At 66.8% G+C, this 47116-nt stretch carries 44 protein-coding genes and 2 pseudogenes; 25 read left to right on the top strand and 21 right to left on the bottom strand.

All coding sequences use genetic code 11. The features are described from left to right. From ACFPU0_RS03870 to ACFPU0_RS03860, 3 genes are all read left to right on the top strand, one after another. Positions 1-390, top strand: a 390-nt coding sequence (locus tag ACFPU0_RS03870; RefSeq protein WP_377691468.1) for an MMPL family transporter, incomplete at its 5' end; no start/stop codon positions are given. 129 nt (positions 391-519) lie between these two features. After that, on the top strand, positions 520-867 hold the full coding sequence (locus ACFPU0_RS03865) for a DUF3302 domain-containing protein (protein ID WP_377691467.1): 348 nt from the start codon (positions 520-522) through the stop codon (positions 865-867). 3 nt (positions 868-870) lie between these two features. Beyond that, the gene (locus ACFPU0_RS03860) at positions 871-1830 is read left to right on the top strand and encodes an HlyD family secretion protein (RefSeq protein ID WP_377691466.1); all 960 of its coding nucleotides are present in this window, start codon (positions 871-873) and stop codon (positions 1828-1830) included. 7 nt (positions 1831-1837) lie between these two features. On the opposite strand, the gene puuE is transcribed toward ACFPU0_RS03860, so the two are convergent. The 4 genes from puuE to ACFPU0_RS03840 form a co-directional block, all read right to left on the bottom strand. Then, positions 1838-2761, bottom strand: a complete 924-nt coding sequence (gene puuE, locus ACFPU0_RS03855; RefSeq protein ID WP_377691465.1) for an allantoinase PuuE — start codon at positions 2759-2761, stop codon at positions 1838-1840. Then, positions 2761-3630, bottom strand: coding sequence for a GNAT family N-acetyltransferase (locus ACFPU0_RS03850; RefSeq protein WP_377691464.1), 870 nt, complete (start codon positions 3628-3630; stop codon positions 2761-2763). The genes puuE and ACFPU0_RS03850 overlap by 1 nt, the downstream gene beginning before the upstream one ends. A gap of 79 nt (positions 3631-3709) precedes the next feature. After that, positions 3710-4111, bottom strand: coding sequence for a hypothetical protein (locus ACFPU0_RS03845; RefSeq protein ID WP_377691463.1), 402 nt, complete (start codon positions 4109-4111; stop codon positions 3710-3712). Between the two features lie 36 nt (positions 4112-4147). After that, positions 4148-4945 (bottom strand): alpha/beta fold hydrolase, encoded by a 798-nt coding sequence (locus ACFPU0_RS03840; protein WP_377691462.1) that lies wholly within the window; start codon positions 4943-4945, stop codon positions 4148-4150. 178 nt (positions 4946-5123) lie between these two features. Here ACFPU0_RS03840 and ACFPU0_RS03835 point away from each other — a divergent pair, with 178 nt between their 5' ends. Further along, a complete protein-coding gene (locus ACFPU0_RS03835) occupies positions 5124-5681 on the top strand; it encodes a cysteine hydrolase family protein (RefSeq protein ID WP_377691461.1) in 558 nt (185 codons plus the stop codon). A 444-nt stretch (positions 5682-6125) separates the two neighbouring features. On the opposite strand, the gene ACFPU0_RS03830 is transcribed toward ACFPU0_RS03835, so the two are convergent. Beyond that, positions 6126-8093, bottom strand: a complete 1968-nt coding sequence (locus ACFPU0_RS03830; protein WP_377691460.1) for a sigma-54-dependent Fis family transcriptional regulator — start codon at positions 8091-8093, stop codon at positions 6126-6128. 342 nt (positions 8094-8435) lie between these two features. Here ACFPU0_RS03830 and ACFPU0_RS03825 point away from each other — a divergent pair, with 342 nt between their 5' ends. Next, positions 8436-9359 (top strand): transporter, encoded by a 924-nt coding sequence (locus tag ACFPU0_RS03825; protein ID WP_377691459.1) that lies wholly within the window; start codon positions 8436-8438, stop codon positions 9357-9359. A gap of 146 nt (positions 9360-9505) precedes the next feature. Here the strand turns inward: ACFPU0_RS03825 and ACFPU0_RS03820 are convergent. The 4 genes and pseudogenes from ACFPU0_RS03820 to ACFPU0_RS03805 form a co-directional block, all read right to left on the bottom strand. Continuing rightward, positions 9506-10172: pseudogene (locus ACFPU0_RS03820) on the bottom strand (DUF2931 family protein). Then, positions 10172-10825, bottom strand: coding sequence for a DUF2931 family protein (locus tag ACFPU0_RS03815; protein WP_377691458.1), 654 nt, complete (start codon positions 10823-10825; stop codon positions 10172-10174). Before ACFPU0_RS03815 ends, ACFPU0_RS03820 begins: the two are co-directional and overlap by 1 nt. A 17-nt stretch (positions 10826-10842) precedes the next feature. Then, positions 10843-12624: a T6SS phospholipase effector Tle1-like catalytic domain-containing protein gene (locus ACFPU0_RS03810; RefSeq protein ID WP_377691457.1), complete on the bottom strand. Its 1782-nt coding sequence runs from the start codon at positions 12622-12624 to the stop codon at positions 10843-10845. A gap of 326 nt (positions 12625-12950) precedes the next feature. Continuing rightward, positions 12951-13226 (bottom strand): hypothetical protein, encoded by a 276-nt coding sequence (locus ACFPU0_RS03805; RefSeq protein WP_377691456.1) that lies wholly within the window; start codon positions 13224-13226, stop codon positions 12951-12953. Here ACFPU0_RS03805 and ACFPU0_RS03800 point away from each other — a divergent pair. From ACFPU0_RS03800 to ACFPU0_RS03770, 7 genes are read left to right on the top strand one after another with little or no spacing between them, the layout of a single operon-like run. Beyond that, the gene (locus ACFPU0_RS03800) at positions 13225-13743 is read left to right on the top strand and encodes a transcriptional initiation protein Tat (protein WP_377691455.1); all 519 of its coding nucleotides are present in this window, start codon (positions 13225-13227) and stop codon (positions 13741-13743) included. The two genes, ACFPU0_RS03805 and ACFPU0_RS03800, sit on opposite strands and share 2 nt — an antisense overlap. Positions 13744-13797: 54 nt before the next feature. Further along, positions 13798-15378: a GMC family oxidoreductase gene (locus ACFPU0_RS03795; protein ID WP_377691454.1), complete on the top strand. Its 1581-nt coding sequence runs from the start codon at positions 13798-13800 to the stop codon at positions 15376-15378. 12 nt (positions 15379-15390) lie between these two features. Next, a complete protein-coding gene (locus ACFPU0_RS03790; protein WP_377691453.1) occupies positions 15391-16380 on the top strand; it encodes a thiamine pyrophosphate-dependent dehydrogenase E1 component subunit alpha in 990 nt (329 codons plus the stop codon). A 15-nt stretch (positions 16381-16395) separates the two neighbouring features. Then, positions 16396-17421, top strand: coding sequence for an alpha-ketoacid dehydrogenase subunit beta (locus ACFPU0_RS03785; protein WP_377691452.1), 1026 nt, complete (start codon positions 16396-16398; stop codon positions 17419-17421). Between the two features lie 3 nt (positions 17422-17424). Beyond that, the gene (locus ACFPU0_RS03780; protein WP_280289698.1) at positions 17425-17658 is read left to right on the top strand and encodes a lipoyl domain-containing protein; all 234 of its coding nucleotides are present in this window, start codon (positions 17425-17427) and stop codon (positions 17656-17658) included. A 3-nt stretch (positions 17659-17661) separates the two neighbouring features. After that, a complete protein-coding gene (locus ACFPU0_RS03775; RefSeq protein ID WP_377691451.1) occupies positions 17662-18363 on the top strand; it encodes a 2-oxo acid dehydrogenase subunit E2 in 702 nt (233 codons plus the stop codon). Then, on the top strand, positions 18360-19115 hold the full coding sequence (locus ACFPU0_RS03770) for a lipoate--protein ligase family protein (protein WP_377691450.1): 756 nt from the start codon (positions 18360-18362) through the stop codon (positions 19113-19115). The genes ACFPU0_RS03775 and ACFPU0_RS03770 overlap by 4 nt, the downstream gene beginning before the upstream one ends. Here ACFPU0_RS03770 and ACFPU0_RS03765 read toward each other — a convergent pair. Together ACFPU0_RS03765 and ACFPU0_RS03760 are read right to left on the bottom strand one after the other, a co-directional pair. Then, positions 19058-20959, bottom strand: a complete 1902-nt coding sequence (locus ACFPU0_RS03765; RefSeq protein WP_377691449.1) for a potassium transporter Kup — start codon at positions 20957-20959, stop codon at positions 19058-19060. The genes ACFPU0_RS03770 and ACFPU0_RS03765 overlap by 58 nt on opposite strands. A gap of 177 nt (positions 20960-21136) precedes the next feature. After that, positions 21137-22891 (bottom strand): SulP family inorganic anion transporter, encoded by a 1755-nt coding sequence (locus ACFPU0_RS03760; protein WP_377691448.1) that lies wholly within the window; start codon positions 22889-22891, stop codon positions 21137-21139. 334 nt (positions 22892-23225) lie between these two features. Here ACFPU0_RS03760 and ACFPU0_RS03755 point away from each other — a divergent pair, with 334 nt between their 5' ends. Beyond that, positions 23226-23363 carry a hypothetical protein gene (locus ACFPU0_RS03755; protein WP_377691447.1) on the top strand — a complete coding sequence of 46 codons (138 nt, stop codon included), beginning with the start codon at positions 23226-23228 and terminating at the stop codon, positions 23361-23363. A 20-nt stretch (positions 23364-23383) separates the two neighbouring features. On the opposite strand, the pseudogene ACFPU0_RS03750 reads toward ACFPU0_RS03755, so the two are convergent. After that, positions 23384-23524: pseudogene (locus ACFPU0_RS03750) on the bottom strand (LysR family transcriptional regulator); the annotation flags it as partial. 70 nt (positions 23525-23594) lie between these two features. Next, positions 23595-24773 (bottom strand): murein transglycosylase A, encoded by a 1179-nt coding sequence (locus tag ACFPU0_RS03745; protein ID WP_377691446.1) that lies wholly within the window; start codon positions 24771-24773, stop codon positions 23595-23597. A 158-nt stretch (positions 24774-24931) separates the two neighbouring features. On the opposite strand from ACFPU0_RS03745, the gene ACFPU0_RS03740 reads away from it, so the two are divergent. The 4 genes from ACFPU0_RS03740 to ACFPU0_RS03725 all read left to right on the top strand — a co-directional run bounded on the left by ACFPU0_RS03740 (position 24932) and on the right by ACFPU0_RS03725 (position 30121). Next, positions 24932-25123 carry a hypothetical protein gene (locus tag ACFPU0_RS03740; RefSeq protein WP_377691445.1) on the top strand — a complete coding sequence of 64 codons (192 nt, stop codon included), beginning with the start codon at positions 24932-24934 and terminating at the stop codon, positions 25121-25123. Between the two features lie 286 nt (positions 25124-25409). After that, positions 25410-26924, top strand: a complete 1515-nt coding sequence (ilvA, locus tag ACFPU0_RS03735; RefSeq protein WP_377691469.1) for a threonine ammonia-lyase, biosynthetic — start codon at positions 25410-25412, stop codon at positions 26922-26924. Between the two features lie 362 nt (positions 26925-27286). Further along, positions 27287-28897: a 5-guanidino-2-oxopentanoate decarboxylase gene (locus ACFPU0_RS03730; protein WP_377691444.1), complete on the top strand. Its 1611-nt coding sequence runs from the start codon at positions 27287-27289 to the stop codon at positions 28895-28897. 192 nt (positions 28898-29089) lie between these two features. Further along, positions 29090-30121, top strand: a complete 1032-nt coding sequence (locus tag ACFPU0_RS03725; protein WP_377691443.1) for a LacI family DNA-binding transcriptional regulator — start codon at positions 29090-29092, stop codon at positions 30119-30121. A 112-nt stretch (positions 30122-30233) separates the two neighbouring features. On the opposite strand, the gene ACFPU0_RS03720 is transcribed toward ACFPU0_RS03725, so the two are convergent. Further along, a complete protein-coding gene (locus ACFPU0_RS03720; protein WP_377691442.1) occupies positions 30234-31121 on the bottom strand; it encodes a LysR substrate-binding domain-containing protein in 888 nt (295 codons plus the stop codon). Between the two features lie 92 nt (positions 31122-31213). On the opposite strand from ACFPU0_RS03720, the gene ACFPU0_RS03715 reads away from it, so the two are divergent. Continuing rightward, positions 31214-31966 (top strand): class II aldolase/adducin family protein, encoded by a 753-nt coding sequence (locus ACFPU0_RS03715; protein WP_377691441.1) that lies wholly within the window; start codon positions 31214-31216, stop codon positions 31964-31966. Positions 31967-32142: 176 nt separating this feature from the next. Here the strand turns inward: ACFPU0_RS03715 and ACFPU0_RS03710 are convergent, their stop codons facing one another. The 5 genes from ACFPU0_RS03710 to ACFPU0_RS03690 all read right to left on the bottom strand — a co-directional run bounded on the left by ACFPU0_RS03710 (position 32143) and on the right by ACFPU0_RS03690 (position 37274). Continuing rightward, positions 32143-32985 carry an ABC transporter permease gene (locus tag ACFPU0_RS03710; protein ID WP_377691440.1) on the bottom strand — a complete coding sequence of 281 codons (843 nt, stop codon included), beginning with the start codon at positions 32983-32985 and terminating at the stop codon, positions 32143-32145. Between the two features lie 6 nt (positions 32986-32991). Further along, the gene (locus ACFPU0_RS03705) at positions 32992-33828 is read right to left on the bottom strand and encodes an ABC transporter permease (RefSeq protein ID WP_377691439.1); all 837 of its coding nucleotides are present in this window, start codon (positions 33826-33828) and stop codon (positions 32992-32994) included. A gap of 10 nt (positions 33829-33838) precedes the next feature. Then, positions 33839-34954 carry an ABC transporter substrate-binding protein gene (locus ACFPU0_RS03700; protein ID WP_377691438.1) on the bottom strand — a complete coding sequence of 372 codons (1116 nt, stop codon included), beginning with the start codon at positions 34952-34954 and terminating at the stop codon, positions 33839-33841. 82 nt (positions 34955-35036) lie between these two features. Next, positions 35037-36128 carry an ABC transporter ATP-binding protein gene (locus ACFPU0_RS03695; protein WP_377691437.1) on the bottom strand — a complete coding sequence of 364 codons (1092 nt, stop codon included), beginning with the start codon at positions 36126-36128 and terminating at the stop codon, positions 35037-35039. A 240-nt stretch (positions 36129-36368) separates the two neighbouring features. Continuing rightward, entirely contained in the window at positions 36369-37274 is a 906-nt protein-coding gene (locus tag ACFPU0_RS03690) for a LysR substrate-binding domain-containing protein (protein ID WP_377691436.1), read from the bottom strand. Positions 37275-37428: 154 nt separating this feature from the next. On the opposite strand from ACFPU0_RS03690, the gene ACFPU0_RS03685 reads away from it, so the two are divergent. The 3 genes from ACFPU0_RS03685 to ACFPU0_RS03675 all read left to right on the top strand — a co-directional run bounded on the left by ACFPU0_RS03685 (position 37429) and on the right by ACFPU0_RS03675 (position 41845). Next, on the top strand, positions 37429-39012 hold the full coding sequence (locus tag ACFPU0_RS03685) for an amidohydrolase (RefSeq protein ID WP_377691435.1): 1584 nt from the start codon (positions 37429-37431) through the stop codon (positions 39010-39012). A gap of 96 nt (positions 39013-39108) precedes the next feature. Beyond that, on the top strand, positions 39109-40848 hold the full coding sequence (locus tag ACFPU0_RS03680; protein WP_377691434.1) for an amidohydrolase: 1740 nt from the start codon (positions 39109-39111) through the stop codon (positions 40846-40848). 25 nt (positions 40849-40873) lie between these two features. Further along, on the top strand, positions 40874-41845 hold the full coding sequence (locus ACFPU0_RS03675; protein ID WP_377691433.1) for a CobW family GTP-binding protein: 972 nt from the start codon (positions 40874-40876) through the stop codon (positions 41843-41845). Between the two features lie 339 nt (positions 41846-42184). On the opposite strand, the gene ACFPU0_RS03670 is transcribed toward ACFPU0_RS03675, so the two are convergent. Beyond that, positions 42185-42328, bottom strand: coding sequence for a hypothetical protein (locus ACFPU0_RS03670; RefSeq protein WP_377691432.1), 144 nt, complete (start codon positions 42326-42328; stop codon positions 42185-42187). Between the two features lie 131 nt (positions 42329-42459). Between ACFPU0_RS03670 and prpD the strand changes: the two genes are divergently transcribed. Next, complete coding sequence (prpD, locus tag ACFPU0_RS03665) at positions 42460-43944, top strand: 2-methylcitrate dehydratase (protein WP_377691431.1); 1485 nt, start codon at positions 42460-42462, stop codon at positions 43942-43944. Positions 43945-44015: 71 nt separating this feature from the next. Here prpD and ACFPU0_RS03660 read toward each other — a convergent pair whose 3' ends face one another. Then, positions 44016-44324 carry a hypothetical protein gene (locus tag ACFPU0_RS03660; RefSeq protein WP_377691430.1) on the bottom strand — a complete coding sequence of 103 codons (309 nt, stop codon included), beginning with the start codon at positions 44322-44324 and terminating at the stop codon, positions 44016-44018. Positions 44325-44610: 286 nt separating this feature from the next. On the opposite strand from ACFPU0_RS03660, the gene ACFPU0_RS03655 reads away from it, so the two are divergent. The 3 genes from ACFPU0_RS03655 to ACFPU0_RS03645 all read left to right on the top strand — a co-directional run. Then, positions 44611-45657 (top strand): hypothetical protein, encoded by a 1047-nt coding sequence (locus tag ACFPU0_RS03655; protein ID WP_377691429.1) that lies wholly within the window; start codon positions 44611-44613, stop codon positions 45655-45657. Positions 45658-45832: 175 nt separating this feature from the next. Beyond that, entirely contained in the window at positions 45833-46813 is a 981-nt protein-coding gene (locus ACFPU0_RS03650; RefSeq protein ID WP_377691428.1) for a quinone oxidoreductase family protein, read from the top strand. Positions 46814-46823: 10 nt separating this feature from the next. Beyond that, positions 46824-47116, top strand: a 293-nt coding sequence (locus ACFPU0_RS03645; protein ID WP_377691427.1) for a TauD/TfdA dioxygenase family protein, incomplete at its 3' end; no start/stop codon positions are given.

The raw sequence follows: 47116 nt of genomic DNA, 5'->3' as shown, positions 1-47116 counted from the left end.
ATCGGCGTGGACTATGCGCTGTACCTGCTCAGCGTGCAGTTGCAGTTCCAGCGCCAGGGCCTGTCGCTCGCGGAGTCCTACAAGAATGCGGTGGCCTTCACCGGCCGGGTGGTGGGGCTGGTGGGTATCACCCTGGCCGCCGGCGTGGTCTGCTGGGCCTGGTCGCCCATCAAGTTCCAGGCCGACATGGGTATCCTGCTCACCTTCATGTTCGTCTGGAACATGATCGGCGCGCTGGTCCTGATCCCGGCGCTGTCCTACTTCCTGTTGCGCGAGCGCGACGAAGCGGCGCAGCCGGCCATCCCGACCGGCGAGGCACACCCGAGCCGTACCGCCGAAACCGTGGATGACGGTCGCATGGAGTCTGTGCAATCCGAAGCGGCACGCTAGGGAAGTTGGACTAATCTGGAACTCGGGGGATCGCCGTCGGCCGTAATGTAGCCGGCGGCGATGCCGTTTCCGGCATTTGTCGACGCGCTTGCTCCCCCTCATGAGGGCCGTTATTCAGGAAGGGACATCATGCTCGACTACGTCGCCTTGGGCGTACTGATATTCGCCGCCGTGGTGCTGTTCTACGGGATCATCGTGCTCCACGACATTCCCTACGAGATCGCCGTGCACCGCAATCATCCGCACCAGGACGCCATCCATGCCGCCGGCTGGGTGAGCCTGTTCACCCTCCACGCGCTCTGGCCGTTCCTGTGGATCTGGGCCATGTTGTACCGCGAGGATCGGGGGTGGGGGTTCACCACGGGCAAGCCGGGCTCTGAAGCAGAGCTTGCCCAGCAGGTGGCGGAGCTGCGCAAGCGTATCGAGCAGCTCGAGGGGCGGACGTCTGCTCCCGGCGGCGAGCACAAGGAGGTTTGAGCCATGGACCTGTTGCTGATCCTCACCTACGCATCCATCTGTGTCGCCATCTTCAAGATCTTCCGCATCCCGCTGAACAAGTGGACCGTGCCCACGGCCGTGCTCGGCGGGGTGGTCCTGGTGGGCGCGCTGATCTTCCTGATGAACTACAACCATCCCTATTCCGAAGTGGCGCGCACCTATTTCGTCTCCACCCCGGTGATTCCGGTGGTGACCGGCCAGGTGATCGAGGTGCCGGTCAAGGGCAACCAGCCGCTGGAGAAGGGCGATGTGCTGTTCCGCATCGACCCGACGCCCTTCCAGAACCGGGTGAAATCCCTCAAGGCCCAGCTGGTGGCGGCGCGCGCCGACCAGTCCCGCGCCCGCGAGCTGGCCGCCCGCAACGTCGGCAACCGGCGCGATGTGGACCTCACCACCGCGCGGGTGGAGGACCTGGACGCCCAGTTGAATATCGCCCAGTTCGAACTGGACAACACTGTGGTGCGGGCCCCCAGCAAGGGCTTCGTCACCCATGTCTCGCTGCGTCCGGGGATGATGGCCACCCGCTTGCCGCTGCGCCCGTCCATGGTGTTCATCCCGGACGAGGGGTATTACTTCGCGGCCTGGATGCGGCAGAACAGCCAGCTGCGGCTTTCTACCGGCGACGAGGCGGAAGTGGCTTTCGACGGCATCCCCGGCCGGGTGTTCAAGGGCAAGGTGAAGCAGGTGATCGGGGTGATCGGCGAAGGCCAGGTGCAGCCGTCCGGCACCCTGATCAGCTTCACCGGCTCGCCGCCGCCCGGGCGGGTGCCGGTGATCATCGAGATCACCGACCCGGATTACGCCCAGTACGCCGCGCTGATGCCCGGCGGCTCCTATGGCCAGGCGGCGCTCTACAGCCAGCATTTCCACCATGTGGCGATCATGCGCAAGATCCTCCTGCGCATGGCGGCCTGGATGAACTATATCTTCCCCTTCCACTAGATCCGGGCTATGGCGGGCTGCCTCCGGGCTGGCCCGCCCGGTATCCGTGCTCGGCGATCCAGTGCCGGGCGATCTCTTCCCGCCGGCACACCCAGACGCCATCGTGGCCCTGCACATGGTCGAGAAAGCGTGCCAGGGCCATGGCGCGGGCGGGGTGGCCGCTGATCCGGCCATGCAGGCCGACGCTCATCATCCGCGGATGCCGCGCACCTTCCCGCCAGAGGCAATCGAAGGCGTCCTTCAGCAGCTGGAAGAAATCCTCGCCCGAGGCGAAGCCGTGGGGCATCAGATAGCGGGCGTCGTTGTTGACCAGGGTGTAGGGAATGATCAGATGCGGCGGTGCGCCGGGCAGCCAGTAGGGGAGGTCGTCGTTGTAGGCATCCGAACTGTAGAGGAAGCCGCCTTCCTCGCGCAGCAGGCGACGGGTGTTCGGGCTGACGCGGCCGGTGTACCAGCCCAGCGGGCGCCGGCCGCAGATGCGTTCGATCAGGTCGATGGTCAGGCGGATATGGCGCCGCTCTTCGTCTTCGGGCATCTCGTGGTGGTCCAGCCAGCGGTAACCGTGCCCGGCCACCTCATGGCCGGCCGAGCGCAGGGCGTGGCCGATCTGCGGGACCAGTTCCAGGGCGCGGCCTACGGCGAAGGCGGTCAGCGGCAGGCCGCGTTGCTCGAACAGCTCGAGAATGCGCCAGACTCCGGCGCGGGAACCGTATTCGTAGAGACCTTCCACGCTCAGGTCACGCTCGCCGGCACGGGGCGGCCGACCCGGCAGTTCGTGCAGATAGGCCTCCGACCGGGTATCGCCATTGAGCACGCAGGACTCGGCGCCTTCCTCGATATTGAGCACGAACTGCACCGCCACCCGCGCATCACCCGGCCAGCGTGGATGGGGCGGCTTGCCACCGTAGCCGAGCAGGTCGCGCTCGACCATCAGCCGAGCTCGAAGGTGGTGACGCCGAAGATGCGCTGGTCGGCGACAGGGGGCGGGGGACCGAGATACATCCGCGCACAGCCGAAGACCTCGCTCATGCCATGGCGTTGCACCAGCTCCATTGCCGCCGGGTTGTTCTCGGGGGCATCCAGGAACAACGGGCCCCCCGCGGCAAACCCGGCCAGTTGCGCAAAGAGCGCCTCCGCCACCGCCGCATCGTCGGCGAACAGCGGGCCGACCTTGCAGCCCTCCAGGCAACGCCGCACCACGCCGTAGCCGCTCAGCCGGCCCCTTCGCCGGCAGCCCAGGGCGAGGGCGTCGGGCTGGGTTATCCAGCCCTGCAGGAAGGCCGGGCGCATGGCGGGGAAGCAGGTGCGGTCGTAGGCCAGGACTTCCTCGAAGCGAAAGTTGTCCAGCGGGACCACTTCTTCACCTGTTGCCGGCGGGGCTGGCTGCTCGGCAAGCTCGACACGAAAACGCAGATTGCGATGGGAAAAGGCGAATCCGCCCTTGGCGTAGTAATCCTGCATGGCGAACACGCCGTCCATGCCGATGGCGGCACCTGGCCGCAGGCGCGCGATAAGGCGGTCGCGACGGACATGCCAGAGGGTGTTGCCGAGGCCGCGGCGACGAAACTCCGGACGGACGATGAAGAAGCCCATGAAGCCGAACTCGCCGCCGTAGGAGGTAATGGCGCCGCCGCCGATCAGCTCGCCGTCAAGCTCCGCCGCGACGAAGGCTTCGGGGTCGGTCGCCCAGAACAGCCCGGCGTCGTGCAGGCCGGGGTTCCAGCCTTCGCGCGCGGCCCAGCCGACCAGCAGGTCCAGTTCGGCGCGGGTCATGTTGCGAATTACCAGCGGCTCGGGCATCAGGGGCACTCCTAGGCCTGGGGCGGACGCTATGGGTATAGCGCTCCGCGCGAATTCGGGCCAGGCCGCCGGGCGGGGTTCAGGCGTCGCGCAGCAGGTCGTGGGCGTCCAGCAGGCGATAGGCGATCTCCGGGTGCTTCTCCAGCCCCCGGCGAATGGCCGCCGGGATCGACTGGCGGGTCTTGCGGCAGAGGCCGGGCAGCTCGTCGATGCGGATATCGATGCCACGCATGCTGCGCACCTCGTTGTAGCCCGGGGCGATATGCAGGCGCAGGCCGAGCTGCTCGAACATGCGCCGCTGCATGTGCTCCAGGTCCGCCAGGCTCCGGATGTTCTCCAGGCGCTCCAGCAGGCGTTTCTCCTCCTGGCGGGTCAGCAGCAGGATGCGCAGGTCACCGCCGGGAGTGTCCAGCAGCTCGTCGCGCCGGCAGTCGCAGGCGCCGGGCGGGCAGGGTTGGCGGGTGGGCAAAGAGGGCGTCATGGGCCAGGAGCATAGCGAGCCGAAGGGCCGCGCGCATCAGCGCAGCAGTTCGGCCACGGCCTGGAGCACCACCTCCGGCTTTTCACGGTGGGGGACGTGGCCGCATTCACCGATCAGCAGGACTCGCGAAGGGCCGTCGGTCAGCTGGGCGATCCGCTGCGGGTGCAGTTCGGAACCGAACTCGTCCAGGTCGCCATGCATGGCCAGCACCGGGCAGTCCAGCCGCTCGATCTCGGCTTCCAGGCTCCAGTCGGCGAAGGCCGGCGACAGCCAGGTCTCGGTCCAGGCTTCCAGCACCCAGCGGGCCTTGTCGCCGTGGTATTTCGCCAGGCGTTCGAGCTGGCCGTCCTGGCGGAAACCCTGCTTGGCCTCGCGTATGCCCGCCAGGGTGCGCTCTTCGACGAAGGCCTGGGCCGATTCGGTGATCAGCGCCTGGCAGTGTTGGCGATGGCGGGCCGCGCAGTGGGTGGCCATGCCGCCGCCGACGCTGTGGCCGAAGGCGATGAACTCGCCGATGCCTAGGGCGTCCTTCACGGCCGGGAAGTCACGCTCGGCCTCGTCGGCGACGAAGCCGAAGGACAGCAGGTCCGGATGCGGGTCCGAGCGGCCGAAGCCGAGGCGGTCGTAGGCCACCACCGCCTTGCCGGTGATCGCCGCCAGCCTGGCGGGAAATTCGCGCCACAACTCCACGCAACCGAGGGAGTCGTGGAACAGGACGATGGGCACTTCGTCGAAGGACGGGCTCAGGTGATCGGGGCTCCAGATACGTGCGAAGAGCCGGCCGTGAAGGCTGGGAATCCGGAGGTCCTGGGTGTGGTGGCTGGGGCTCGGCACGAAGTGCTCCAGGGCAAGGGATGGGTAGCACAGGCTGCCAGAAAATGCCGACGCTGGCAGCAGGCAGGATGCTCAAGCCGGTTTTCCCCGGGCACGGTGCGCACCGGAGCTGCTGCAGCGGAATCTGGCATCGGCCGGCGCCTCGTCCTAAGCTGCGTGCTTTCCCAGGGAGGACCCCATGAACACCGCTCTCTTGATCATCGATGTCCAGCGCGCCATCAGCGTCGGCGAGCACGCCGCCTTCGAGATTCAGCGGGTGATCGAGGCGATCAACCGCATCGGCAGCGCGGCGCGGGCCGCCGGCCTGCCGGTGTTTGTGATCCAGCACGAGGAGGATGAGGGCGAGTTCCGCTTCGGCAGCGAAAGCTGGCAGCTCGCCGATGAGCTGGCGGTCGCGCCCGGCGACATCCGCGTGCGCAAGACCACCCCCGACTCCTTCCACCGGACCGAACTGCAGCAGGCGTTGCAGGATCGTGGTATCGAGCGCCTGATCATCTGCGGGCTGCAGACCGACTACTGTGTCGACACCAGCGTCCGCCGTGCCCTGGCGCTGGGTTACCAGGTGCTGCTGGTGGAGGATGCCCACTCGACCCTGGACAACGGCGTGCTCAGCGCCGCGCGGATCATCGCCCACCACAACAGGGTCCTCGGCAGCATGTCGAGTTTCGGCGTTCGGGCCCGGGTGATTCCCGCCACGGCGGTGATCGAGGGCATCGCCCAGGGGCACGCGGACTGAAACCGCGCAGCGGGATGATCGAGGCGTCGGAAAAAAGACCGGCACGGGCTCGGCGCAATGAGCACAGTCTCCGTGCCAGCCAACGCTCGTCGGATCGAGCAATTTCAGCATGTACCCGGGCCAATCAAGAATGCGTTCCGTTCATCTTCCGGATCGACCCACCCGGCGGCTCGCGGGCATTGCGGGCTGTCCATGGCCATCTCCTTGTAACGGTGACGAAACAGCCCGGCGCTTCGATTCCCCTGTATCGACTTCTGCCGTCAGCCTGTGACGCCTTACACCTGTAAAGGGCGTTACAGCCGCGAGAGCCGCTTGCGCCAGGAGCGCCGTGGACTTACCCGAGGTCACGTGGCGTGCAGGTGCTGGACAGCCCTTCGAGCTTTGCCGAAAGGCCCGCGAAGGGACTCCCCGGGTCTGTTTCCTGGCGCCCTGGGGGCTCTGCGTTCAGTTGTCCAGGGCGTTCGGCGGGACAATGCCGTAGAGCTTCATCCAGCGATACAGGGTCGGCCGGGACATGCCCAACTCACGGGCCGCGGCGCTGACATTCCAGCGTTGGCGCCGCAGGCTTTCCTCCAGTTGGCGCGCATGGGTGCCCTGCAGCTCCCGGGGCGGGACGGACCTGGCAGGCTGTCGCGGATTGACGCTGGGCAGGCACTCTTCCGGCAGGTCGTTGACCGTGATTTCGTGCGTCTCGGCCGTGGCCAGGGCGTATTGCAGCGCATTGCGCAGCTCGCGGATATTGCCGGGCCAGGCATAGCCGAGGAGGGCGCTCATGGCGTCGCCGCGAATCCGCGCGGGAAGCTGGCGCTGCTCGCTGAGCTCCTTGAAGATGCGCTCGATCAGGTAGGCCTTGTCGGCACGTTCGCGCAGTGGCGGCAGGCGCAGGATTGCGCCGTTGAGGCGGTAGTAGAGGTCCTCGCGGAACTGCCCCGCCTCGATCAGCTGGCGCAGTTCGCGGTGGCTCGCGGCGATCACGCGGATGTCCACCTTGATCGGTTTCTCGCCGCCCAGGGGCATCACTTCCTGCTCGGCCAGCACGCGCAGCAATCGCGTCTGCAGGTGCAGCGGCATGTCGCCGATCTCGTCGAGGAACAGCGTGCCGCCGTCGGCCTGCTGGATCAGGCCGCGCATGCCCTTGCTGCGTGCGCCGGTGAAGGTGCCGGGCTGGTAGCCGAAGAGTTCGCTCTCGATCAGCGACTCCGGCATCGCCGCGCAGTTGATCGCGACGAAGGGCGCCTTGCGCCGGTTGCCGCTGTCGTGCAGGGCCCTGGCCAGGCGCTCCTTGCCGGTGCCGGTCTCACCGTTGAGCAGCACGTTCAGCGGCTCGCTGCACAGGCGCTTGGCTCGGGCGAGCATCTTGCGCATGGCCGGATCGTCGTCCGCCAATTCGTCCAGCGGGCAGCGTTGCTGATCGGCCTTTTGCGCCTGCGGGGCCAGGGGGGCGCGGCTCGGCTCCATCAGCGCGGCGAAGAACAGCGCATTCTGCCGATGGGTGCGGAAGGCGCGCACCTGGTCCGGGCTGGCCAGTGGGATGCTGAAGATGTCGTCCGGGACGCAATCGAACAATTCCTGGATGCCGATCCGCCGGGCCAGCGCCGAAGGCCGCTCCGGCAGCTGCAGGCCGCAGTCGGCGAGCAGCGCCCGGGCCGCCGTGTTCGCCGCCAGCAGGCTGCCGTCGCCGGCCAGCGCCAGCAGGTACTGGCGGTTGATCAGGACGAACTCGCGGGAACGGTCGAAGCAGAGGATGTGACTGTCGCGGTAGCGCCGCAGGAAATAGGCGTCCTCGATCATCCGCGCGTACTGCTTGACCAGTTGCAGGGCGAACTGCTGCGAATCCTTCGACGGCGGCGAGTTCAGCGCCGAGATGTCCAGCACCGCCAGCAACTGGCCCTGGGGATTGAAGATGGGCACCGCGGTGCAGGTGAGCGCGGTGTGGTGGGCGCTGAAGTGGTCATGGTGATGGCAGGTCAGCGGCTGCTGCTCCTTGATGCAGGTGCCCACGGCGCAGGTGCCGGCGTGGTCCTCGCTCCAGTCGGCGCCCAGGTAGAGTCCGGTCCTGCGGTGGGCCGCCTCGTCCAGCGGGTCGCCGAGGAACTGCACGGTGATGCCGCGGTTGTCGGTGAGCAGGATCACGTAGCCCAGTTCGGCGATATGCCGGTAGAGCTGCTCGACGCCGGCACGGGCGACGTTGATCAGCTCGTCGGCCTGGTCCTGGTGCTCGCGCAGCACCTGGCGCGGAACGTAGCGGGGCGGGGCGGGCTTGGCCGGGTCCAGGCCGTAGTCCTGGATACAGCGCTTCCAGGAGCGGGTGATGATAGGTTCGCGATTGGTGCCCGGCTGCACGGCGGCGGCATCGGCGGCATAGGACAGCACGGTGTCGATGTGCAGGCTCGAAGTGGAGATGGTGCTCATGCAGCCTCCTCGGATATCGGGCGGTCGGGCTCGAATCCGCAGTGACGATCTTGTTCTTGTTCGGCGGCAGCACCTGGCGGAGCGGGCTGGCACGTTTGCCTACACCTTACGAGTTTAGGTCGGAGGCGTCACCTGCCCGATGGTTGTAATGGCGGCCCGGTGCCCGGCTTACACCTGTAAGGGGCAGCGGCCGGCGCGGAACCTTGCCGGGGCTCTCGGCCTCCAGATTTTTCCTCTTGAAAATCATGGCCTTGCAGCTGCCAGGCGGGTGCTGGCACGCATCCTGCGCCGGCGTCATCCGGCCCCCTCTCGGGGTAGAACAACAAGAAACGAGGATGCGAGATGCTGCCTGTCCACCCAGATGCCGAGATCAACGGCCCACACACCATCGACAACCGCACCTGGACCGCCGCCTGGGGGATCGCCCTGGTCGCCGGTTGCCTTTCACTGGCCCGGCCGGCCCACGGGCTGGACCTGGATGCCGGCGATTACGTGGCGGCGCCGGCCGGCACCACCCTGGGCCTGCTCTACCTGCAAGGCGCCGAGCGCGACCGGCTCTATCGCGCGGGACACAGCCAACCCGACGCGCCGGGGCTGGATTCGGAAATCGGGATACTGCGCCTGGTCCACTATGCCGACCTCGGCGGCTTCCGCGTGGCGCCCCAGGTGCTGCTGCCCTTCGGCCGCCTGGACGGGCGCCGGGGCCTGGGCGATGCCAGTGGCCTGGCCGACCCGATCCTGGCCATGCCCCTCTGGCTGATCAATGAACCGGAGCGCCGCCGCTACCTGGGCATCACGCCCTATCTGTTCCTGCCCCTGGGCGAGTACGACGCCGATGACGATCTCAACCTGGGCGAGAACCGTTGGAAGTTCAACCTGCAGGCCGCCTACGTCACCGGGCTGACCGAGAACCTGGCCCTGGACCTGGCGGCGGACGTGATGTTCTACGGGCGCAACAACCATTACGGCAGCGGCCGCTGGACCCAGCGGCAGAAGCCCAGCTACCAGTACCAGGGTTTCCTGCGCTACCAGCTGACCCCGCAGGCGGACCTGCGTGCCGGCCTGTCCTGGCTCGACGGTGGCGCCAGCCGCGTCGATGACCTCCAGCTGGACGACCGCCAGGAGACCGGCAAGTGGAACCTGGGGTTTTCCTGGTTCTTCCTGCCGAAGACGCAGCTGGCGGCCACCTATGGGCGGGATTTCGCGGTGGAGAACGGCTTTCGCGAGGAGCACAGGCTGAACATCCGCCTGATGCAGGTGTTCTGAGCGGTCCGGACGGTCCGCTGCTTGGGGCCTGCGGGCCCCTTTCTTTGTCGGCCGGTAATGCCGTGGCTCGGGTAACCGAATGGGGCGGGTGGCGTTCCGTGAGCGAAGCGGTACCCATCACTTCCAACTGGCAAGAAAGCGCGGCATCACCAGCTTCCGTAGGGAATGCCGAAGCGTTCGATATAGCGTTGAGCCTTCTCGCTGGGTTTGTAGGCATAGCGTCCTTCGTTACGTCCCTGGTCCGGCCCCAGCGGCTCCACCTCGGCCTGGGCGCGGCCCACCTTCACCGATTGGTAGCAGCGGTTGTAGACCCAGATCTGGATGATGCCGCCGGGGGCCAGGCCCAGGTACAGCGTGGCATCGTAGTTCGACACCCTTTGTGGCTTCTGCGGGCAGCGCCAGGCGATGGAGTCGCGCATGATCTGCCGCGCGTCCTCCGGGATGTCCACCCAGGCGCGGTAGGTCTGCGGTTCGACGATGGACTGCCAGCGCACGTAGATGCGCTGGGGCAGGTCGGCACCGACCACCGCGACACCGGTGGGGCCTGCGCCGCCGCGCCAGCCGCGCGGCCTCGGTGCCATCCTCCGGCTCATCGCCAGCGGCGATGCCGCCGCCGGTATGCCGGAACAGGCGGCCACGGATATCGACGACCGCACTGTCTTCGACCCAGACCTTCATATAGGCCGGATGGGCGAAACCCAGACTCCACCAGGGGCTGTGCTCATCCCGGGCGCCGGACAACGGGTCCATGGCCTGGCAGCCGTTGATCAGCAGCAGGGCCAGCAGGGCCAGCAGGGCGAGGAGGCGCTGCATCACCAGCTCCCGTAGGGAATGCCGAAGCGTTCGACATAGCGTTTGGAGGCTTCCGACTGGGGATAGTAGTGACCTCCCGATTTGCCCAGGTGCGGCCCCAAGGGCTCTACCTCGGCCTGGGCGCGGGCCACCTTGACCGATTGGTAGCAGCGGTTGCGCACCCAGACCTGGATGATGCCGCCCGGTGCCAAGCCCAAATAGAGGGTGGCCCGGTATCGAGAAGGCAATTGCGGTTTCTGCGGACAGCGCCAGGCGACGGAGTCACGCATGATCTGCCGGGCTTCCTCCGGTATGTCCACCCAGGCGCGGTAGGTCTGGGGCTCGACGATGGACTGCCAGCGCACATAGATGCGCTGGGGCAAGTCGGCGCCGACCACCGCGACACCGGCGGGGCCCGCCCCATGCCAGCCACGGGCGGCCTCGGTGCCATCTTCTGGCTCCGTGCCTATTGCCGTACCTCTGCCGGTATGCCGGAACAACCGGCCGCGGATATCGATCACTGCGCTGTCCTCGATCCAGACCTTCATATAGTTGGGCTGGGCGAAGCCCAGGCTCCACCAGGGATTGTGGGGGTCGTTGGCGCCGGACAGCGGGTCCATGGCCTGGCAGCCGGTGACCAGCAGCAGGCCCAGCAGAAGCAGGAAATGGCGCATCGGATCAGGCTCCTGTACTAGGCATGAGGGTGACGCACGCGCTGGCCATCGGCGGTGGGGGCGTTGACGAAGGTCAAGGCAACCCCCGTGCGCGGTGCCTGGCCCTGCAGGCGTGCAGGCGGGTTCCAGTGGGCCGAGCAGTGGATGTAGTGCAGTTGCAGTAACCGCTCGTCGGCGGGGGTGGTGCTGTAGTCGCCGGCCAGAAAGTGATCGCAGAGGGGCTGCAGATCGGCGGGCAGCATCAGCTGCGGATCATGCTCGTCGATGGCGTCAAACCTTACGCCGTGCTGCCGGGCCAATTGATGCATCAGCCGCAGGTAGACCCGCGACAGTTCTCCCCGCACCGGGCGCTTCAACTGGAGGGCGGCATAGACCCGCTTGCGCGGCGGGGCCAGGCGGTCGGTCGGGGCGGGCGGCAAGGGCCGCGCTTCGGGGGTGACGATGGTCAGCAGCTCCGTTGGCCAGCCCCTGGCCAGCCAGGCGTCCCGGGCCTGCTCGGCGTCGCGGTAGATGCTGGTGTGCTCCACCCGAGTGTGGCGCGGCACCTCCAGGGCCTGCATGGGGCTGACCAGCAGGCATTCCTCGGCCTCGGCCAGGTAGCCGCCGCCGAGGTCGGCATGGGCGCCGGGCAGGATCGGCTCACGGTGCTCGGGCGCGGTGCTGTTGAGGGCGAAGTTGGCGCGGTATTCGTCGCGCGCCACCAGGTGCACCACCGTTGGGAAGTGCTCGGGTGCCAGGTACAGCTGGAGACCCGGGGGGCTGGGGCTGCGTACGTTGCCCAGGTTGGCCAGGCCGGCGGTGGAGGCCACGGTGTCGAACAGGCCGATAAAGGCCACCTGCACACCCTGGCCGTAGCGGCCGCTCAGATTGTCGCTGAAGGTGCCGCTGGTATCGGGGAACAGCATGCCCAGGGGGCCGTTGCGGCCCTTGGCCAGTTGGTTGGCGAAGTGCCGTGCCGCCGCCGCGCCACGACTGAAGCCGAAGATGTCGAGGGTCAGCGATTCGATTTCATAGTCGGGGTTTTCGTCGATGAAGTCGTAGCAGGTGCTCCGGATATCCTCAAAAGCTTGTCGCACCTTTCCCTCTACCCCGGTGGCACCACGCCCAGTGCCAGCACCAAACAGGCTGTCCGCCTCGCCTGCGCGGGTGCCGATGCCCTCGATATAAATACGTCGATGAGCCTGGCTGACGTCGTTGTGGCTCCGGAGTGTGGGTGTGTTCGGATACAGATCGTGCAGCAACTTGATATTGGTCACGTCATTGCCATAGCTGCTCTCCGGATCACGCATATAGGGTTTGCAACTGGCGTCCAGGTCGTCCTCGGTGATGGCGTGCTGGGCGCCGCAGAGCAGGCCCTGGGCGGCGTTGGTGGCATTGTTGTAGGTGCCGTCGAAGAACACGCCGATACGCAGGGCGATGCGCAGTTTGGCTTCCGGGGTTGGCGTGAAGGGTTTCCGTTCGGGCGGAAGCTCGGGCTCGGCGGGCGGGGTGGAAGCCGGGCCGGTGAAAAAGGCGAGGTCCTCGGTCCAGGATCGCAGCTTGCCGCTCAGCGGCTTGAACGGGCGCCAGCTGACCAGCAGCCAGTCGCCACGGCGGATCTTCTCGAGAATCCGATTCCGGTAGTACTCCTCCCGGCTGTCGCGGGGATCGATGCCGCATTCGCTGAGCAGTTGCTCGAGCCCGGGCAGCCGCCAGGGTTCGCCCAGTGCCTGATCGACTTTAATCACGGCGAAGAAGGGATCTTCCACCTCGTCTTCGTTAACGGGGTTGAAGATCGACCGCTTGACCAACTTGTCCATTGTCCTCGCCTCCTGTAGGGCTCCATGGATAAGGAGCGAGGCTTGCACAGGCGCGAAGCCAGGTGGCCCCGGCGGCGACTGAAGCGGTTGTCGGACGCGGCCGGTTCTCTGGACGGACGCTACTGCGGACGCTTGGCTACCGGCGGAATCGCCAGGAATTGCGGAGTCTCGTTCCGCCCGGAGCTGAACGCCTCGCTGCAAGTGCGGATGCACGAGTCCTCATTCCGGATGGGGCGGGCGCCGTTCTGCGAGCGAGGCGACACCCCGCGGCGACGGGAGCTCGATGGGTATCGCTTCGCTCCACCCATCCTACGAAAGCGCGCGAATCACTCAGGTTCCAAGCAGGCCTTTACGGATGTAAAGCCCTTGGACGGATGCTTACAGGTGTAAAGCCTTCGCTTTACAACCTGAGCCAGCGCCATGAATATTAATAAGTAAAAAGTTTTTAAAAACAACAGCTTGAGTTTGATTGGCGGCATTGGCACACAAGCTGCTCCCTGGCTATCGAGGGGCCGAAAAGGCACCCGGACGAATAACAACAACGTCGGCCACACCTGTTCCCACCTTGCAGGTGTGCCGGCAATAGCCTGGAGTTCTGCCATGCATGACTCATCGCCCATGGGCACCGCGCTCAGCCGCAGGCGCTTCCTCAGCCTGTCGGGCCAGTCCGCCCTGATCCTCGGCGCCAGCGCCGCTGCCAGCCAGCTCATTCCCGTCACCGCCATCGCCGATGACCTGTTGCCCCAGCTGCCCGCCGGGCTGCTGCGCATGGGGCGCGACATCTTCCCCCACGACCGCCTCGGTGACGCGCCCTATGCCAAGCCGCTGTTCGAACTGGCCGGCAAGCAGCCGGACCTGGTCCGCGACGGCCTCAAGGCCCTGCAGGCACGAGCCCGCAGTGTGCACGGCCAAGCCTTCGAAGGGATCGCCAGCGAGGACGACCGCGTCGCGCTGCTGCGCGAGATCGAGACCACGCCCTTTTTCCGCGAGACCCGCAGCGCGCTGATGTTCGGCCTCTACGACAACGAGACGCTGTTCCCGCTGTTCGGCTACGAGGGCTCGTCGGTGGAGAAGGGCGGCTACATCGCCCGCGGCTTCAACGACCTCGACTGGCTCTGAGCGGCCTTTCCCTTCGCGGCTCCACCGATTCCAACAACAACGAGGGTTGACCCCATGGCAGCGAAATTCTCCCAGGACGACGGCGACGTCGTCGTCATCATCGGCTCGGGTGCAGGAGGCGGCACCCTGGCCCATGCCCTGGCCCGGCAAGGCATCCGCGTCGTGGTGCTGGAGGCCGGCAAGCGCTTCGAGATGTCCGACATCGAGAACGATGAGTGGGCCATGTTCAACAAGATCTCCTGGCTCGACAAACGCATCGCCACCGGCGGTTGGGACGTGGCCCGCAACCACCCGAACCTGCCGGCCTGGATCGTCAAGGCGGTGGGCGGCAGCTCGGTGCATTGGGCCGGCGTGGCCCTGCGTTTCCGCGACTTCGAGTTCCGCATGCGCACCGAGAACGGCGACATCAAGGGCGCCAATATGCTCGACTGGCCGATCAGCTACGCGGAGCTGGAGCCCTGGTACGTCAAGGCCGAGAAGCACATGGGCGTGACCGGCCCGAGCACCGGCATGCCGTACCACCAGTGGCACAACTCCTTCAAGGTGCTGGCCACCGGCGCCCAGCGTGTCGGCTACAAGGAAATCCAGTCCGGCCCGATGGCGATCAACACCCAGCCTTATGACAATCGGCCCGGCTGCATGCAGATCGGCTTCTGCATGCAGGGCTGCCGCATCGGCGCCAAGTGGTCGACCCTCTATACGGACATCCCTCGCGCCGAGGCCACCGGCAACTGCGAGGTGCGCCCGCAGAGCATGGCCCTGCGTATCGAGCACGATGCCCGTGGCCGGGTCACCGGGGTGGTCTACGCCGATGCCGAGGGCCGCCAGCAGCGGCAGAAGGCGCGGGTGGTGTGCGTGGCCGGCAACTCCATCGAGTCGCCGCGCCTGTTGCTCAACTCCGAGTCCTCGATGTTCAAGGACGGCCTTGCCAACTCCTCCGGCCAGGTAGGGCGCAACTACATGTGCCACACCACCGCCGGCATCTACGCGGTGCTGCCCAAGCCGGTGCATATGTACCGGGGCACCACCTGCGCCGGGATCATCTCCGACGAGTCCTACAACGACACCTCACGGGGCTTCGTCGGCGGCTACCGCCTGGAGATCCTCTCCCTCGGCCTGCCCTTCATGTCCGCCTTCCTCGACCCGACGCCCCAGGGCTGGGGCCGCGCCCTCACCTCGAAACTGGAGCGCTACGACCACATGTCCGGCGTCTGGCTGTGCGGCGAGGACCTGCCCATGGAGAGCAACCGCATCACCCTGCACGGTACCGAGAAGGACCAGTACGGCCTGCCGATTCCCGTGGTGCACAAGGACGACCACGCCTTCGACAACGCCATGCGCGACCACGGCGTGGAACAGACCCGCAAGTGCTACGAGGCGGTGGGCGCCACCGAGGTGATCCGCCTGCCGTCCTACCCGGCCAGCCACAACATGGGCACCAACCGCATGAGCGCCAAGGCGTCCGACGGCGTGGTGAACAAGTGGGGGCAGAGCCACGACATCCCCAACCTGTTCGTCTCCGACGGCAGCCAGTTCACCACCAGCGGCGGGCAGAACCCGACGCTGACCATTGTCGCCCTGGCCCTGCGCCAGGCCGAGCACATCGGCTCGCTGATCAACCAGCGCGCCCTCTGAGGAGCCGATCCCATGACCATACCCAGCAACGACCAGCGCCTCTGGATGTTCGAGCAGATGCTCGTCAGCCGCTACCTGGAAGAGTCCATCGAACGTATCTACATGGAAGGCAAGACTCCGGTCTTCAACATGGCCAACGGGCCCATCCCCGGCGAGATGCACCTGTCCAACGGCCAGGAGCCCTGCGCCGTGGGCGTCTGCGCCCATCTCGAGGCCGGCGACATCGTCACCGCCACCCACCGCCCGCATCACATAGCCGTAGCCAAGGGCGTCGACCTGGACGAGATGGTCGCCGAGATCTTCGGCAAGAAGGCCGGCCTCTCGGGCGGCCGTGGCGGCCACATGCACCTGTTCGATGCGCGGGTGAACTTCTCCTGCTCCGGCATCATCGCCCAGGGCATGGGCCCGGCGGTGGGCGCCGCGCTGTCGCGCCAGCTGCAGGGCAAGCCCGGCGTCGCCGTGGCCTACCTGGGCGAGGGCGCGGCGAACCAGGGCGCCTTCCACGAGACCCTGAACCTGGCGGCGCTGTGGAAGCTGCCGGTGGTCTTCGTCATCGAGGACAACGCCTGGGGCATCTCGGTGGCCAAGGCCGCCTCCACCGCCATCGAGCGCAATTACCTGCGCGCCGCCGCCTATGGCATGCCCGGCGTGTTCGTCCCGGGCAACGACCCCGACGCCATCTTCGCCGCCGCCGGTGAGGCCATCGCCCGTGCCCGCGCCGGGGAAGGCCCGAGCCTGATCGAGATCGAGACCCACCGCCTGGCCGGCCACTTCATGGGCGATGGCGAAACCTACCGCCCGGCCGGCGAAAAGGCCGCGCTGCTGGAGAGGGACCCGATCCCGGCCTACCGCCAGCGGCTTCTGGAGCTGGGAGTGCTGGACGAGATCGGCGCCGCCGCCATCGAGGAACGCGCCCGTGGACGTGTGAACGCCGCAGTGCAGTTCGCCCGCGACAGCGCCTATCCGGCTCCGGAAGAAGCCCTCGACTTCGTCTTCGTCTGAACAGGAATCGCAGTGATGAGCAGCCCAGTGAAAGAACGCAAACTCACCATCGCCCGTGCCATGGCCGAGGCGGTAGCCCAGGAAATGCGCCTCGACCCCCGCGTGTTCGTGATGGGCGAGGATATCGGCCAGCTCGGCGGGGTGTTCGGCAATACCCGTGGCCTGCACGAAGAGTTCGGCAGCGCGCGCATTCGCGACACGCCGATTTCGGAAACCGCCTTCATCGGCGCCGCCGTGGGCGCGGCTTCCGACGGCATGCGGCCGATAGTCGAACTGATGTTCGTCGACTTCTTCGGCGTGTGCATGGACGCCATCTACAACCTGATGGCGAAGAACACCTACTTCTCCGGCGGCAAGGTCAGCGTGCCCATGGTGCTGATGGCCTCCACCGGTGCCGGCTATTCCGACGCCGGCCAGCACTCCCAATGCCTCTACGGCACCTTCGCCCACCTGCCGGGCATGAAGGTGGTGGTGCCGAGCAACGCCTATGACGCCAAGGGCCTGATGACGGCCGCCATCCGTGACGACAACCCGGTGGTCTACCTGTTCCACAAGGCCTTGCAGGGCATGGGCTGGCTGGGCACCGAGAAGGGCGCCACCGTGGCCGTGCCGGAAGATCCCTATACGGTCGAGATCGGCAAGGCGAAGACGGTGCGCGAGGGCCGCGATGTCAGCATCGTCAGCCTCGGCGCCGGTGTGCATCACGCCCTGCGTGCCGCCCAGCAGCTGGAGCAGCAGGGCGTCAGCGCCGAGGTGGTGGACCTGCGCAGCCTGGTGCCGCTGGATCGCGAGCACGTCATCGAGTCGGTGCGCAAGACCGGCCGCCTGATCGTGGTCGACGAGGACTACCACAGCTTCGGCGTCAGCGGCGAAATCATCGCCAGCGTCGTCGAGCACGATATCCGCATGCTCAAGGCACGCCCGCAGCGGGTGGCCTTCCCGGATATCCCGATCCCCTTCACACCGCCCATGGAGCAGTGGGCACTGCCTTCGGCGGCGAAGATAGTCGCCGCCTACCAGAACCTGAAGAACGAGGAGTAAGCCATGTCCACCCCCATCCTGATCGCCGACGACCTCTGGGAAGGCGATGCCGAAGCCGTGATCACCTCCTGGCTGGTGAGCGATGGCGCCGAGGTCGCCCAGGGCGACCTGGTGGCCGAGATCATGTCCGAGAAGGCGCAGTTCGAGATCGAGGCACCGGCTTCCGGCGTGCTGAAGATTCTCGAAGAAGAAGACGCGGTGGTCGCCAAGGGCGCGACCATCGCCCGTGTGGAGTGAACCATGGGCCAGATGCAGACACCGCCCCCGGGCAGCAGCACGTTGCCGCTCAAGGGCATGCGCAAGATGATCGCTGCGAAGATGAGCGAAAGCCTGCAGACCGCCGCGCAGCTCACCCACCACGCCGAGTGCGAGCTGACCGCACTCCAGGCCCGTCGCGCCGCGCTGAAGGCGGCCGGCGGCCAGGCCTCGCTGCAGGACCTGCTGCTGCACCTGATCATCGCCACGCTCAAGGACCACCCAGCGCTCAACGCCACCCTGGAGGATAACCAGATCATCCGCCATGGCGCGGTGCACCTGGGCCTGGCCATCCCGCTGCCGGATGACCTGCTGGTGGCGCCGGCCCTGTTCGATGCCGACCAGCTCGATCCGGACGGGCTGGCTGCCGCGCGTCGCGCCCTGGTGGACAAGGCCCGGGCCGGCAAGCTGTCGGTGAAGGAACTGACCGGCGCCACGGTGACGGTCTCCAACCTGGGGCTCTCGCGGGTGCGTTTCTTCACCCCCATCCTCAACGTGCCGCAGGTGGCCATCATCGGCATCGGCGGCAGCCAGCGGCGACTGCAGCGGGAGGCCGATGGCAGCCTGGCGGAACGGGAGTTCATGGGCCTGTCGCTGACCTTCGACCACCGGGCGGTGAACGGCGCTCCGGCGGCGGACTTCCTCGACGACCTGTGCCGGCGGATCGAGGGAGGCGAGCCGTCATGAGCCCGGTCTGGCGCCTCAGTGTCGAGGCCGGCCTGGAGGCCGAGCGGCAGCTGCTGGATCGCGTACACGCGGGCGAGGAAGAGTGGGGCGTGCTGTTCTGGCGCCCCTCCGACTTCGCCGTGGTGATGCCACGCCGCCTGAGCCGGTTGCCGGGATTCCTCGCCGCCGACATCGGCTGCGCGGCCCTGGGTTGGCCCATCGCCCTGCGCGACACCGGTGGCGAGCCGGTGCCGCAGTCCCCGGCGGTGCTCAACGTGGCCCTGGCCTATGCCGTGCCGGCGCAAGAGGATGAGCAGGGGCGGATCGAAGCCGCCTACCTGCGCCTGTGCGAGCCGATCTGCCAGTGGCTGCGCGGGCTGGGCCTGGTTCCCGGGCTGGGTGAGGTGGCGGGGGCATTCTGCGACGGCCGCTTCAATGTCACCCTGGGCCGGCGCAAGCTGGTGGGCACCGCCCAGCGCTGGCGCCGGCGGGCGGCCGACGGGCGCATGGTGGTGCTGGTGCACGGCGCCATCCTGCTGGAGGATCAGCGGGGCATCATGGTCGAGGCGGTCAATCGCTTCTACCAGGGCTGCGGGCTGGAGCAGCGCTGCCTGGCCAGCAGCCATGTGGCGCTGGAAGAGTGGGTAACGCCGGCCTGGCCGGCGCTGGAAGGCCTGGGCAGCCGGTTCGTCGAGCCCTGGCCTTCAGGCCTCCCTCAGATTTCCACCTGCGTGCCCAGTTCGATCACACGGTTAACCGGCAGCTGGAAGTAGCGCATGCTGCTGTTGGCGTTCTTGTGCAGGAAGGCGAACAGGCCTTCTCGCCAGAGCGCCATGCCCAGTTGCTTGCTGGGGATCACCGTTTCCCGGCTGAGGAAGTAGGTGGTGCGCATGGGGGCGAGGTCCAGGCCCTCGACACGGCATTGCTGGAGCGCCTCCGGCACATTGGGCTCCTCCATGAAACCGAAGTGCAGCAGCACGCGGAAGAAACCGTCGCCGTAGGGGGTCACTTCCAGGCGCTGGTCGTCGGCGATGCGCGGCGTATCCCGGGTCACCACCGTCAGCAGCAGCACCTGCCGGTGCAGCACCTGGTTGTGCAGCATGTTGTGCAGCAGGGCATGGGGCACCGCATCGGGGCTGGCGCTGAGGAAGATCGCCGTGCCGTCAACGCGATGGGGCGGCTGCAGGCTGATGCTGTCGATGAAGATGCGCAGGGGCAGGGCGGTTTCGTCCAGGCGCTCGATGAGGATGCGCTTGCCGCTCTTCCAGGTGGTCATCATCACGAAGAGGATCACCCCGGCGATCACCGGGAAGGCGCCGCCCTGGAAGATCTTCGGCACGTTCGCCGTGAAGAACAGCCCGTCCACCACGAGGAAGCCCAGCAGCAGCGGCACCGCCAGCCAGCGCGGGGCCCGCCACAGCAACAGCATCACCGCCGAGACCAGCAGGGTGTCGATCAGCATGGTGGTGGTCACCGCCACGCCATAGGCCGCGGCCAGGGCGCTGGAGGAGCCGAAGCCGATCACCAGCAGGACCACGCAGGTCATCAATGCCCAGTTCACCACGCCGATGTAGATCTGGCCCTGTGCGGCACTGGAGGTGTGCTGGACCTGCATGCGCGGGATGTAGCCCAGTTGAATGGCCTGCTGGCTCAGGGAGAAGGCGCCGGAGATCACCGCCTGGGAGGCGATGATGGTGGCCAGGGTCGCCAGGCCGATCATCGGCAGCAGCGCCCATTCCGGGGCGAGCAGGTAGAAGGGGTTGCGCGCGGCCGCCGGGTTTTCCAGTAGCAGCGCGCCCTGGCCGAAGTAGTTCAGCACCAGGCCGGGCAGCACCAGGGAGAACCAGGCCCGGGCGATGGGGGTACGCCCGAAGTGGCCCATGTCGGCATACAGGGCTTCGGCGCCGGTCAGGGCCAGTACCACGGCACCGAGTATGGTCACGCCGATGCCCGGATGGGCCAGGAAGAAGTTCACCGCCCACCAGGGGTTGATCGCCTGCAGCACCTCGGGACGCTGGGCGATGCCGTGGATGCCGAGCACGCCCAGCACCACGAACCAGAGCACCATCACCGGGCCGAAGAGGATGCCGATGCGCGCCGTGCCGTGCTTCTGCAGCAGGAACAGGCCGATCAGCAGCACCACCGTGATCGGTACCACCCAGTGGCCGACGCCGGGCAGGGCGACATCCAGGCCCTCGACGGCGGAAAGCACCGAAATCGCCGGGGTGATCATGCTGTCGCCGTAGAACAGTGCGGTGCCGAACAGCCCGAACAGCACCAGCAGCCCGCTGAGCCGCGGGTACGCGGCAGTGGCGCGGCGGGCCAGGGCGGTCAGCGCCATCACGCCGCCTTCGCCGCCGTTGTCCGCGCGCAGCATGAAGGTCACGTACTTGAGCGACACCACCCAGAGCAGCGACCAGAGGACCAGGGAGAGGATGCCGAGCACGCCCTCGGGATTGACCTGCACACCGTAGTGGCCGGCGAACACCTCCTTGAGGGTGTACAGCGGGCTGGTGCCGATATCGCCATAGACCACGCCGACGGCCGCCACGAGCAGGCCGAAGGACGAGGGGCGGGCGTGAGAATGGGCCTGGGGCTCCAGGGTTCCAGAACTCATCGATTCACTCCTGGGAAAACGTTGAGGCGCAGGGGGCATTGCGGCGATCGCGGTATCGGGGGACATGCAGCGTGGGCCGGGCATGGTGCCTGCCACAGACGGGCGTCAAGTATCCCGCCTGCCCAGGCCAGGCGGCGTAAAAAATGCGTAAAAAAGCGACGCGCCTGGCGACGTGCGCTACGGCGTCCAGTTCACGTGGTGCTCGTCGAGGTAGGCGTCGACGGCTGCCCCGACCGTGGGGTGGAAGACTTCGGCGCCTATGTGCTCCAGCACCTCCAGGCGCAGCAGTTTGTCCTTCACCGGGTCCTTCATCTCCGCGAAGCGCAGTTCGATGCCGGCGGACCTCAGCGACTGTTCCAGCTCCACCAGCATGTCGGCGGAGGTCACATCCACACTGGTGACCGGCTCCGCCGCGACCACCACCCGGCGCACCGGTGTCTGCGACTGGGCGACGGCGTCCAGGATGCAGTTCTGGAACAGCTCGGCGTTGGCGAAGAACAGCGGCGCGTCCCAGCGGAACAGCAGCAGGCCCGGTACGCGGCGAGCGTGAGGGTAGCGGGAGACGTCGTGGTAGCCGCGAATGCCGTCCACGCGGCCGAGCACGGCGTAATGCGGGCGCCAGCCGTCCCAGAGGAATTCGATCACCGCCACCACCACCGCCAGGCCGATGCCCGGCACCGCACCGAGCACCGCGACACCGACGAAGCAGGTGAACGACAGCCAGAACTCCCATTGCTGGATGCGATAGATGCGCTTGAGGTCCTTGAACTCGAAAAGCCCGATGGCGGCCGCGATCACCACGGCAGCGAGGGCGCTGTTGGGCAGGTTGCGCAGCAGGTCGGGGGCCAGCAACAGCAGCAGTGACACGCCCAGGGCACCGAACACACCGGTGAGCTGGGTCCGCGAGCCCGCCGCCTCGGCCACCGGCGTGCGCGAGGAGCTGCTGCTGATGGGGAAGCCCTGGAACAGACCCGCCGCCAGGTTGGCGGCGCCGAGGCCGACCATTTCCTGGTTCGGGTCCACCGGGGTGCGGGTCTTCGCCGCATAGGCGCGGGACAGCACACTGGTATCGGCGAAGGACACCAGGGCCACGGCGAACCCGCCCACCAGCACCGTTACCAGGTCGCCCGGCTGCAACCAGGGAAAGGCGAAGCTCGGCAGCCCTTCGGGTACCGCACCCAGGACCTTCACGCCGTGGGTAGTGCCGAGGTCCAGGCCGCCCACCACCAGGGTGGCCGCCACCACGGCGACCAGGATGCCGGGCACCCGCTCGAAGCGCTTGAGCAGGAGAATCAGCGCCAGGGTGCCGGCGCCCACGGCGAAGGCGGCCCAGTTGGCCTGTTCTGCCATCAGCGCCCTTGCCAGCGCCAGGATGTCCCGCAGCGGGCCGGCGCTGTCGACGGACACACCGAACAGTTTGGGCGTCTGGCTGATCAGCACGGTGAAGGCGATGCCGTTCATGTAGCCATAGCGGATCGGCTTGGACAGCAACTCGGTGATGAAGCCCAGGCGCAGCAGCCCGGCGCCGATGCAGACCAGGCCGGAGACCAGCGCCATGGCGCTGGCGACGGTGATGGCGCGCACCGGGTCGCCCGCCGAGAGAGGCAACACCACGGCGAGGATGATGGCGGCCAGGGCCGAATCCGGCCCGAGTACCAGGATGCGGCTGGGGCCGAACAGGGCATAGGCCAGGAGCGGCACTATGGTGGCGTAGAGGCCGTAGATGCCCGGTACGCCGGACGCCTCGGCATAGGCGATGCCCACCGGCACCAGCATGGTGGTCAGCACCAGGCCGGCGACCAGGTCCTTCGGCAGCCAGGCGGGCTGGTACTCGCGCAGCAGCCTCAGCCCGGGCAGCCAGCGCTTCCAGCCAGACCGGAGAGTGGATGTGCGATCCGGATCCACGGGCTGGTTGGACAGGGCGTCTTTCATGGGCTGCTCCCGGTGCGGTTCATGAGGACACCAACGGGCCGGCTGTGAAGCCGGAGGCCAGTGCGGACGACACACCGGGCGACCCGCCAGTGGAAGTTATTTCACAAGGATGATTGGCGGATGCTAGCCCACTTATGCGCGTTTGGAATGGCGCCATTCGATCATGTCGAGTGTCCGCTGTTTTCCATCGGTGCCAGGGCAGGGAGTCCCCCTCGAAATCGACGAGCGCAAGCCGCCATCCGGCCTCGCTGCCGTCCGACGCCAGCCCCTTGTCGGAGGAAAAGGGCCTTGCTAGCTTGACTTTGTAGTCAGACGCCTGGCGAGGAGGTGCGTCATGAGCGTTAACACCCTGGGCATCATCATCATCGCTTGCCTGATCCTCCTGTGCATCGGCATGGCGCTATGGAGCAACCGGCCCGCCATCAAGTCGTGGCTGGATCACCACCACTGGCATTGGCCGCATTTCCGTTGAAGTCCGCCCGCAGGGCTGCGTCAGGCTTCATCCCAGGTCGCCAGCTTGTGCTGGAAGCTTTCCAGGAACACGCTCTCGGCGATGGTCATCTTCTGCTCGCGGTTCCACAGCAGGAAGATGTCGACGTCGACGATGCCTTCGGCCGGTGGCAGCCGCCACAGCCCCGGAACCGCGAAGGTGAGGCCTCTATGGCGGCAATGGCGCCGGAGGAACCGGCGCCAAGGGGCAGCCTCATGACTTGCTGGCCTGGCGCTGCGGCACCGGTGCATTGGGCAAGGGCACGCCCTTGGGCCAGAGCAGCCAGATCTGGCCCTGCTGCTTCATGTTGCCGGCCAGTTCGCCGGCTTCGGCGCCCGTGCCCCAGAACAGGTCGGCGCGCACTTCGCCGGCGATGGCGCCACCGGTGTCCTGGGCTGCCACCGGGCGGATCACCGGGCTGCCGTCGGGGCGGGTGGTGGAGAGCCAGAGCAGGCTGCCGAGCGGGATCACCTTGCGGTCGATGGCAACGCTGTAGCCGGCGGTCAGCGGCACGTTGAGGGAACCGCGCGGGCCTTCGTTGCTGTCCGGGTTGAGGCCGAAGAATACATAGCTGGGGTTGCTCGCCAGGAGTTCGGGGACCCGCTGCGGGTTGGCTTTGGCCCAGTCGCGGATCTTGCCCATGCTGACTTCTTCCTTCTTCAGCTGACCCTGTTCGACCAGCCAGCGGCCCACGGGTCGATAGGGGTGGCCGTTCTGGTCGGCGTAGCCGATGCGCAGCTGGCGGCCGCTGTCCAGCTGGATGCGGCCGGAGCCCTGGATCTGCAGGAACTGCAGGTCCATCGGGTCGCTCAGCCAGGCCAGCACGGGGGCGTCGATGCCGTTGCTGCGGATGGCGGCGGCATCGTCATAGGGCTTGAGCACACGGCCTTCCAGGCGGCCACGCAGGCGCTTGCCCTTGAGTTCGGGGTAGAGGCCATCGAGGGCCACCACGATCATGTCCTCGGGAATACCGTACACCGGCACGGGGGTCCGTTCGCTGTGCTCCAGGCTGCCGGTGTAGACCGGTTCGTAGTAGCCGGTGATCAGGCCCTGGGGGCTGTTGCGCGCGTTGCGCAGGCTGTAGACCTCCAGCTGGGCCTTGAACCAGGCGCGGATCGCCGTGGGGTCTTCCGCCACCTGGCCGGCGCTGGCGCAGGTGGCCGCCCAGACCGGGTCCCTGGCCAGCCGGGCGCAGGCCGAGCGCCAGGCGCGGAAGCCGGCCAGCAGGTCAGGGTCGCTGGTGGCGGGCAGTTCTTCCCAGCTCGCCCTGGTGTAGGTATCGACCTTGGGCGGCTCGGGTTTCTCGGGTTCCTTGTCGCAACCGGCGACCAGGGCGAGCAGGGCGGCGACGCACAGCGCCAGCTGGCCCCGGCGGAAGAGGGGGGCAATCACGTGTTGATGATCCTGGTGGGTGATCCGGAGCCGGCTAGCTTGGTGAATGGTGGCGCCAAGGTCAAATCAAAGTGCCCGATGCATTGATCCAAGCCACTGAAATCAAAAGGAAATAATCATCTAATAGGGTGCTCGCAGCTTTTGGAGGGATCCCTGTGGTGACTCGTACCCTGAAAAACTTTCGCAAGACCCTGGATGCGGTAGCCATGAATAACGAGGCCGCCGCCATCGCCGTGATGCGCGCCGCCGACCGCATTGGCGACCAGGCGCTGAAGCAGCAGCTGTTCAATGTGATCCAGCGGATGAACCAGGATGCCGCCGAGCTGCGCGTGGTTCGCGATCACGTCTGAGGGCGACTTCCCCCATTTGTATGAAATTGCTACTTGACCTGAAGGACCCGGTCCCTCTAGATTGCCCGCCATGACTAAATCCCCTTGGTTGTCCGGCCCCGCGATTATTACCGCCATTCCAGCAGTGGCGGGTTAGCCGACGACCAAACAGAAACCCGCCCTCGAGGCGGGTTTCTTCCTTCTGTCTCCTGGGCGAATAAATCGAAACCAGGAGCCCAGCATGACCACCTTCACCGCCCAACCCGCCGACCCACTCACCGAGCGCCCGCTGGATGAACGCGACGGCCTGCTCAAGCACTACGTGCGCAAGATCCTCGCCGCACCGGTGTACGACGTCGCCATCGAGACCCCCTTGCAGCCGGCGCGCCAGCTCGGCGAGCGACTCGGCAACCAGGTACTGCTCAAGCGCGAGGACCTGCAGCCGGTCTACTCCTTCAAGATCCGCGGTGCCTACAACCGCGTGGTGCAGTTGAGTGCCGAGGAACGCGCCCGTGGGGTGATCGCGGCTTCGGCCGGCAACCATGCCCAGGGCCTGGCGCTGGCGGCGCGCGAGCTGGGCGTGCAGGCCACCATCGTGATGCCGCGAACCACCCCCGAGCTGAAGGTGCAGGGCGTGCGTTCCCGTGGGGGCAGGGTGGTGCTCCATGGCGATGCCTTCCCGGACGCCCTGGCCCATGCATTGAAGCTGGCGGAGGAACAGCAGCTGACCTTCGTACCACCCTACGACGACCCGGACGTGATCGCCGGCCAGGGCACCGTGGCCATGGAAATCCTCCGCCAGCATGCGGGACGGCTGGATGCCATCTTCGTGCCGGTGGGGGGCGGCAGCCTGATCGCCGGCATCGCCGCCTACGTGAAGTACTTGCGTCCCGAGGTGAAGGTGATCGGCGTCGAACCGGAAGGCTCCAACTGCCTGCAGGCCGCCCTCGCCGCGGGCGAGCGGGTGGTGCTCAGCCAGGTGGGCCTGTTCGCCGATGGCGTCGCCGTGGCGCAGATCGGCGCCCACAACTTCGAGGTCTGCCGGCACTTCGTCGATGAGGTGCTGACGGTGAGCGCCGACGAAATCTGCGCGGCGATCAAGGACATCTACGACGACACCCGCTCCATCACCGAACCGGCCGGCGCCCTGGCCGTGGCCGGGATCAAGAAGTATGTCGAGCGCGAAGGCGTGCGCGAGCAGACCCTGGTGGCCATCGATTCCGGCGCCAACATCAATTTCGACCGCCTGCGCCACGTGGCCGAGCGCGCCGAACTGGGGGAGAAGCGCGAAGCCATCATCGCCGTGACGCTGCCCGAGCGGCCGGGGGCCTTCAAGGCCTTCTGCCAGGCGCTGGGTCGACGCCAGATCACCGAGTTCAACTACCGCTACAACTCCGGGGACGAGGCGCACATCTTCGTTGGCGTCCAGACCCACCCGCTGACCGATCCGCGCGCGGCGCTGGTGGAGAGCCTGCAGGCCCAGGGCTTTCCGGTGCTGGACCTGACCGACAACGAAATGGCCAAGCTGCACATCCGCCATATGGTCGGTGGCCGTGCCGCGTACATCGGTGAGGAAAAGCTGTTCCGCTTCGAATTCCCCGAGCGCCCCGGCGCCCTGTTCAACTTCCTCGACAAGCTCGGAGGGCACTGGAACATCACCCTGTTCCACTACCGCAACCATGGCGCCGCCGATGGCTGCGTGCTGGCCGGGCTGGAGGTGCCGGAGGATGAAGGCCACCTGATCCACGAGGCACTGGACGAGATCGGCTATCCCTATCGGGACGAGAGCGACAACCCGGCCTGCCGGCTGTTCCTCGGCTGATCCCCCCTCGGTGAAGGACAGGGTCCGCACAGTGTCCTCGTAGGGTGGACAACGCTCTTTTTGTCCACCAATCGAAGCCGGGCCGGGCACCGTTGGTGGATGTAAAGAGCGACATCCACCCTACGCACTAGCGATGCTTCTCTGTAGGGGCGAATTCATTCGCCAAGGGCAACGCAGTTGCCCCCTTGGAGTCCGAAGGGCGCACCTATGGTCCGCCTGGCGATTGAAATCGCCCCCACGATCCTGTTCGCTCCTCCGCAATAAAGGCATGTCAGACAAATCCGACAAAAGCGATGTTAGCGCTAACAAGGTGGTGTTAGAGTAGCGCCCATTCCTGATCGACATCCTTTGGAGGACTGCCCATGTTGACCTGCGGAGAACTGCTGGTTGAGCTGCTGGAAGGCTTTGGCGTGGATACCGTCTTCGGTATTCCTGGCGTGCACACCGTGGAGCTGTATCGCGGCCTGCCCAATACCGCCATCCGCCACATCACCCCGCGCCACGAGCAGGGCGCCGGCTTCATGGCCGACGGCTACGCCCGCGTTTCCGGCAAGCCGGGCGTGTGCTTCATCATCACCGGCCCGGGCATGACCAACATCACCACCGCCATGGGCCAGGCCTACGCCGACTCCATCCCCATGCTGGTGATCTCCAGCGTCAACAACCGCGAGCAACTGGGCATGGGTGGCGGCCGCCTGCACGAGCTGCCGTCCCAAAGCAACCTGGTATCCGGCGTCGCCGCCTTCAGCCATACCCTGATGCGCCCGGACGAGCTGCCGGAAGTGCTGACCCGCGCCTTCGCCGTGTTCAACGGCGCTCGCCCGCGCCCGGTGCACATCGAGATCCCGATCGACGTGATCACCGCCCCGGCCGATCACGTCCGCCGCAAGCTCGGCGCGCTGCCGAGCCGCCCGGCCCCGGCCGCCGACGCCATCGCCGCTGCCGCCGAACTCCTGAAGAACGCCCAGCGCCCGCTGGTGCTGCTGGGTGGCGGCTGCGCCGATGCCGGCGCCGAAGCCCAGCGCCTGGTGGAGGCCCTGGATGCGCCCACCGCCTACACCATCAATGCCAAGGGCGTGCTGCCCAAGGGCCACCCGCTGGCCCTGGGCTGTAACCAGGCCTGGGTGCCAGTGCGGCAGATGGTGCTGGAGTCCGACGTGATCCTGGCGGTCGGCACCGAACTGGGCGAGACCGACTACGACGTGGTGTTCGATGGCAACTTCCGCATCGAGAGCACCCTGATCCGCGTCGACATCGATGCCGAGCAATTGAACCGCAACTACCCGGCGGACCTGGCGATCCTCGGTGATGCGCGCCTGGCCCTGGCCGCCCTCGCCGATGCCCTTGGCAATAGCGACTCCTTCAGCGCCGACAGCGCGGGCTCCAAACGCGCCGCCGCCGTGCGCGAGCAACTGGACGCCCAGTGGCCGGAAGCCTGGAATGGCCAGCGCAAGGTTCTGGAAACCCTGCAGCGGACCCTGCCGGACCTGATCGTGGCCGGTGACTCGACCCAGCCGGTGTACTCCGGCAACCACCTGTTCGAGGCCACCCGCCCGCGCAGCTGGTTCAACTCCGCCACCGGCTACGGCACCCTCGGCTACGGCCTGCCGGCGGCCGTGGGCGCCAAGCTGGCCGCGCCGGAGCGCCCGGTGATCGCGCTGATCGGCGACGGCGGCATCCAGTTCACCCTGCCGGAACTGGCCTCGGCCGTGGAAGCCGGCGCGCCGATCATCGTGCTGCTGTGGAACAACAGCGGCTATGGCGAGATCAAGCGCTACATGCAGAACCGCGACATCCCCACCATCGGCGTCGACATCTACACCCCGGACTTCCAGGGCCTGGCCCGTGCCTTCGGCTGCAACGCCGGGAAGGCCGAGAGCCTGGAACACCTGGCCGAGCTGCTGCAGACCGCCGCCAAGGCCGACCGCCCGACGCTGATCGAGGTGTGGGAGCACGCGGAGTTCCTCGCCTGACCCAGGCGCGGCGCCCGCTTTTCTGTGGGGGCGATTTCAATCGCTATGCGGACCGCAGGTTCGCCTTTCGAATTTCCGGGGGCAGCTGCGCTGCCCTTCGCGAATGAATTCGCCCCCACAAGAGCGGTGCATGTGTTGCCCGGAGGCTGATGTAGGGATAATGCCCCTCCCCGATAGGCGCCAGAGGCCAGGATGTCCACCAAGAACAAAGCCGCCACCCTGCAGGATGTCGCCCGCCTCGCCGGGGTTTCCGGCATGACGGTGTCGCGGGCCCTGTCCAAGCCGGACATGGTCTCCGAGCGAACCCGGCAGAAGGTCGAGCAGGCGGTGCGCGAGCTGGGTTATGTGCCCAACCTGGCCGCCAGCCAGCTGGTGACCCGGCGCAGCGGCATCATCGGGGCGCTGATCACCACCATCACCAATCCCATCCTCGCCACCACCATCGAGATCCTGCAGCAGGGCCTGGCCAGGGCCGGCTACCACCTGCTGATCGGTGAAACCCGTTTCTCCCAGGAGGAGGAGGGCAAGCTGCTGCGGGCTTTCCTCGGCCGCCAGCTGGATGGCCTGATCCTCGCCTACGGCTACCACGCGCCGGAAACCCTGGAACTGCTGCAAGCCACCGATATCCCGCTGATCGAACTCTGGGACCTGCCCGAGGGCGAGGCGCCGCGCCAGCCCGTAGGCCAGGTGGTGGGCTTCTCCAACTGGGCCGCCGGTGCCGCCGCCGGACGCCACCTGGTGGAATGCGGCTATCGCAGACCGGCGTTCTTCGGCTACGACGACGATCGGGAGAACCTGCGCTTCGCCGGCTTCCGTGAGGCGGTGCTGGCCGGACTGGGGATCGAGCCCCTGCGCCTGAACACCTCACCGGTACCGCATATCGACGACGGCGTGGAGGTTATCCAGCGCTATGCACGGGGCGAGATCGATTGCGATGGCGCCTTCTTCACCAACGACATGCCCGCCATCGGCGCGCTCTTCACCTGCCAGCGGCTGGGCATCCGCGTGCCGGACCAACTCGGCATCTGCGGCTTCGGCGACCTGCCCATCGCGCGGGTGGCGATGCCGTCGCTGACCACCGTGCGCATACCCGCCGAGCGGGTGGCCAACTCCACGGTGGAGCTGCTTTGCCAGCGCATCCGTGGCGAGCAGTCCTGGGAGGCACTGGTGGATGTGGGTAGCGAGCTGGTGGCGCGGGAATCCACTGCGCTCGGGCGGTTGTAGGGGCACCCTCCTTGTAGGGGCGAATTCATTCGCCAAGGGCAGCTTAGCTGCCCCTCCCAGGGGCAAAGGGCAGACCTTCGGCCTGCTTGGCGAATGAATTCGCCCCTACAGGTTATTCGCCCGTGAGCAGCCACTGCGCAAAGGTCCTGACATTGGCATCCCTGCATCCCTCCGGCATCACCAGGTAATAGTCCCCGCACACCAGGGGGTCGGCGCTGGCAACCACCAGCTGACCATCTTCCAGCTCCGGTGCCACGAAATAGCGCGGCAGCACCGTGATCCCCAGCCCGTGCAGGGCGGCGTCGAGGACGAACTGGAAATGCTCCAGGCGCTGGCCGGGCAGGGCGTCGATTTCCCGTGGCGACAGCCCCGCGTCCAGCAGCCAGAGCTGGGTGGAAGACTTGCCCAAGGCAGCCAAGGCGCTGTGGTGGAGCAGGGGGTAGCGCAGGATGTCGCGTCGTTCCATCACCGGGCCGTGGCGCTGCAGCAATTCCGGGGTACAGACGGCGACCATCTCGCCGCCCATCAGCCGGCGTGCCTCGAAGCCCGGCCAATGGCCGTCGCCAAAGAGGATGGCCAGGTCGAAACCTTCCAGTTGGTCGTAGAGCCGGTGCAGGTCGTTCATCACCTGCAGCTCGATGTCCGGGTGCAACTGCCCGAAGGCCTTGAGCTTCGGCAGCAGCCAGCGGGTGGTGAGGGAGGGCTCGGCGCCGATTCGCAGGCGCCCGGAGCGGCTGGCGGCGACCCGCTGGGTGGCGGCTTCCAGCTGGTCCAGCAGGGGGCTGATCTCCTCCACGTAGCGCCGTCCATCCTCGGTCAGCAACAGGCGCTGGCGCACCTTCTCCACCAGAGGGCGGCCGAGCAGCTCCTCGAGGTTCTTGATCTGCCGGCTCACCGCGCCCTGGGTCAGGCTGAGCTCCTCGGCCGCCCGGGTGACGCTCATGTGCCGGGCGAAAGCGGCGAAGCAGGTCAGGGAGATCATGCTGGGGAGTCGGCGCATGGCAGTTCATTACGTTTTGGAATGAGTGTCGGCAAGATAAATCGATATCCCGTGGCCAACAAGCGGCTCTAGTCTCCGCCCGATCACAACACATGCCTGCGGGAGACCCGATGAACGCCACAGAACAACAACTGCGCACCGACCTGGCCGCCGCCTACCGGCTGCTGGACCTGAACGGCTGGAGCGACCAGGTCTTCACCCATATCTCGGTACGCCTGCCCGGGGGCGAGCCGGCCTTCCTGATCAACCAGTACGGCCTGCGTCCGGAGGAAGTCACCGCCTCCAACCTGGTGCCCATCGACGTCGAGGGGAACAAGCTGGAGCCCAGTGCGCCGGAAGTGAACCCCGCCGGTTTCACCATCCATAGCGCCATCCACATGCATCGCCATGACGCCGTCTGTGTGATGCACACCCACACCATGGCCGGCATGGCGGTGGCGGCGCTGGAAGAGGGCCTGCTGCCGTTGAACCAGACCAACATGACCTTCCATGACCGGCTCGCCTACTACGACTACGAAGGCGTGCCCCTGGACCTGGAGGTGCGCGGGCGCATCGTCGCCGCCCTGGGCAGCCGCAAGGCCATGATCCTGCGCAACCATGGCCTGCTCACCGTGGGGCGCAGCGTGGCCGAGGCCTACTTCCTGATGTACTACCTGGACCAGGCCTGCCGCATCCAGCTGGAAGCCATGAAGGCCGGCCGGCCGCTGATCGTGCCGGATCACCAGGCTTGCGAGTTCACCGCGCGCCAGCTGAACAACGAGCGCTATCACCTGGAGAGCGTGGACCTGGTGTGGCAGGCGGAGCTGCGCCGGCTGGAGCGGATCGATCCGTCGTTCCGGGATTGAGGTTGTAGTGGCTTTTCCTTGTAGGGGCGAATTCATTCGCCAAGGGCGGCGAAGCTGCCCCTGTCGAGGCCGGAGGGCGAACCTGCGGTCCGCTTGGCGAATGAATTCGCCCCTACAGGTTTGTGCCCCGGCGTGACCACGAAAAAAAGCCCGGATTCTCATCCGGGCTTTTTCCATCAGGCCGGCGCAGCCGCCGTTCCCGCCGTCTGCCTGGCCTTGCGCGCCGCCAGGTACTGCAACAGCAGCCGCGCGCAGAGCACCAGCAGGGTCAGGCCGATCAGCAGCACCGAGATGGCCGCCACGCTGGGGTCGACGTTGTCCCGCAGGCCGCCCCAGATGCGTCGGGGCAGGGTGTTGACGTCGACGCTGGTGATGAACAGGGTCACCGCCACTTCCTCCCAGGACAGCGCGAAGCTCAGCAGGGCGGTGGAGGCGATGCCCAGCTTGAGGTTCGGCATCACCACCAGGAAGGTGGTCTGCATCAGGCTGGCGCCGAGGTTGCGCGAGGCCAGTTCGATGCGCCGATCGATCTGGCTCAGCGCCACCAGCATGGTCACCACGCCGTAGGGCACCACCATCACCACGTGGGCGATGATCACGCCGGGGATGGTGTCGTAGCCGAAGCCGGGGGCGATGCGGCCGAGGTTGGTCTCCATGAAGTAGAGCACCAGGGCCGAGATCACCGGCGGAATGGCCATCGGCAGCAGCACCAGGCCGATCAGCAGGGTGGCCAGGCGCGAGCGCAGGTACCAGATGCCGAGGCTGAAGCTCACCGCCAGGGCGGTGGCGATCAGGCTGGTGGCAAACGCGATGCCCAGGCTCTGGAGGATGCTCGCCATCCACTCCGGGTTGCCCAGCAGGGCCTCGTAGTGGCGCAGCGACCAATCGCCCTTGGGCATCGACAGGTAGCGCTTGTTGGTGAAGGACACCGGGATGACTGTCAGCAGCGGGAACAGCATGAAGGCCATGGCGACCGTGGCCAGCAGGCGGGTGGAAAGGCCGGTTTTATGTGTGTTCATGATCGATCAGCCCACCAGTCGGTTGACACGGGTTATGCGCAGCAGCAGCCAGATCAGCGCGCTGACCAGGGCCAGCAGGACCACGCTGAGGGCGGCGCCCAGGCCCCAGTTGCTGGTCTGGAACATCTGCAGGAAGACGTACTCGGCGATCATCACCGTCTGCCCGCCGCCCAGCAGCACCGGGGTGATGAAGAAGCCCAGGCAGAACACGAAGACCATGATGAAGGCGCCCAGCAGGCCCGGCACGGTCTGCGGCAGCAGCACCTGCCAGAAGGTGCGCAGCGCGCCGGCGCCGAGGCCGCGGGAGGCCAGCAGCACGCGCTGGTCGAGCTGGCGCATGCTGGAGAGCAGCGGGAACAGGGCGTAGGGAATCATGAAGTGGAGCATGCCGATGACCACGCCGGTTTCGTTGCGGGTCAGCTGCAGCGGCGAGTCGATCAGGCCCAGGCCCATCAGCCCGCCGTTCAGCACGCCGTTGCCACGCAGGGCGATCAGCCAGCCGAAGGCCCGCACCAGCACCGAGATCCAGAACGGGATGAAGATGCAGATCTCCACCATGCGTTGCCAGAACGGCGGGCTGAACACCCAGCAGTAGGCCAGCAGGTAGCCGATGACCAGCGCCAGGGTGCTGACCGTCAGGCACAGGCGCAGGGTGCGCCAGAGCATGTCGTGGATCGCCGGGTCGGTGGCGATGCGCTGGTACTGCTCGATGCCGGGCTCCGGCAGGGTGAAGCTCCAGCCCACCACGCCGAGGAACGGCAGCAGGTAGAAGACCACCAGCAGCAGGGGCAGGGGAATCAGCAGAAGGCTGCGCTCCAGGTTGGCGGAGTGGGTTGTGCTCATGCGCGGCGGCTCACTTGGAAAGGTGGGTCAGGTACTGTTCCAGGGTGCTGGCGTAGTGGTCGGCGTACCACTCCACGTCGAGGAAGATCTGCTTCTTGAAGTTCTCCTCGGAAGCGCAATCGGCTTCACGCTGCTCGGCCGTCATCAGCTTCTGGGTGGCGCTGTTGGACGGGCCGTTGCCCAGCAGCTCGAACAGCTTGAGCTGGCCTTCCGGCTGCAGCGCGTGCTGGATGAAGCGCATGGCCTCCTGGCTGCCGCCGGGGTTGCCGTTGAGTACCGCCCAGCTGCTGGCATTCAGGAACGCATTGTCGTAGCCCCAGCGGATGCGCTCTTCGCTGTCTTCGGCGAGCAGCTTGGCGCGGGTGCTCCAGATGGCGCCCATCGAGACTTCGCCCTCGATCATCAGTTGCTGGCTCTCGGCACCGGAGCTCCAGAAGGACAGGACGTGGGGCTTGATCTCGTCGATCTTGCGCAGGGCGCGCGGCACGTCCAGCGGGTAGAGCTGGTCGGCGGGCACGCCGTCGGCCAGCAGCGCGGCTTCCAGCATGCCGTTCATCCACTTGTAGAGGGTGCGCTTGCCGGGGAATTTCTCGACGTTCCAGAAATCGGCCCAACTGACCGGACCCTGGTCACCGAACTGCTCGCTGTCCCAGGCCATCACATAGCTGAACAGGTAGCCGGCGATGCCATGGTCGTGGGCGAGGGCGGGGGCCACCTGGCCGCGCTGGATGGTGTTGTAGTCCAGGGGCTGGAGGATCTTGTCGCGGCCCAGGGTCATGGCGCTGTAGCTGTCCACGTCGACCACGTCCCAGCTCGGCTTGCCGCTGGCCAGCTGCGAGCGGATGGCGCCTTCGGTGGGGCCGGCGCCGTCGATGCGCACCTGGATGCCGGTGCTCTGGGCGAAACTGTCGGTCCAGGCGCGGCGGAAGGCGTCGAGGGCGTCGCCGCCCCAGTTCACCACCACCAGGGGCTTGCTGTCCGCCGCCCAGCCGATACCGCTGCGCATGGCGAGCGGCGCGGCCGCCAGCAGGCCCATGGCCTGGATGAAGGTGCGGCGGTTGATCTGCCCGCCACGGGCTTTCTCGATGAGGACTTCGATGCAGTCGCGCTGATGTTCCTGGCTCATGGGCAATTCCTCGCGTGGCCCGCCCCACTGGGCGCGGCCGATTGTTGTTGTAGGGAAACGCAGTGGATGGCGTGGCTGCGGCTCAGGCTTCCAGGAGGAAGCTGCGCTGCACCGGCCAGCTCAGCCAGACCGGTGTGCCGCTGGCCAGCTGGGCGCCCGGATGGTTGCCGGGCACCGCCAGGTTGATGGCCGGGGCGTCCTGGCCGAGCTTCAGCGCCAGGTGGGTACTGGCGCCCTGGTAGACCTTCTCGGTGAGGTGCGCGGCGACAACGTTGTGGCCGCTGAGGTCCGGGCGCTCGGTGTGCAGGTCCATGTGCTCGGGACGCACCGCCAGCAGCAGCGGTTGGCTGCCCAGGACTTGCGGGGCGGCGGCGTGCAACTGGTTGTCGCCGCAACGGCCGCTGGCATGGCTGCCATTGCGGGTCACGTCGGCCAGGGGGAAGAGGTTCATCTTGCCGAGGAATTCGGCGACGAAGCGGCTGTTGGGCCTGTCGTAGATGTCTTCCGGGCTGTCGACCTGGGCCAGCCGACCCTGGTTGAAGATGGCGATGCGGGTGGACAGCGCCAGGGCCTCGCCCTGGTCGTGGGTGACGAAGACGAAGCTGGTGCCCACCTGGCGGTGGATGCGCTGCAGCTCCGCCTGGAGTTGTTCGCGGAGGTTCTTGTCCAGGGCGGAAAGGGGTTCGTCGAGCAGCAGCAGGTCGGGCTCGAACACCAGGGCGCGGGCGATGGCGACGCGCTGCTGCTGGCCGCCGGAGAGTTCCGCCGGCTTCTTCTTCATATGGGCGCCGAGGCCCACCACTTCGAGGATGTGCCTGACCCGGCGCTGGCGCTCCTCGGCCTTCACGCCACGGATGCGCAGGGGATAGGCGACGTTGTCCGCCACGCTCATGTGCGGGAACAGGGCATAGCCCTGGAACACCATGCCGAAGTTGCGCTTCTCGGCCGGGCGGCGGCTGATGTCGACGCCGTTTTCCATCAGTTGGCCGGCGGTGGCTTCGAGGAAGCCGGCGAGGATCATCAGCAAGGTGGTCTTGCCCGAGCCGGATGGGCCGAGGAGGGTGAGGAACTCACCCTGGCGGATGTCCAGGTCGATGCCGTCCAGGGCGGTGAAATGTCCGTACTGCTTCCTGATCCCCTGGGCGCTGAGCTGGATGGCCTGACTGCTGGGCACGCTGGTTACTCCCCTTTGTTGTGCTGGGACTCGCAGAGGGGCCCCGGATTGGGTGTTTTGGCCATTATTGTCAAAGCCAGCGCTACAACAATCGATTTATTTCTCCATTAATGTTTAGTTTTTTTGGACATTAATGGGGCTGGATCGGCACCGAACCGTAGGATGGGTGGAGCCTGCGATACCCATCATTCGTGACCGCATGGGTATCGCTCCGCTCCACCCATCCTACGGACTGTCGCTTCAGCGGTTGTCTGACCACAGCTGGGTCGAGGCCTGCAGCTGGGTCTTCACCCAGTTGCCGAAGGCCTGCACGGCCGGGCGCTCGGCCTTCTGCGGGTCGGCCACCAGGTAATAGCCACGGTGGGAATCGATGACGATCTCGAAGGGCCGCACCAGCAGCCCGCGGGCCATGGCGTCGCCGCTGATCAGGTTGTCGCCCATGGCCACGCCCTGGGCGGCGATGCAGGCCGACTGGGCGCAGTGGGCATCGGAGAAGACGATGCCGCTGGCGACATCCACGCGGGATGCGCCCGCGGCGGCAAGCCAGACCCGCCAGTCGCTGTAGTCGGTCATGTGCAGCAGGGGAAAGCCGGCCAGCTCCTGGGGGCTCTTCAGGCCGCCCAGGGCGTTGATCAGGCGTGGGCTGCACACCGGGAAGAAGCGCAGGGCGACGATCTGCTCCACCGTCATGTCCGGCCAGTCGCCGATGCCGTAGGCGATGAACAGGTCGACGTTGGCGTTGCTCACGTCGTCCGGCGAGCGCGGCGAGATCAGCTGCAGCTGGATCTGCGGGTATTCCCGCAGGAATCCGCCGATGTGGTGGCACAGCCAGTAGGTGGCGAAGCCGGGGTTGCAGCTGACGCAGAGGCGCCCGGAGATTTCCTGGTCGTCCAGGCGGCGGCTGGCCTCTTCCAGGTTGGAGAGGATGCGGTGCACCTCGCGGGCATAGCGTTCGCCCCGGTAGGTGAGGCCGATGCCCCGGCCGATGCGCTCGGTGAGCGGGAAGCCCAGGCTCTCTTCCAGGCTGCTGATCTGGTGGCTGATGGCGCTGCGGGTCAGGTTCAGCTCCTGGGCGGCGGCGGACACGCTGCCCAGCCGGGCGACGGCGTCCAGTGCGCGCAGGGCGGTCATCGAGGGAAAGCGCATGGAGGCTCCGGTGTGCAGATTTGAGGTGAAAATATCTAAACATTAGTGGCGAAATAAATCGATTGTTGTATTGCTCGACTCAACAATACTAGGGCCAGCCCGCTCCTGGCCCCTCTGCGTGGACCGGAGTCGTCACCTCACAAGGAATCCGTTCATGCACGAGCCCAAGCAATTCGCCCTGGACTGGGTGGAGCAGCAGCACAAGACCCTGTCGGACTGGCACCAGGTGATTTGGCACTACGCCGAACCGGCCTTCCGCGAGTACAAGTCCTGCGCCTGGTACGTCGAGCTGCTGCGCAAGGAAGGTTTCGAGGTGGAGAAGGGCAGCGGTGGGATGCCGACGGCCTTCTGCGCCACCTTCAGGAACGGTGAGGGCCCGGTGCTGGCCACCTATGGCGAGTACGACGCGGTGCCCGGCAACTGCCAGGCGGCGGCGACCAGCAAGATGCCCCGCGACGGGCTGTCGCGCTTCGCGCCCGGGCATACCGACCCGCATTCCGCGCTGGGCATCAGCGCCCTCGGCGGCCTGCTGGCGGCCAAGGCGGCGATGCTCGAGCACGGCATCCAGGGCACGCTGAAGTTCTTCGGCGAGCCGGCGGAAAAGCTCCGCGCCTCCAAGCCGGTGCACGCCGCCAAGGGCTACTACGACGACCTCGACGCGGCCATCAGCTTCCACCCCACCTACATGCTGCCGCTGAACAACACCACCACCTGGGACACCCACTGCGGCATCGCCTACGCCTACATCTACACCTTCACCTGCGAAGATCCGCAGAACTGGATCGCCTCGGACAAGTACAGCCCGATCCCGCAGAACCACCTGGCGGCACGGGCTCCCGGCGCCAACGATGCGCTGGTGCACTTCTACACCCTGAACGAGAGCCTGCGCCGCTCCACGCTGCCCTTCACCGGCCTGTGGAGCTACAACGAGGCCATCCTCACCGCCGGCCAGGCCACTGCCGACAACCTGCCGCCGCACATTTCGCAGATCCAGTACCTGCTGCGTTGCGACTCCATCGAGCAGGCCGAGACCATCGCCCAGGTGATGGATAACAACGCCGCCGCCGCCGCCCTGGCCACCGGTTGCCAGTGGAAGAAGACCTGGGTGTGCAAGTCCCGTGGCGGCCTGCCCAACCATGTGATGGCCCAGGCCACCTACGACAACCTGGCCGCCGTCGGCGCGCCGCGCTGGGGCGGCGAGGCCATCGAGATCGCCCGGGAAATCCAGGCCAACCTGGGCCTGGAACCCATGGAGAAGCCCTTCCTGCCGGCCACCGAGGAACTGATCGAACCGCAGGAATGCGAGCGCCAGCTGCGTCTGCAGATGCCGGCCTGGCAGAAGCACCTGACCTCCGACGACTACCCGGAATACACCTGGCATTGCCCCACCGTGCGCCTGCTGGTGGCGCGGCCGATGCTCTCGGCGCCGGCCGGCTACACCTATCCGGACTGGGTCGCCAATGCCCTGGGCGGCATCCGCCAGACCATCGACCCGATGATCCAGGTGGCGGCCAAGACCATTGCCGCCACCCTGGTGGACCTGCTCACCCGCCCGGACCTGCTGGCCGCCGCCCGCGCCGAGTTCGTCGAGCGCACCGGCGGCGGCATCGGCGGCAGCCGCTGGCAGGCGCCGTTGCTGCCGAAGGATTTCCAGGCGCCCCATCGCTACCGCTGGCCGGAATACATCCGCACCGTACGTGGCGAAGAGTGGTGGATTCCCGCCCGCGACGACGAATGACCCGCTGCGGGCCGCCGGGCCCGCAACCTCCACTGCAGACGAATCTCCCAGACGGGCGACAAGCCCGCGTGCAATCGATGAAAAGGTGTCACTGCCATGGGTAACCCCACCGACTACCGCTCCAGCAACGTCCCCGGCCCGGTCGGCGCCGCCGACCTGGTGCTGACCAACGGCCGCATCTATACCGTGGACGAGGCCAACCCCTGGGCCGAGGCGGTGGCCATCCGTGGCGGGCGCTTCATCGCCGTCGGCGCCAGCGCCGCGATGGACGGCCTGATCGGCGAGCGCACCCAGGTGGTCGACCTCAAGGGCCGTTTCGCCATGCCCGGTCTCTACGACATGCACACCCACCCGGACCTCAAGCTGGCCCCCGGCTACGCGGGCTACCTGGAAGTGGGCGTGGAGGACCCGACGCCCGAGCAGGTGAAACAGGCCATCCTCGACTACGCCGCGGCCCACCCGGGCGACGGCTGGGTCTACGGCCAGTACTTCGTGCGCTACACCTTCAAGCAGGCCGGCCTGGTGCCGGACCGCGACTGGCTGGATAGCGTGCTGCCGGACCGCCCGGTGGCCATCCTCGACCGCTCCTGGGGCTGCATGATGGTCAACTCCAGGGCCCTGGAACTGGCCGGCATCGACGCCGAGACCCTGGACCCGCGCCATGGCTACATCGAGCGCGACAGCGTCACCGGCGAACCCACCGGCATCCTGGTGGACGGCGCCTACGCCATGATCCACGCCGCCATGCCGCCGACACCGCAGCACGCGCTGAAGCGCGCCTACCGCGAAGGCGTCTGGTTCCAGAGCGGCCATGGCGTGGTCGGCACCAAGTACGTGCACGTCTGCGAGCATCGCCTCAATGCGTTGAAGTCCATCGACCAGGCCGGCGAGCTGTCGGTGCGGGTGGAGGCCGCCATCAGCTGGCAGGACGACATCTTCCCGGTGAAGCGCCGCTGGGAGCTGCTGGCCGGCGAGCGCCACTACTACCGCAGCGCCCGCCTCAACGCCAACGCGGTGAAATTCCATTTCGACGGCACCCATGAATCCCGCTCGTCCTACCTGTCCAGCGCCTGGCCGGGGGACAGTGCCTGGCGCGGTCACCTCAACCTGACTCCGGAACACATCACCGACATGGTGGTGGACATGGACCGCCGTGGCATCCGCGTGATCGCCCACTGCACCGGCGACGGCGCCTCCGACCTGTTCCTCGACGCCGTGGCCGAGGCCCGCCGGCGCAACGGCTACAGCGGCGTGCGCCACCAGTGCGCCCACAGCACCACGTTGCTGGACGCCAACCTGCCGCGCTTCGCCGAACTGAAGGTCACCGCCGAGTTTTCCCCGGTGGGCTGGTTCCCGTCTTCCTTCGCCTACGCCCGCGCGGTGTTCGGCGAGGACCGCATGCAGCGCGCCTACAACTTCAAGGGTGTGCTGGAGCAGGGCGGCGTGGCGGTGATGGGCACCGACTGGCCGGTGTCCAGCATCAACCCCTGGATCGGTTTCGAGGCCATGGTCACCCGCGAGAATCCCTACGGCGAAGAGGAGGGGCGCTTCTACGGCGAGCCCATCAGCCTGGAGCAGGCCATCCGCGTGATGACCCTCAACGGCGCCTGGTGCATGGGCATCGAGGACAAGGCCGGTTCCATCGAAGTGGGCAAGTCCGCCGACCTGATCGTGCTGGATCGCAACCTCTTCGAGGTGGCGCCCAAGGGCAATATCCACGCCACCCAGGTGCAGCTGACCCTGCTGGAAGGCGAGGTGACCTGGGACCGCCATGGCGAATTCGCCGATTCGGTCTATGCCGCGACCTGGCAGGGCGAGCTGCCGGACATTCTTTGAGGGAGCCGGGACAGGACGCTGGATCATGAGCAGACACGAACCCATACCCGTCACCCTGGTGTCCGGATTCCTCGGCGCCGGCAAGACCACCTTGCTGAACCGCATCCTCACCAGCGACCACGGCCTGCGCATGGCGGTGATGGTCAACGACTTCGGCGCCATCAATATCGACAGCCAGCTGATCGTCAGCCAGACCCGGACCACCGTCAGCCTGGCCAACGGCTGCATCTGCTGCACGGTGGAGAGCGACCTGATCGAACAGCTCGGCCGCCTGCTGGATGACCGCCAGAACCGCCCCGAATACATCGTCATCGAGGCCAGCGGAGTGTCCAACCCGGGCAAGATCGCCAACACCCTGCGCTACCCGCAGTTCCGCGAGGCGCTGGCCATCGACAGCATCCTCACGGTGGTGGATGCCGAACAGTTCGAGTCCCTGGAAGGCGAAATGGCGCGGCTGGCCATGGAGCAGCTGGATGTGGCGGACATCATCGTCCTCAACAAGGTGGATCGTGTCAGCCGTGAACAGCTGGAGGCCCTCAAGGTTCGCTGGCTCTATCCCAAGGCCCGGTTGCTGGAGAGCGAGTACGGCGAGGTGCCGCTGGAGCTGGTGCTGGGGGTCGGGCGCTTCAAGGCCGGCTGGAGCTTCCGGCCGGCAGGCGCTACGCCGCACCCGCTGATGACGACCGTTCCGGCGCCGGATCATTCCGCGATCTTCGAGACCTGGAGCTTCTCCAGCGACCGGCCCCTGTCGCTGAAGGCCCTGCGCCAGGCATTGGCCAACCTGCCGGCCGATATCTACCGGGCGAAGGGCGTGTGCCAGATCGCCGAGGCGCCGGGCAAGCGTTGCATCCTGCACCTGGTGGGCAGCCGCAGCGAGATCAATCCGGAAGAGAACTGGGAGGACAGGGCGCCGCATACCCAGTTGATCGTCATCGGCAAGCACGGGGCCATCGATGCGGTGGCGTTGCAGGCGGCGTTCGAGGCTTGTGTGGCCTGAGGCTGGCATCACTTGTAGGGGCGAAGTCATTTGAACTTGGGAAACCACGTCCTGAGGACGTGGTCATGAGTCAGCGGCTCTGCCTGTGACGATTCGAATGTCCGGGCTGGCAGGATGAAGCCGATCCGGTAGGGTGCGCCGTGCGCACCGGCGGTTCGACGTGGTGCCGAAGCCGATCCCGGAATCGGTGCGCGCAGCGCACCCTAGGGTCCAGGCCAGGCGAAAGGGGGGTGGTCTTGTGCCGGGGGAGGATTCGCCCCCTTCCAGGGGGCTAGCGCAAGTCCAGGTTCTACGAACGTGGATGCTTACTCGCCAGGCGGGCCGAAGGCCTGCCCATTCTCACTCCCAGTCATCCGGTTTCCTGTCCTTGCTCGGCGCCTTGTCGCTGATGCGTTTCACATCGGCGGCCGGCACCTGTTCCGGCGGTTGGCTCGGGCCCTGGGGCCTGGGGGCGGGCGTACGGACATTGGGGTCGCTGCTCATCGCGGGTTCCTCCGGGTCAATCCCTTCCTTCAAGCGCAGCATAATCCGGCGCCGCCAGCCGGCCGTCGGTCGAATGGTCCGCTTCGGCATACGGCATACACTGTCTGCATCGGCTGAGGTGGAGTATGACCATGAGCGGCAATGTCGACTTGAACCAGCGCCCCCCTTATGACCAGGTGATCCAGGACATAGCCGACTATGTGCTGGCCTACCGGGTCGAATCCGTGGAGGCACTGGATACCGCGCGCAACTGCCTGATGGACAGCCTCGGCTGTGCGCTGATGGCCTTGCGCTTTCCCGAATGCACCAAGCTGCTCGGGCCGCTGGTGGAGGGTACCCAGGTGCCCCAGGGCGCGCGGGTGCCGGGAACGCCTTACCGGCTGGACCCGGTCAAGGCCGCCTGGGACCTGGGCAGCATGATCCGCTGGCTGGACTTCAACGACACCTGGCTGGCGGCGGAATGGGCCCACCCCTCCGACAACCTGGGCGGCATCCTCGCCGTGGCCGACCACCTGTCCCAGCGGCGCGTGGCCCGTGGCGAGGCGCCGTTGACCATGCGCCTGGTGCTGGAAGCCATGGTCAAGGCCCACGAGATCCAGGGTGTGATGGCCCTGGAAAACTCGTTCAACCGCGTCGGCCTGGACCACGTGGTGCTGGTCAAGCTGGCATCCACGGCAGTCTGCGCCTGGCTGATGGGCGCGGACCGCGAGCAGTTGCTCTCGGCCATCTCCCACGCCCTGGTAGACGGCCAGGCGCTGCGTACCTACCGCCACGCGCCCAACGCCGGCTCACGCAAGTCCTGGGCGGCGGGGGACGCCACCAGCCGTGGCGTGCGCCTGGCGGATATCGCCCTGCGTGGCGAGATGGGGGTGCCCGGCGTGCTGAGTGCGCCGCAGTGGGGGTTCTACGACGTGTCCTTCAGCCATACCAACAAGGACCTGGCCACCAAGCCGCCGGAGCAGCGTTGCTTCAGCCTGGCCCTGGGGTTCGGCTGCCAGGTGATGGAGAACATCCTGTTCAAGATCAGCTTCCCCGCCGAATTCCATGGCCAGACCGCCTGCGAAGCGGCGGTGCGCCTGCACCCGCAGGTGCGCAATCGGGTCACCGAGATCGACCGCATCCTGATCAGCACCCAGGAGTCGGCCATCCGCATCATCGACAAGGTCGGCCCCCTGGCCAATGCCGCCGACCGCGACCACTGCCTCCAGTACATGACGGCCGTGGCCCTGGCGTTCGGCAACCTGGTGGCCGAGCACTATGAAGATGACTTCCACAAGGCCCATCCGATCATCGATCGCCTGCGCGAGCGCATGGAGGTAGTCGAAGACCCGCGCTACAGCCGCGAATACCTGGAAGCCGACAAGCGCTCCATCGCCAATGCCGTGCAGGTGTTCTTCAAGGACGGCAGGCACACGGAAAAGATGGAGGTGGAATACCCCATCGGCCACCGCCGGCGGCGCAGCGAGGGGATGCCGTTGCTGGAAGAGAAATTCAGGGCCAGCCTGGCGACCCGGTTCGTCCCCCAGCGCTGCGCGCAGATCTTCGCCCTGTGCAAGGACCAGGCGGCGCTCGAGGCGATGCCGGTGGACCGCTTCGTGGAGCTGTTCGTAGCCTGAGGCCGCTAGCGGTGCCTGCGCCAGCCGCCACCTGTTGGCCTGGACAGGCGGCGGGTCGTGGCGGAGGACGATCAGTAGTCGTCGTAATGTCGTCCGCGGCAGGTCTTTTCCTTGTCGAAGACTTCGCGGGACGCTTCGATACGGACGCGGCAGGGGCCGTCGCGGAAGTCGCGGTGCCATTCGCCGCGTCGCCAGGTCTTGCCGCGGCCGTCGGGGCAGCGAATGACCTTCCTGTAGTAGCCGCGGTCAGTGATTTCCTTGACCCGGCACGGGCCGTCCCGGTACCGCTCGACCCTGGCGTCATCCCTGTCCCGTCTGTAGTCGGCCAGGGCACTCGGAGCGGTGCCGGCAATGGCTGCGACCAGGAGAAACATACCCATGAGCGGGCCTGTTTTCATTTCATACCTCGATTCCGAAACGGCTGGTGATAGCCGGTGGCCGGCACGTCTGTCGGGCGGCTGGCGACCTGGCGCCTGATCAGACCGCGGGCCCGGCATTTTGCTCCGTAGTGCAGTCCGTCTTGCGGCGGGGCGGGGAGGGTGGCCGCTTCCTATACTCAAATAACCCTGGCCGGACGGCCTGTAGGGCGGACAAGCCCCCATGAGCGCTGAAAGCGGTCCTCCCGAAAGCGGGATAGGACCCACGCCGGGCTGGCTCCACGGAGCCATGGGTCTGGCGGTTTCCATCCTCTTCGTCGCCGCAATGGCGGCGGTGGGTGGGTGCGCCTCGCAGCGAGCCCCGGAAGCAGCGCCGCCGGTAGTGGTTTCCCAGAGCACCTGGCGGCAGGTCGACCGCGATATCGCCGCCGCCTCCCTGACCGCCACCAGCCAGGCCCGCAGTTACGCGCAGGACTCCATGGAGCGCTGGATGGACCTGGTGTACCAGCGCACCGATTCCGACTTCATCCCGTGGTTTTCCAGCTTCTGGACGCGCAAGTGGCTGAGCATGAAGGTGGCCTGGTACCGCCTGAGTTCCGACGGTGAGCGGGAGGAGACGGTGAACCGGTTGACCGGTTACCTGCAGGAGGCCTACGACGACCATGTGCTGGAGCCGGTGGCCAGGGAGATCGATCCCGACGAGGTCATGGAACAGGCCACCCGGCTCTACATCCGCCAGCTCGACCAGCGCCTGCAGTTGATCCCCGAGCGACGCGGCGTACCTGGCGACCAGTTCGACGAGCACCTGAAGAAGATCCCGGCCATCGAGCTTGCGCCACCCCCTGAGCACAGCGCCTCGCTGTACCAGGTTCTGCGTGCCGATCCGCTGGAAGAGCTGCCGGCCTTCGCCGCCCTGATGGGACGCATCCGCCATTCACCCAGCGGTGCCGGGGCCTGGGCCACGGATTCGGGCCTGTCGTCCATCACCCGGCAGACCAGTGAGCAACTGGAATCGGAAATGATGACCAGTGGCGCGGTCAGCGTAGTGTCGAGCTTCGTCGGGCGGGTGGCCGGTTCGGTGCTCTCCCTTGGCTTCACCGGTTTTACCGCCATGCTCCAGGAAGACGAACGGCCCGGTCGGGAAGCGCACTTGCGCAAGAGCCTCAATGAGGCGTTCGACGAGGAATGGCTGGAGCTGATGCGCAATACCGAGACCGGCGTGATGGCCGGCGTGTTCCACCTGTCCGGGCAGGTGGAGGGCAGCCTGGGGCAGACGGAAACCCTGCCCATCCAGTTCGAGCCGCAACCGAAGGTGGTGCCGGTGCCCTGGGAGTGACGATCCTCCTCCACTGGACACCCGCGCCCAGCAGGCCATCCGGCCCGCGCGGGGAGCGCTGTCATGAAATGAGAAGCTGCTGTCGTGCGATGAGAAGCACCGTCAGGAGCAGATGCCTAGAGTCCAATCCATGGGTCCGTGACCCGACCACAAGAATGCAGATTGGAGAAAAGGCATGGCCAAAGCCGTTCGCTTCTATGAAACCGGGGGCCCGGAAGTTCTTCGTTACGAAGAGGTCGAGGTCGCTGACCCCGGTCCAGGGGAAGTGCGCATCCGTCACGTCGCCGTAGGCCTGAACTACGCCGATACCTATTTCCGCAACGGAACCTATCCGATCCCGCTGCCCAACGGCATCGGGGTGGAGGCTTCGGGTGTGGTCGTGGCGGTGGGCGAGGGCGTGAACAATGTCGCCCTGGGCGACCGCGTGACCTACACCGGCTTCATCAACACCCTCGGCGCCTACAGCACCGAGCGCCTGGTACCGGCGGCTCCGCTGATCAAGCTGCCCGAGACCATCTCCTTCGAGACCGCTGCCGCCATGACCATGCGCGGCCTGACTTCCTCCTACCTGATGCGCCGCATCCATGATTTCAAGGAAGGCGACAGCATCCTCCTGCACGCCGCCGCAGGTGGCGTGGGCCTGATCGTCTCGCAGTGGGCCAAGCTGCTCGGCCTGACCGTGATCGGCACCGTCTCCACCGAGGCCAAGGCCGAAGTCGCCCGCGCCCACGGCTGCGACCACGTGATCAATTACAGCGACGAAGACATCGCCAAGCGCGTACGCGAGCTGACCGGCGGACGCGGTGTGGACGTGGTCTTCGATAGCGTCGGCAAGAACACCTTCATGGCCTCCCTGGATTCGCTCAAGCGCCGTGGCCTGATGGTCTGCGTCGGCACCGCATCCGGTCCGATCCCGGCTTTCGATCCGGTGCTGCTGGCGATGAAGGGCTCGCTGTTCATCACCCGTCCGGCCCTGGCCGATTACATCGCCGACCCGGCCGAGAAGGCCGAGCTGGTAGGCGAACTGTTCGACCACGTCGGCAACGGCCGCATCCGTATCGACATCAACCAGCACTATGCGCTGGAGGACGCGGTCCAGGCCCATCGGGACCTGGAATCGCGCAAGACCACCGGTTCTTCGATCTTCGTCATTTGAGGGCGCGGCCATGAAAGTCGAGCAACTGACCTGTGCCATAGGTGCGGAAATCAGTGGAGTGAACCTGGGTGACGCTGCCCGTGACGAGAGCCTGTTCGCCGAGATCAAGGCCCTGCTGCTCCAGCACAAGGTGCTGTTCCTCCGCGACCAGAAGATCAGCCGCGCCGAACATGTGGCCTTCGCCCGCCGCTTCGGCGAGCTGGAAGACCACCCGGTGGCCGGCAGCGACCCGGAGCATCCCGGCCTGGTGCGCATCTACAAGAACCCGGACCAGCCCAACGACCGCTACGAAAACGCCTGGCA

This window comes from Pseudomonas sp. GCM10022186, assembly GCF_042656385.1.
Taxonomy (GTDB): Bacteria; Pseudomonadota; Gammaproteobacteria; order Pseudomonadales; family Pseudomonadaceae; genus Metapseudomonas.
The sequence above is the reverse complement of the archived record's forward strand: the minus strand, read 5'-3'. Positions and strand labels throughout refer to the sequence as shown.

Coding starts and splice junctions, on each gene's coding strand:
- ACFPU0_RS03865 (WP_377691467.1), top strand. CDS start 520: ATGCTCGACTACGTCGCCTTGGGCGTACTGATATTCGCCGCCGTGGTG.
- ACFPU0_RS03860 (WP_377691466.1), top strand. CDS start 871: ATGGACCTGTTGCTGATCCTCACCTACGCATCCATCTGTGTCGCCATC.
- puuE (WP_377691465.1), bottom strand. CDS start 2,761: ATGGTCGAGCGCGACCTGCTCGGCTACGGTGGCAAGCCGCCCCATCCA.
- ACFPU0_RS03850 (WP_377691464.1), bottom strand. CDS start 3,630: ATGCCCGAGCCGCTGGTAATTCGCAACATGACCCGCGCCGAACTGGAC.
- ACFPU0_RS03845 (WP_377691463.1), bottom strand. CDS start 4,111: ATGACGCCCTCTTTGCCCACCCGCCAACCCTGCCCGCCCGGCGCCTGC.
- ACFPU0_RS03835 (WP_377691461.1), top strand. CDS start 5,124: ATGAACACCGCTCTCTTGATCATCGATGTCCAGCGCGCCATCAGCGTC.
- ACFPU0_RS03830 (WP_377691460.1), bottom strand. CDS start 8,093: ATGAGCACCATCTCCACTTCGAGCCTGCACATCGACACCGTGCTGTCC.
- ACFPU0_RS03825 (WP_377691459.1), top strand. CDS start 8,436: ATGCTGCCTGTCCACCCAGATGCCGAGATCAACGGCCCACACACCATC.
- ACFPU0_RS03815 (WP_377691458.1), bottom strand. CDS start 10,825: ATGCGCCATTTCCTGCTTCTGCTGGGCCTGCTGCTGGTCACCGGCTGC.
- ACFPU0_RS03810 (WP_377691457.1), bottom strand. CDS start 12,624: ATGGACAAGTTGGTCAAGCGGTCGATCTTCAACCCCGTTAACGAAGAC.
- ACFPU0_RS03800 (WP_377691455.1), top strand. CDS start 13,225: ATGCATGACTCATCGCCCATGGGCACCGCGCTCAGCCGCAGGCGCTTC.
- ACFPU0_RS03805 (WP_377691456.1), bottom strand. CDS start 13,226: ATGGCAGAACTCCAGGCTATTGCCGGCACACCTGCAAGGTGGGAACAG.
- ACFPU0_RS03795 (WP_377691454.1), top strand. CDS start 13,798: ATGGCAGCGAAATTCTCCCAGGACGACGGCGACGTCGTCGTCATCATC.
- ACFPU0_RS03790 (WP_377691453.1), top strand. CDS start 15,391: ATGACCATACCCAGCAACGACCAGCGCCTCTGGATGTTCGAGCAGATG.
- ACFPU0_RS03785 (WP_377691452.1), top strand. CDS start 16,396: ATGAGCAGCCCAGTGAAAGAACGCAAACTCACCATCGCCCGTGCCATG.
- ACFPU0_RS03780 (WP_280289698.1), top strand. CDS start 17,425: ATGTCCACCCCCATCCTGATCGCCGACGACCTCTGGGAAGGCGATGCC.
- ACFPU0_RS03775 (WP_377691451.1), top strand. CDS start 17,662: ATGGGCCAGATGCAGACACCGCCCCCGGGCAGCAGCACGTTGCCGCTC.
- ACFPU0_RS03770 (WP_377691450.1), top strand. CDS start 18,360: ATGAGCCCGGTCTGGCGCCTCAGTGTCGAGGCCGGCCTGGAGGCCGAG.
- ACFPU0_RS03765 (WP_377691449.1), bottom strand. CDS start 20,959: ATGAGTTCTGGAACCCTGGAGCCCCAGGCCCATTCTCACGCCCGCCCC.
- ACFPU0_RS03760 (WP_377691448.1), bottom strand. CDS start 22,891: ATGAAAGACGCCCTGTCCAACCAGCCCGTGGATCCGGATCGCACATCC.
- ACFPU0_RS03755 (WP_377691447.1), top strand. CDS start 23,226: ATGAGCGTTAACACCCTGGGCATCATCATCATCGCTTGCCTGATCCTC.
- ACFPU0_RS03730 (WP_377691444.1), top strand. CDS start 27,287: ATGTTGACCTGCGGAGAACTGCTGGTTGAGCTGCTGGAAGGCTTTGGC.
- ACFPU0_RS03725 (WP_377691443.1), top strand. CDS start 29,090: ATGTCCACCAAGAACAAAGCCGCCACCCTGCAGGATGTCGCCCGCCTC.
- ACFPU0_RS03720 (WP_377691442.1), bottom strand. CDS start 31,121: ATGCGCCGACTCCCCAGCATGATCTCCCTGACCTGCTTCGCCGCTTTC.
- ACFPU0_RS03715 (WP_377691441.1), top strand. CDS start 31,214: ATGCCTGCGGGAGACCCGATGAACGCCACAGAACAACAACTGCGCACC.
- ACFPU0_RS03710 (WP_377691440.1), bottom strand. CDS start 32,985: ATGAACACACATAAAACCGGCCTTTCCACCCGCCTGCTGGCCACGGTC.
- ACFPU0_RS03705 (WP_377691439.1), bottom strand. CDS start 33,828: ATGAGCACAACCCACTCCGCCAACCTGGAGCGCAGCCTTCTGCTGATT.
- ACFPU0_RS03700 (WP_377691438.1), bottom strand. CDS start 34,954: ATGAGCCAGGAACATCAGCGCGACTGCATCGAAGTCCTCATCGAGAAA.
- ACFPU0_RS03690 (WP_377691436.1), bottom strand. CDS start 37,274: ATGCGCTTTCCCTCGATGACCGCCCTGCGCGCACTGGACGCCGTCGCC.
- ACFPU0_RS03685 (WP_377691435.1), top strand. CDS start 37,429: ATGCACGAGCCCAAGCAATTCGCCCTGGACTGGGTGGAGCAGCAGCAC.
- ACFPU0_RS03680 (WP_377691434.1), top strand. CDS start 39,109: ATGGGTAACCCCACCGACTACCGCTCCAGCAACGTCCCCGGCCCGGTC.
- ACFPU0_RS03675 (WP_377691433.1), top strand. CDS start 40,874: ATGAGCAGACACGAACCCATACCCGTCACCCTGGTGTCCGGATTCCTC.
- ACFPU0_RS03670 (WP_377691432.1), bottom strand. CDS start 42,328: ATGAGCAGCGACCCCAATGTCCGTACGCCCGCCCCCAGGCCCCAGGGC.
- prpD (WP_377691431.1), top strand. CDS start 42,460: ATGAGCGGCAATGTCGACTTGAACCAGCGCCCCCCTTATGACCAGGTG.
- ACFPU0_RS03660 (WP_377691430.1), bottom strand. CDS start 44,324: ATGGGTATGTTTCTCCTGGTCGCAGCCATTGCCGGCACCGCTCCGAGT.
- ACFPU0_RS03655 (WP_377691429.1), top strand. CDS start 44,611: ATGGGTCTGGCGGTTTCCATCCTCTTCGTCGCCGCAATGGCGGCGGTG.
- ACFPU0_RS03650 (WP_377691428.1), top strand. CDS start 45,833: ATGGCCAAAGCCGTTCGCTTCTATGAAACCGGGGGCCCGGAAGTTCTT.